This window comes from Rhizobium sp. GCM10022189 (assembly GCF_042656325.1).
Taxonomy (GTDB): domain Bacteria; phylum Pseudomonadota; class Alphaproteobacteria; order Rhizobiales; family Rhizobiaceae; genus Rhizobium.
Genome location: NZ_JBHSOR010000002.1, coordinates 628,537 through 676,532 on the forward strand (window position 1 = coordinate 628,537; position 47,996 = coordinate 676,532).

General features: G+C 62.1%; 40 protein-coding genes and 3 tRNA genes. 23 read left to right on the top strand and 20 right to left on the bottom strand.

What is annotated here, in order from left to right:
* Positions 1 to 236: 236 nt before the first annotated feature.
* The 3 genes from tuf to ACFPWW_RS03375 all read right to left on the bottom strand — a co-directional run bounded on the left by tuf (position 237) and on the right by ACFPWW_RS03375 (position 1,939).
* Entirely contained in the window at positions 237 to 1,412 is a 1,176-nt protein-coding gene (gene tuf / locus ACFPWW_RS03365; RefSeq protein ID WP_112706399.1) for an elongation factor Tu, read from the bottom strand.
* Positions 1,413 to 1,755: 343 nt separating this feature from the next.
* A tRNA-Gly gene (locus ACFPWW_RS03370) sits at positions 1,756 to 1,829 on the bottom strand.
* A gap of 25 nt (positions 1,830 to 1,854) precedes the next feature.
* Positions 1,855 to 1,939 (bottom strand) — tRNA-Tyr (locus tag ACFPWW_RS03375).
* A gap of 204 nt (positions 1,940 to 2,143) precedes the next feature.
* Between ACFPWW_RS03375 and rlmB the strand changes: the two genes are divergently transcribed.
* The 3 genes from rlmB (at position 2,144) to ACFPWW_RS03390 (ending at position 3,559) form a co-directional block, all read left to right on the top strand.
* A complete protein-coding gene (gene rlmB, locus ACFPWW_RS03380) occupies positions 2,144 to 3,034 on the top strand; it encodes a 23S rRNA (guanosine(2251)-2'-O)-methyltransferase RlmB (protein WP_112754587.1) in 891 nt (296 codons plus the stop codon).
* A gap of 164 nt (positions 3,035 to 3,198) precedes the next feature.
* Positions 3,199 to 3,357, top strand: a complete 159-nt coding sequence (locus ACFPWW_RS03385; RefSeq protein ID WP_377310353.1) for a hypothetical protein — start codon at positions 3,199 to 3,201, stop codon at positions 3,355 to 3,357.
* Positions 3,358 to 3,421: 64 nt separating this feature from the next.
* Complete coding sequence (locus ACFPWW_RS03390) at positions 3,422 to 3,559, top strand: hypothetical protein (protein ID WP_377310355.1); 138 nt, start codon at positions 3,422 to 3,424, stop codon at positions 3,557 to 3,559.
* Positions 3,560 to 3,685: 126 nt separating this feature from the next.
* Here ACFPWW_RS03390 and ACFPWW_RS03395 read toward each other — a convergent pair whose 3' ends face one another.
* Positions 3,686 to 4,018: a hypothetical protein gene (locus ACFPWW_RS03395; protein ID WP_377310356.1), complete on the bottom strand. Its 333-nt coding sequence runs from the start codon at positions 4,016 to 4,018 to the stop codon at positions 3,686 to 3,688.
* A 106-nt stretch (positions 4,019 to 4,124) separates the two neighbouring features.
* A tRNA-Thr gene (locus tag ACFPWW_RS03400) sits at positions 4,125 to 4,200 on the bottom strand.
* A gap of 264 nt (positions 4,201 to 4,464) precedes the next feature.
* On the opposite strand from ACFPWW_RS03400, the gene ACFPWW_RS03405 reads away from it, so the two are divergent.
* Both ACFPWW_RS03405 and ACFPWW_RS03410 read left to right on the top strand, forming a co-directional pair.
* A complete protein-coding gene (locus ACFPWW_RS03405; RefSeq protein WP_112702972.1) occupies positions 4,465 to 5,238 on the top strand; it encodes an NAD kinase in 774 nt (257 codons plus the stop codon).
* A 1-nt stretch (position 5,239) separates the two neighbouring features.
* Positions 5,240 to 5,773, top strand: coding sequence for a hypothetical protein (locus ACFPWW_RS03410; protein ID WP_377310358.1), 534 nt, complete (start codon positions 5,240 to 5,242; stop codon positions 5,771 to 5,773).
* A 107-nt stretch (positions 5,774 to 5,880) separates the two neighbouring features.
* Here ACFPWW_RS03410 and prfB read toward each other — a convergent pair.
* From prfB to ACFPWW_RS03425, 3 genes are all read right to left on the bottom strand, one after another.
* A protein-coding gene (gene prfB, locus ACFPWW_RS03415; protein ID WP_162702886.1) for a peptide chain release factor 2 occupies positions 5,881 to 7,012 on the bottom strand; the annotation gives its coding sequence in 2 pieces (ribosomal slippage) (positions 5,881 to 6,942 and positions 6,944 to 7,012; 1,131 coding nt in all).
* Between the two features lie 101 nt (positions 7,013 to 7,113).
* Positions 7,114 to 9,573 (bottom strand): penicillin-binding protein 1A, encoded by a 2,460-nt coding sequence (locus ACFPWW_RS03420; RefSeq protein WP_113498288.1) that lies wholly within the window; start codon positions 9,571 to 9,573, stop codon positions 7,114 to 7,116.
* 271 nt (positions 9,574 to 9,844) lie between these two features.
* The gene (locus ACFPWW_RS03425; protein ID WP_112754579.1) at positions 9,845 to 11,095 is read right to left on the bottom strand and encodes an N-acetylmuramoyl-L-alanine amidase; all 1,251 of its coding nucleotides are present in this window, start codon (positions 11,093 to 11,095) and stop codon (positions 9,845 to 9,847) included.
* Positions 11,096 to 11,727: 632 nt separating this feature from the next.
* On the opposite strand from ACFPWW_RS03425, the gene ACFPWW_RS03430 reads away from it, so the two are divergent.
* Entirely contained in the window at positions 11,728 to 14,619 is a 2,892-nt protein-coding gene (locus tag ACFPWW_RS03430) for an Rne/Rng family ribonuclease (RefSeq protein ID WP_112754577.1), read from the top strand.
* A 358-nt stretch (positions 14,620 to 14,977) separates the two neighbouring features.
* On the opposite strand, the gene ACFPWW_RS03435 is transcribed toward ACFPWW_RS03430, so the two are convergent.
* Complete coding sequence (locus ACFPWW_RS03435; protein WP_112566375.1) at positions 14,978 to 16,636, bottom strand: acyl-CoA dehydrogenase family protein; 1,659 nt, start codon at positions 16,634 to 16,636, stop codon at positions 14,978 to 14,980.
* 283 nt (positions 16,637 to 16,919) lie between these two features.
* Between ACFPWW_RS03435 and ACFPWW_RS03440 the strand changes: the two genes are divergently transcribed.
* The 4 genes from ACFPWW_RS03440 to dprA are packed head-to-tail and all read left to right on the top strand — an operon-like array spanning position 16,920 to position 20,982.
* Positions 16,920 to 17,876, top strand: a complete 957-nt coding sequence (locus ACFPWW_RS03440; protein WP_112566373.1) for an aspartate carbamoyltransferase catalytic subunit — start codon at positions 16,920 to 16,922, stop codon at positions 17,874 to 17,876.
* Positions 17,873 to 19,165: a dihydroorotase gene (locus ACFPWW_RS03445; protein ID WP_377310362.1), complete on the top strand. Its 1,293-nt coding sequence runs from the start codon at positions 17,873 to 17,875 to the stop codon at positions 19,163 to 19,165. The genes ACFPWW_RS03440 and ACFPWW_RS03445 overlap by 4 nt, the downstream gene beginning before the upstream one ends.
* Positions 19,166 to 19,216: 51 nt before the next feature.
* Positions 19,217 to 19,837: a glycerol-3-phosphate 1-O-acyltransferase PlsY gene (plsY, locus tag ACFPWW_RS03450; RefSeq protein WP_377310363.1), complete on the top strand. Its 621-nt coding sequence runs from the start codon at positions 19,217 to 19,219 to the stop codon at positions 19,835 to 19,837.
* Positions 19,837 to 20,982, top strand: coding sequence for a DNA-processing protein DprA (gene dprA, locus ACFPWW_RS03455; protein ID WP_377310365.1), 1,146 nt, complete (start codon positions 19,837 to 19,839; stop codon positions 20,980 to 20,982). The genes plsY and dprA overlap by 1 nt, the downstream gene beginning before the upstream one ends.
* Here dprA and ACFPWW_RS03460 read toward each other — a convergent pair.
* Entirely contained in the window at positions 20,962 to 21,168 is a 207-nt protein-coding gene (locus ACFPWW_RS03460; RefSeq protein ID WP_112566361.1) for a hypothetical protein, read from the bottom strand. The two genes, dprA and ACFPWW_RS03460, sit on opposite strands and share 21 nt — an antisense overlap.
* A 257-nt stretch (positions 21,169 to 21,425) precedes the next feature.
* On the opposite strand from ACFPWW_RS03460, the gene topA reads away from it, so the two are divergent.
* From topA to rpmG, 5 genes are all read left to right on the top strand, one after another.
* Entirely contained in the window at positions 21,426 to 24,083 is a 2,658-nt protein-coding gene (gene topA, locus ACFPWW_RS03465) for a type I DNA topoisomerase (protein ID WP_112566358.1), read from the top strand.
* A 2-nt stretch (positions 24,084 to 24,085) separates the two neighbouring features.
* Complete coding sequence (gene rnr / locus ACFPWW_RS03470) at positions 24,086 to 26,455, top strand: ribonuclease R (RefSeq protein WP_377310368.1); 2,370 nt, start codon at positions 24,086 to 24,088, stop codon at positions 26,453 to 26,455.
* A 117-nt stretch (positions 26,456 to 26,572) separates the two neighbouring features.
* Positions 26,573 to 27,025: a DUF983 domain-containing protein gene (locus ACFPWW_RS03475; protein ID WP_112566353.1), complete on the top strand. Its 453-nt coding sequence runs from the start codon at positions 26,573 to 26,575 to the stop codon at positions 27,023 to 27,025.
* A gap of 251 nt (positions 27,026 to 27,276) precedes the next feature.
* Positions 27,277 to 28,461, top strand: a complete 1,185-nt coding sequence (locus tag ACFPWW_RS03480; RefSeq protein WP_112566350.1) for an MFS transporter — start codon at positions 27,277 to 27,279, stop codon at positions 28,459 to 28,461.
* Between the two features lie 93 nt (positions 28,462 to 28,554).
* Positions 28,555 to 28,722, top strand: coding sequence for a 50S ribosomal protein L33 (rpmG, locus tag ACFPWW_RS03485; protein ID WP_003587245.1), 168 nt, complete (start codon positions 28,555 to 28,557; stop codon positions 28,720 to 28,722).
* Between the two features lie 764 nt (positions 28,723 to 29,486).
* Here rpmG and ACFPWW_RS03490 read toward each other — a convergent pair.
* Together ACFPWW_RS03490 and ACFPWW_RS03495 are read right to left on the bottom strand one after the other, a co-directional pair.
* Positions 29,487 to 30,860 (bottom strand): PleD family two-component system response regulator, encoded by a 1,374-nt coding sequence (locus ACFPWW_RS03490; RefSeq protein WP_377310371.1) that lies wholly within the window; start codon positions 30,858 to 30,860, stop codon positions 29,487 to 29,489.
* A 17-nt stretch (positions 30,861 to 30,877) separates the two neighbouring features.
* On the bottom strand, positions 30,878 to 31,249 hold the full coding sequence (locus tag ACFPWW_RS03495; RefSeq protein WP_028754034.1) for a response regulator: 372 nt from the start codon (positions 31,247 to 31,249) through the stop codon (positions 30,878 to 30,880).
* 133 nt (positions 31,250 to 31,382) lie between these two features.
* On the opposite strand from ACFPWW_RS03495, the gene ACFPWW_RS03500 reads away from it, so the two are divergent.
* Both ACFPWW_RS03500 and ACFPWW_RS03505 read left to right on the top strand, forming a co-directional pair.
* A complete protein-coding gene (locus tag ACFPWW_RS03500; RefSeq protein ID WP_112566345.1) occupies positions 31,383 to 31,697 on the top strand; it encodes a DUF3572 domain-containing protein in 315 nt (104 codons plus the stop codon).
* Entirely contained in the window at positions 31,652 to 32,377 is a 726-nt protein-coding gene (locus ACFPWW_RS03505; RefSeq protein WP_377310374.1) for a hypothetical protein, read from the top strand. The genes ACFPWW_RS03500 and ACFPWW_RS03505 overlap by 46 nt, the downstream gene beginning before the upstream one ends.
* Here ACFPWW_RS03505 and ACFPWW_RS03510 read toward each other — a convergent pair.
* Positions 32,352 to 32,939: a GNAT family N-acetyltransferase gene (locus ACFPWW_RS03510; RefSeq protein WP_112702981.1), complete on the bottom strand. Its 588-nt coding sequence runs from the start codon at positions 32,937 to 32,939 to the stop codon at positions 32,352 to 32,354. The two genes, ACFPWW_RS03505 and ACFPWW_RS03510, sit on opposite strands and share 26 nt — an antisense overlap.
* Before the next feature lie 76 nt (positions 32,940 to 33,015).
* On the opposite strand from ACFPWW_RS03510, the gene ACFPWW_RS03515 reads away from it, so the two are divergent.
* Positions 33,016 to 34,305, top strand: coding sequence for a DNA polymerase IV (locus tag ACFPWW_RS03515; protein ID WP_112702960.1), 1,290 nt, complete (start codon positions 33,016 to 33,018; stop codon positions 34,303 to 34,305).
* Here the strand turns inward: ACFPWW_RS03515 and ACFPWW_RS03520 are convergent.
* Positions 34,302 to 36,026, bottom strand: a complete 1,725-nt coding sequence (locus ACFPWW_RS03520) for a GNAT family N-acetyltransferase (protein ID WP_377310378.1) — start codon at positions 36,024 to 36,026, stop codon at positions 34,302 to 34,304. The two genes, ACFPWW_RS03515 and ACFPWW_RS03520, sit on opposite strands and share 4 nt — an antisense overlap.
* Positions 36,027 to 36,178: 152 nt before the next feature.
* Here ACFPWW_RS03520 and ACFPWW_RS03525 point away from each other — a divergent pair, with 152 nt between their 5' ends.
* Complete coding sequence (locus tag ACFPWW_RS03525) at positions 36,179 to 37,429, top strand: L,D-transpeptidase family protein (RefSeq protein ID WP_377310380.1); 1,251 nt, start codon at positions 36,179 to 36,181, stop codon at positions 37,427 to 37,429.
* Between the two features lie 3 nt (positions 37,430 to 37,432).
* On the opposite strand, the gene ACFPWW_RS03530 is transcribed toward ACFPWW_RS03525, so the two are convergent.
* Positions 37,433 to 37,864: a winged helix-turn-helix transcriptional regulator gene (locus ACFPWW_RS03530; protein WP_377310382.1), complete on the bottom strand. Its 432-nt coding sequence runs from the start codon at positions 37,862 to 37,864 to the stop codon at positions 37,433 to 37,435.
* Positions 37,865 to 38,006: 142 nt separating this feature from the next.
* On the opposite strand from ACFPWW_RS03530, the gene ACFPWW_RS03535 reads away from it, so the two are divergent.
* Positions 38,007 to 38,801: an MFS transporter gene (locus ACFPWW_RS03535; RefSeq protein WP_377310384.1), complete on the top strand. Its 795-nt coding sequence runs from the start codon at positions 38,007 to 38,009 to the stop codon at positions 38,799 to 38,801.
* A 15-nt stretch (positions 38,802 to 38,816) separates the two neighbouring features.
* Positions 38,817 to 39,404 (top strand): MFS transporter, encoded by a 588-nt coding sequence (locus ACFPWW_RS03540; protein ID WP_377310385.1) that lies wholly within the window; start codon positions 38,817 to 38,819, stop codon positions 39,402 to 39,404.
* A 38-nt stretch (positions 39,405 to 39,442) separates the two neighbouring features.
* Here the strand turns inward: ACFPWW_RS03540 and dnaE are convergent, their stop codons facing one another.
* On the bottom strand, positions 39,443 to 42,928 hold the full coding sequence (gene dnaE, locus ACFPWW_RS03545; RefSeq protein ID WP_377310387.1) for a DNA polymerase III subunit alpha: 3,486 nt from the start codon (positions 42,926 to 42,928) through the stop codon (positions 39,443 to 39,445).
* A gap of 116 nt (positions 42,929 to 43,044) precedes the next feature.
* Positions 43,045 to 43,170, bottom strand: coding sequence for a hypothetical protein (locus ACFPWW_RS03550; RefSeq protein WP_377310389.1), 126 nt, complete (start codon positions 43,168 to 43,170; stop codon positions 43,045 to 43,047).
* A 70-nt stretch (positions 43,171 to 43,240) separates the two neighbouring features.
* On the opposite strand from ACFPWW_RS03550, the gene ACFPWW_RS03555 reads away from it, so the two are divergent.
* Positions 43,241 to 43,702, top strand: a complete 462-nt coding sequence (locus ACFPWW_RS03555; protein WP_377310391.1) for a DUF5680 domain-containing protein — start codon at positions 43,241 to 43,243, stop codon at positions 43,700 to 43,702.
* Between the two features lie 3 nt (positions 43,703 to 43,705).
* Here the strand turns inward: ACFPWW_RS03555 and ACFPWW_RS03560 are convergent, their stop codons facing one another.
* Genes ACFPWW_RS03560 through proS form a run of 3 tightly spaced genes read right to left on the bottom strand, consistent with a single transcriptional unit; the run spans position 43,706 to position 47,083 of the window.
* The gene (locus ACFPWW_RS03560; protein WP_112566324.1) at positions 43,706 to 44,389 is read right to left on the bottom strand and encodes an ABC transporter ATP-binding protein; all 684 of its coding nucleotides are present in this window, start codon (positions 44,387 to 44,389) and stop codon (positions 43,706 to 43,708) included.
* A gap of 50 nt (positions 44,390 to 44,439) precedes the next feature.
* Positions 44,440 to 45,744, bottom strand: coding sequence for a lipoprotein-releasing ABC transporter permease subunit (locus ACFPWW_RS03565; RefSeq protein ID WP_112566321.1), 1,305 nt, complete (start codon positions 45,742 to 45,744; stop codon positions 44,440 to 44,442).
* Between the two features lie 16 nt (positions 45,745 to 45,760).
* On the bottom strand, positions 45,761 to 47,083 hold the full coding sequence (gene proS, locus ACFPWW_RS03570) for a proline--tRNA ligase (RefSeq protein ID WP_377310394.1): 1,323 nt from the start codon (positions 47,081 to 47,083) through the stop codon (positions 45,761 to 45,763).
* Between proS and ACFPWW_RS03575 the strand changes: the two genes are divergently transcribed.
* On the top strand, positions 47,082 to 47,360 hold the full coding sequence (locus tag ACFPWW_RS03575) for a hypothetical protein (RefSeq protein WP_377310396.1): 279 nt from the start codon (positions 47,082 to 47,084) through the stop codon (positions 47,358 to 47,360). The two genes, proS and ACFPWW_RS03575, sit on opposite strands and share 2 nt — an antisense overlap.
* Positions 47,361 to 47,996 lie beyond the last annotated feature (636 nt).

Consider the following 47,996-nt stretch of genomic DNA (forward strand, 5'->3'; position numbering starts at 1 on the left):
CGGACCACCGGTTTCAAAGATCGAGAGAGACGCCTGTTACGGCATCCCCATCCATTCTTCAGGGCCTTTTAGCCCACCTTATTGTTTATTTAGTCGCCGCTTCGTCATCCAAAGCGGTACGCAAATCGCGCTCGCGCGCCATTTGCAACATTTCTGTGTAATAAGCAAGCGGCTTGCGCCGCTTGCATCATAATAATGTCATCGAATCGGCTGCCCCTTCGGAGCAGCCGAAGGAATTATTCGACGATGGCAGCGACGATGCCTGCACCGACGGTGCGGCCGCCTTCGCGGATCGCGAAGCGAAGCTTTTCTTCCATTGCGATCGGAACGATCAGCTCGACGTCAACCGTGACGTTGTCGCCCGGCATGACCATTTCCGTGCCTTCCGGAAGCGTCACGATGCCCGTCACGTCCGTCGTGCGGAAGTAGAACTGCGGACGGTAGTTCGTGAAGAACGGCGTATGACGGCCGCCTTCTTCCTTCGTCAGGATGTAGGCTTCCGCCTTGAACTTCTTGTGCGGCTTCACAGAGCCCGGCTTGCACAGGATCTGGCCACGCTCGACGCCGTCACGGTTCACACCGCGAACCAGTGCGCCGATGTTGTCGCCGGCCTGACCCTGGTCGAGCAGCTTGCGGAACATTTCAACGCCGGTAACCGTCGTCTTCGACGTCGGGCGGATGCCGACGATCTCGACTTCTTCACCGACCTTGATGATGCCACGCTCGACGCGGCCCGTCACAACCGTACCACGGCCGGAGATCGAGAACACGTCTTCGATCGGCATCAGGAACGGCTGGTCGATCGGACGCTCGGGCGTCGGGATGTAGGCGTCAACCTGAGCCATCAGCTCGCGGATCGCGTCTTCACCGATCTTCTTGTCAGAATCTTCAAGGGCAGCAAGCGCCGAACCCTTGACGACCGGGATGTCGTCGCCCGGGAAGTCGTAGGACGACAGAAGTTCGCGAACTTCAAGCTCGACGAGCTCCAGAAGTTCTGCGTCGTCAACCTGGTCAACCTTGTTGAGGAAGACAACGATCGCCGGAACGCCAACCTGGCGGGCGAGCAGGATGTGCTCGCGCGTCTGCGGCATCGGGCCGTCGGCGGCAGAGCAGACCAGGATCGCGCCGTCCATCTGCGCGGCACCCGTGATCATGTTCTTCACATAGTCGGCGTGGCCGGGGCAGTCGACGTGCGCATAGTGACGGTTCGCCGTCTCATACTCGACGTGGGCCGTCGAAATCGTGATGCCGCGCGCCTTTTCTTCCGGTGCCGCGTCGATCTGGTCATACGCCTTGAACTCACCGAAGTACTTCGTGATCGCTGCCGTCAGAGACGTCTTGCCGTGGTCAACGTGGCCGATCGTGCCGATGTTGACGTGCGGCTTGTTGCGCTCAAACTTACTCTTTGCCATTTGAATGCTTCCTGTGGACGTAAATGGGTGACCCCGGCGAACCGGTTTAGTGCCGCCGTTTAAGGCTTTCGGCGAAATTGCGCAAGACTTAATTGCAGACGCCATTCTTGGCGTGTCGGCGCATATGGGAGATAATTCGCAACCTGCAAGGCGATTCGCCTGCGCCCTCCCCAAAACATTTGAAATCCCTGACAAAATCGACGGCCGGGTCGGGCCTGCATCTCAGGCGACTTCTGATTTCGGAAAAGGCTGGCGAAAGCATCGCCCGATAGCGGCGGCACAAAACTCCCCGGCCCCGAACGCAAGGCGTCACGACCAGTCTTTGATTGCGGCGATGGAAAGATGGAGCGGGTAGCGGGAATCGAACCCGCGTATTCAGCTTGGAAGGCTGCTGCTCTACCATTGAGCTATACCCGCGGGGCTGGTCCGATCCAATGACGAATGGTGGAGAGAGTTGGATTTGAACCAACGTAGGCTGAGCCAACGGATTTACAGTCCGTCCCCTTTAACCACTCGGGCATCTCTCCAGTTTTTCGTCCGGATCGTGAAGACCAAGTTCGTCAGACTTTGAAGCGTTGCCGCCCCGTCGTCTGCGCCGCGTATATGACCGGACGATTTCAGTCTGTCAACACGATGACAATGGAAAAGACAGGAAAAATTTCATCGCCTGTTGAAAGCCGGCACATGAAAGAAGGCCTATGCGGCAACAGACGCCATCGTTATAAAGCCGCATGAGCAAAGATAACAAATCCGGCGGGAAGCCCGCCACCGACAAGTCCGCAAAGGACACGCATTACGCAACGCTGAGGCGGGCGCATCGCGACGCCAAGCGCGAACGCGGCGAGATCCCGACGCCCGCACCACAAAAGCGCAAACGTGGCGCGGACGACTGGAAACCGCCGGCGCTCGCGCCCGACCAGGTCTTCCTTTACGGCCTTCACACGGTTCGCGCCGCGCTTGAAAATCCCGAGCGCAGGAACATCAGGCTGTCGGTGACGCAGAACGCACTGGCACGGCTGGAAATCGACGCGGAAGCGATCGGCATTCCCGTCGACATGGTTTCTCCCCACGATATCGACAGGGTGCTCGGCCCCGAAGCGATCCATCAGGGCGTGATGCTGGAAACCCGGCCCCTGCCCGTCCGGCGGCTGGAAGCACTGAAGGACAGTCCGCTGCTTCTCGTGCTCGATCAGGTGACGGATCCGCACAATGTCGGCGCCATCATGCGCTCGGCCGTCGCCTTCAACGCGGGCGCCGTCATCACCACCCAGAGACACAGCCCGACCGAATCGGGCGTGCTTGCCAAATCGGCCTCCGGCGCGCTCGAACTCATTCCTTATATACAGATCACCAATCTTTCGGACGCGCTCGGCGAATTGCACAAGCTCGGCTTCTTCACGATCGGCCTCGATTCGGAAGGACCTGCTGCACTCGAAGGCACGTTCTCGGGCGGCAGGATCGCGCTGGTGCTCGGCTCCGAAGGCAAGGGCCTGCGGCAGAAGACGCGAGAGACGGTGAGCGCGCTTGCCCGGCTCGACATGCCCGGCGCCATCAAGTCGCTGAACGTATCGAATGCCGCGGCAATTGCCCTTTATGCGGCAAGGCTGCACCTGAAGGCATAGGTTCACACCCGGCGGATCACCCTTGATCTGCCTCGCAAGGAGGGAAGGATCGCGGTTGAACACCTGCCCTCATAGTCCATATTGGGCCTTGGAAAGGGCGTGCCGGTCGTTAAGATCGGCACCGCATTTTACCCTCGGGGCACCGGTAAAAGGAAATCCGCATCATGGCATTTCGACCGCTGATCTTCGGCGTACTCTTCATCGCGGTCCTCGTCATGGTCATCTTGAGCATCATCTGGGTGGACAGGTCACACCCGATCCGCCAGCCCGATCCGCTGGCGCCCTCGACAACGCCATCGAATCCACCGCCGTCCGCGCAATAGCGGACCCGGAACCGGTAAAGCCGTCGGACGTTTAATCCCCGCAGACAAACAGGGAAGAATGTCCATGCGCCTGATGATTGCCGTCGTTGCCGTGATGATTGCCTCGGTGCTCAGCATCGCGATGATGTCACCGTCGGGTGCGGGGCAGACCGGCAACGGCGAGAAGATCGAATCGAGCGTGAACGAGCCCGCGCAGAAGTGAGCGCCGGACGCGTCACCGGACACAAAGCGGACATGCCCGAAACAGCAGCCAAGCGAAAATCCCGCCGCAAGCTCGAAGCCTTGCGACGGGATTTTGCCGGGATATGGAGCGTGGCTTGCTCGGTCGTCAGCTCCGGTAGAGCCAATAGGGTCCGCCGTGGTGGCGGCGCCAATAGTGGCGCTCGCGCCACGGGTTCCAGCGGCGTTCATAACCCCAGACCGGGCGCCAGTGACGGCGCTCTCGCCAATGGCGGCGCTCGCGCCAGTCACGGCGATCACCCCAATCGCGATCACCCCGATCGCGGTCGCCCCAATCCCGATCGCCACCGCGAACCTGGATGACATCGCCCTGTTGCGAGACTGCCGGACGCTCGAGAGGGATGGCCGCAGCCGGGGCTACGGCGGAGAACAAAGTACCGGCCGAAAGGGCGGCTGCTAGGAGAAGGCTGGAGATCCTCATGGCTCACTTCCTCGTTTCTGATGAAGCGACAATGACCCGGAGCCCCTGAATTGCCGCTGAATCGACCCTTCAGTCTCTGTTCATCTAATGGAGTGGCCTGGAAAACTGGTGCCCCCGGCAGGGTTCGAACCCGCGACCCCCTGATTACAAATCAGGTGCTCTACCAACTGAGCTACAAGGGCAATGGCTGCGAAGTAGCAGATTCTGATCTTTTGTAAAGAAATTTTGCCCCTTCCGGGAGCCCGGTGAGCCTATCCACAGCAGGCTGCCGGCCAATGTTCCGGCCCGGAAAAGCCTGCCGGACTTAATATGGACGTGTTCGCCATCACAATCATGGGTGATTTGCAGTGGGCTCACGATCGGCCGAACTTCGGCCCGCAGCGCAAAACGTCTTGTCGCACAAGCCCTTTATCCTTTAGCTAGAGCAGCATAACAAAGGGCATTGCATGGGCCGTTCATTCCAGACGCTTTCATTTATCGCCTCGCCGACCACGGAAGCACTTGCCGCGCGCGACGAATTGATTCGCCTTTACGGCGATGTGCCCGCAAACGAGGCCGATGTCATCGTCGCGCTCGGCGGCGACGGCTTCATGCTTCAGACGCTGCACAGCACCATGAACAGCGGCAAGCTCGTCTACGGCATGAATTGCGGCTCGGTCGGCTTCCTGATGAACGATTACAGGACCACGGACCTGCATGACCGCATCTGTGCCGCCGTCGAGAATGCCTTTCACCCGCTGAAGATGACGACAACCAACGCCGACGGCAGCAGTTCCTCGGCGCTCGCCATCAACGAGGTCTATCTTTTCCGGCAATCCTATCAGGCGGCGAAGCTCAGGGTGGAAATCGACGGGCGCGTGCGGCTGGAGGAACTGATCTGCGACGGTCTGATGGTGGCGACGCCTGCGGGTTCGACCGCCTACAATCTTTCGGCCCACGGCCCGATTCTGCCGCTTGACGCGCCCCTGCTCGCCATGACGCCGGTCAGCGCCTTCCGGCCGCGGCGCTGGCGCGGGGCGCTGCTTCCGAACCGGGTGACGGTCGATATCCATATATTGGAACCGGAAAAACGGCCGGTAAACGCAGTTGCCGACAATACGGAGATCAAATCCGTGCTGCATGTGCGCATCGCCCAGTCGGAGGACATGACCGCACGCATCCTTTCCGATCCCGACCGCTCATGGTCGGACCGGATTCTGGCAGAACAATTCGAGGACTGAGATGGCGGCGATGCGGCAGGCAATTATCACGGTGCTCCTGGCTTCGGGTTGGGCGATCGCCGCCGAGGCGCAGACCGTTCACGACGATATCCTGCCGGCTGCGGTCATTTTTGCGACCAGCACAGGCTATTGGGAAGACGACGGCAATTTGCTGCCGGTCGAGCGCGCCCCGACGACCACGCAAAGCGTCAGCAACCAGGACATGGGCCGAGCCGACGCCGAGACCCGGCAACGCCACGGCTATTACAAGCTCTTCGCCGTGCGCCAGCCCGACAAGACTTCCAAGGTCTTTCTGCAGCAGATCGCCCAGAATGACGCCGGGCCTGCCGTCGTCTCGACGGTGGAACTGCAGGAAATCAGCGATCTCAAGCCCTATGTCACCGACATCCGGCCCGAAAATTCGAGCGGCTTCATCAAGGAACCGGGCCTTTTCGCCACGGTCTATCTGAAGACCGATCCAGCCGCCGAGCCCGACGGCTGGACAGTGCTGATCGATGAGTTCGGGGACATTACGGTGGAGAAGGCGACAAACTGAGCGCCACTGATCCCTGACCGTGCCGGTTGCGGATCGCCCCCTCGCCGTCCTCCTGAAACGAAAAAAGCCCCGTTTCCGGGGCTTCATCTCGACGCTATCCCTGCCGCTCAATCGACGTCGTCGACGACGGCATCGGCTGCGCCGCTGATGCGGTGCGCGAGGGCCGCCTCCATGAACGGGTTCAAGTCGCCATCGAGCACGTCATCAGGAGCGGTGCTCGCAACACCGGTCCGCAGGTCCTTCACGAGCTGGTAGGGCTGCAGGACGTAGGAGCGGATCTGGTGGCCCCAGCCGATATCCGTCTTGGACGCGGCTTCGGCATTGGCAGCTTCCTCGCGCTTTTTCAGCTCGGCTTCGTACATGCGGGCACGCAGCATTTCCCACGCCTTGGCGCGGTTCTTGTGCTGCGAGCGTTCCTGCTGGCAGGCCACGACGATGCCGGTCGGAATGTGGGTGATGCGCACGGCCGAGTCCGTCGTGTTGACGTGCTGACCGCCGGCGCCCGACGAACGGTAGGTGTCGATGCGGCAATCGCTTTCGTTGATCTCGATGTTGATCGAATCGTCAACGACCGGATAGACCCAGATCGACGAGAAGGACGTATGGCGGCGCGCGTTGCTGTCATAGGGCGAGATGCGCACGAGGCGATGCACGCCCGATTCCGTCTTCAGCCAGCCATAGGCATTGTGGCCCTTGACCAGCAAGGTCGCGGACTTGATGCCGGCTTCTTCGCCGTCATGCACTTCCATGAGCTCGACCTTGAAGCGCTGGCGCTCGGCCCAGCGGGTGTACATGCGCAGAAGCATGTTCGCCCAGTCCTGGCTTTCCGTGCCGCCGGCGCCGGAATGAATTTCCAGATAGGTGTCGTTGCCGTCGGCCTCGCCCGAGAGCATGGCCTCGACCTGCCGGCGCGCAGCCTCGGCCTGCAGGCCCTTCAGCGCATCTTCGGCTTCCTTGACGATGCTCTCGTCGCCCTCTTCCTCGCCGAGTTCGACAAGCTCGATATTGTCGGAAAGCTGCTGCTCCAGCGCCCTGACGCCATTGATTCCGTCATCGAGCTGCTGGCGCTCGCGCATCAGTTTCTGCGCTTCCTGCGCATCGTTCCAGAGGCTGGGATCCTCTGCCTTGTTGTTCAACCAGTCCAGTCGTCTTATCGCCTGGTCCCAGTCAAAGATGCCTCCTCAGCAGGGTGATAGCCTGCTTGGTTTCATCGACTACGTTCTGGATTTCCGCTCGCATTTTCCTGCTTCTTTGCTTCGGTATTCTGTAAGGCTGGTGACATAGAGAGGCCCGCCGCGGATGTAAAGAGCCGCGGCGGGCGCAAAGGACATCGGTTCCGGTCAGAACAGGCCGGGCGTGTTGGTCTGCACCGCCTGGTTTGCCTGCGGCGATGTGCGCAGGATTTCTTCCGGCGCCATCGTGCCGTCCATGCCGATGACGGAGAAGCTGTCGGCCGGGCCGGTGCCCGGCTTGAAGGCCTCGATGATGGTGCCCGGCTCGCCGTCGACAGCGGCCATGCCGGTCTTGCGGTTGATCGCGATCATGTTCATGCCGGCCGGGACGACGAATTTGGATTCCGGCATGTCCTTGACGGCAGCCTGCATGAATTCGTTGAAGATCGGCGCCGAGAGAACGCCGCCCGTGCCGCCGCGGCCGAGCGGGGCCGGCGTGTCGAAGCCCAGGTAGAGACCGGCCACCAGATCCGGCGTGAAGCCGACGAACCAGGCGTCCTTCTCGTCGTTGGTCGTGCCGGTCTTGCCGGCAACGTCGCGGCCGCCGAGATCGATCTTGCCGGCAGCCGTGCCGCGCTGGATGACACCCTGCATCATCGAGGTGATCTGGTAGGAGGTCATCGGATCGAGAACCTGTTCGCGGTTGTCGACGATGTTGGGTTCTTCCTGGTTCTGCCAGTCGCCGGCATTGCAGCCTTCGCAGAGACGCTCCTCATGCTTGAAGATCGTCTTGCCGTAACGGTCCTGGATGCGGTCGATCAGCGTCGGCTTGATCTGCTTGCCGCCATTGGCGATGACCGAATAGGCCGAAACCATGCGCAGCACCGTCGTTTCGCCCGAGCCGAGCGACATGGCAAGCAGCGGCGGCATCTTGTCGTAAATGCCGAAGCGCTCGGCATATTCGGCGACGATATTCATGCCGAGGTCGTTGGCGAGGCGCACCGTCATCAGGTTGCGCGAATTCTCGATGCCCGAGCGCAGCGTCGAGGGGCCGCCGACTTCGCCGCCGTAGTTTTCCGGCTTCCAGACCTGACCGCCCGAAACGATCTCGATCGGCGCATCCATGATGACCGAGGCCGGCGTATAGCCGTTGTCCATGGCGGCAGCGTAGACGAAGGGCTTGAAGGAGGAGCCCGGCTGGCGCATGGCCTGCGTGGCGCGGTTGAATTCCGACTGAGCATAGGAGAAGCCGCCGACCATGGCGAGAACGCGGCCGGTCTTCGGGTCCATGGCGACGAGGCCGCCCTGCACCTTCGGCGGCTGGCGCAGGCGGTAGGAGGTGGAACCATCACCGCCGAGGCGCTCGACGTAGACGACATCGCCCGCCGAGACGACGCCGACCGGCGACTTCGTCGTCTTGCGGTCGCCAGCGGCGGAGCGGAACGCCCATTGCATGTCCTTGGCGGCAATCGAGCCGCGCTCGCGCTCGGTTGAAACCTTGCCGCCTCCGTCCTTCGACGGCTGGAGGCCGATATCGACGCCGTCGTTGGAAACGGCGAGCACGACCGCCAGGCGCCATTCCGGCACGTCGGAGAGAGCGGGTATTTCGGCAAGCGCCGGACCCCAGTCGCCGGACGTGCTGATCTGCTTGATCGGCCCGTGGAAACCACGGCGTTCGTCGTAATTGGTCAGGCCATCCTGCAGCGCCTTGCGCGCATAGAGCTGCAGCTGCGGATCGAGCGAGGTGCGCACCGAAAGACCGCCTTCGTAAAGCGACTTCTCGCCATACTGATCGATGAGCTGGCGACGGACAGCCTCGGCGAAATAATCGGAGGCAAACAGAGAGGGGCCGCTGTTGCGGGCGGTGACGCCGAGCGGCTGCTTCTTGGCATCCTCACCGTCGCTCTGGCTCACGTAGCCGTTCTCGACCATGCGGTCGATCACCCAGTTGCGGCGTTCAAGCGCGGCATCCGGATGGCGGAAGGGATGGTAGTTGGCCGGGCCTTTCGGCAGCGATGCGAGATAGGCGGATTCGGCGATCGTCAGTTCCGTGACCGACTTGTTGAAATAGGTGAGCGCGGCGCTGCCGATGCCGTAGGAATTCAGGCCGAAGAAGATCTCGTTGAGATAGAGTTCGAGGATCTTGTCCTTGCTGTAGGCCTGCTCGATACGGAAGGAGAGGATCGCTTCCTTGATCTTGCGGTCGATCGTCTGGTCCGAGGTCAGGAGAAAGTTCTTGGCGACCTGCTGGGTGATCGTCGATGCGCCGACCGGGCGGCGGCCGGAACCGAAATTCTGGAGGTTGACGAGGATGGCGCGGCCAAGGCCGGTCAGGTCGACGCCCGGATGGTTGTAGAAATTCTTGTCTTCGGCCGAAAGGAAGGCGGCCTTCACGCGGTCGGGGATGGCCTGGATCGGCAGGAAGAGGCGCTTTTCCTTGGCATATTCGGCCATGAGCGCACCATTGCCGGCGTGAACGCGGGTCGTGACCGGCGGCGCATAGCTGTTGAGCACGGCGTAATCAGGAAGATCCTTCGCGACATTGGCAATGTAGACGGCAACAACCGCCGCAGCGCCCAGGAACAGGACACATGCTATCCCGAAGAAATATCCAAGAAGTCTAACCATATTTTCAGCTACCGGTATTTCTAATCATTAGATCGGCGCAGCCGCACAATCGCACAGATCATGTCTCATTGCACGTTGCGCGGCTTACTCCATGCGCGTTGGCGCCACAAGCCGATTTCGTCTCGCTCACCCGAAACATATAGACCGGAGTAACGGCGCGAATGTGAGCAAAATAGGGCTCGTCCCGCCACTTTCCCCTTCCCCATTGCCGGGAGGCCCGGTTTCGCGCCCGGTGTCACTTCCGGGCAACGCCCGGGGCTGGACGCCAAATCTAGCCACCATTGGCCATCAGGCTCGCACGGTAACGCTTCACCGCATCGGTCAGGAGATCGGCCATCTTCAAACGCCAGGCATCGTCGAGCAGCAGCTTTTCATCCTCGACATTGGAGAGGAAACCGAGTTCAAGCAGGATCGAGGGGACATCCGGCGCCTGCAAAACGCGGAAGCCGGCGTGACGGTGGGGATTGTTGATCGTGCCGACCTGATCCTTGAACGAGGCGAGCACGCTTTCGGCAAGCGAGATCGAGAAGGCCTGCGTCTCGCGCCGCGTCAGGTCGAGAAGGATATCGGCGACCTCGGGCGGCTCGGCGACCGTTTCCTTGCCGGCGATCTGGTCCGAGAGGTTTTCGCGCTCGGCAAGATCGGCTGCGAGCTTGTCCGAGGCCCTGTCGGAAATCGTATAGACGGTCGCGCCGCGAATATCCTTCTGCTTCAGCGTATCGGCATGCAGGGAAATGAAGAGGCCCGCATGGTTCTGCCGGGCGATCAGCACACGCTGCGACAGCGACAGAAACTCGTCGTCGTCCCGCGTCAAGAAGGCCTTGATGCCCGGCTCCTTGTTCAGGCGATCGGCGAGCGCCCTGGCGAAGGAAAGCGTCACCTGCTTTTCCTCGGTCTTCGTATCGACGCCGATGGCGCCTGTGTCGATGCCGCCGTGGCCGGCATCGACGGCAATGACGAAATCTCCGGGCGCGGCCTTCTCCGGCTGGGGAATGGCGCTCGTCGTCTCGGCCGCATCGGCCTGATCGTTCCAGGACTGGGTCTTCACCAGTTCGGCGAACTTCTGCTTGTCGATCATCTCGGCATCGAGCACCAGCCGATGACCATTGCCGTTCTCATCCGACTGGACCTTGGCAAGGGCAAGCCGGACCGGGCGCGCCGCCGTCAGCACGATGCGGGCGCTGCCTTCGTCCATGGCGCCGTAGCGGATGTCCTTGAAGAGACCGCGCGCCTCAAGATCCTTGGCCGGGAAGCCGAAGGCGGTTGCCGGCAGATCGACGACGATGCGCTCGGGATTGGCAATGTAATGGACGGAAAAACGGGGCTCGCGGTCGAAATCGATAACGATGCGGGTTCTGGCGTCGTCGCCGACGATACGTGCTCCGTAGGCCAGCAGGGGATTGCTCGCACCGGCGGCGCCGGCCGGAACGGCGCAAAGCGCCGCGAGGGCGAAAAGCCACGCCGCAAGACCCACATTTCGCCCTGCGGACAACTCCGCCGCGATCCGAAACCTCTTAAACAATAGCCCGCCACACCCTATTTATTTCTGCGATGGACCCTACACCGTGCCCGCGGACGCCCGCTAGAGGCGAGCGCACGCGCGCCGAGGCGCGAATCAGGATCGCTTATCCCCGAAAAGTTTATGCGATACGAAATCCATCAATATTATGGCACATTTGGCTTTTCCCTTGCTATTGTGACAGAGAAAACATACAACGAATTTTAGGGTAGAAGTGTTGACGGGATAGAGTCGCCGCGAGGCAGCCAGCCGGTCCCCGGACCTGGCGCCACAACCGGTAATCGTCCGCCGTCGAATGCATTTCCATCCAAGAACTGGATCCTGATCTTCCGGCTTCATGCTGGGATTTCATCGGTGGATCAGCCACCACGCTCTCAGGGAGCAAACTCATCGGACCCGAAACGGGTCTTCGTCATTGTCGATCACGCTTGGTTGTTGATGGTTTCGCAGCAGGTTTTATCTGAAGTGTACAGGCCCCGGAACGAAATGGTTCCGGCTGCGGTCTGGCTGCTGCCTTCCCCCTCTTGCCAATCGCGACTTTCATTATCCGGCGCGGCCACGGCGGACCGCATTCTTTCTGTGTCAACAGCAGTCGGGAATGCGCTCTCGCGGCCTCGCCGAGGAGCTCAGCTTACATGGCAGACAAAATGCTTATCGATGCGTCTCACGAGGAAGAGACGCGCGTCGTTGTCGTTCGCGGGAACCGCATAGAAGAATTTGACTTCGAGTCACAGCACAAGAAGCAAATCCGCGGCAACATCTATCTTGCAAAAGTAACGAGGGTCGAACCCTCGCTGCAGGCCGCCTTCGTTGACTACGGCGGCAACCGGCACGGCTTCCTGGCCTTTGCCGAAATCCATCCCGACTATTACCAGATCCCGCTTGCCGACCGTCAGGCCCTGCTTCGCGCCGAAGCCGAGGAGCACCGCCGCGACGAAGATGTCGAGCATGTCGAGACCGCCCCGCTCGTCGATCTCTCCACGCAGGACCAGCCCGATATCGGCATCGTGCCGGTGGAGCAGCCCGAGGCAGCCGCAGAAGAAGCCGTTGCCGCCGAAACGGTAGCTGCGCCCGCGCAAGAGGAAGCCCCTGCCGCCGAAGAGGCACCGGCCAAGAAGCCCCGCGCCCGCCGCAGCCGCAAGAAGGCAGCCGAGCCGGTCGCCGAAAAGGCAACCGCAGCGGAAGCATCGGTCGCCGACAATGACGACGAGGGCTCGACCGGCGGCGAGATGGCCGCAATGGTCGAAACGGACTCCATTTCCGAGGATGTTGACGTTTCCAAGCGCCGTCAGGACGACGACGATGACGACGACCATGACGACCACGGCGAAGAGGAAGTCATCGAATCCGTCGGCGCCGAAGATGCGATGGAAGAGGTTCCGGACCGCGTGCAGCGCAAGCCGCGCAAGCAGTACCGTATTCAGGAAGTCATCAAGCGCCGCCAGATCCTGCTGGTGCAGGTCGCCAAGGAAGAGCGCGGCAACAAGGGCGCGGCTCTGACCACCTATCTCTCGCTTGCCGGCCGCTATTCGGTTCTGATGCCGAACACGGCGCGCGGCGGCGGCATTTCCCGCAAGATCACCAACCCGCAGGACCGCAAGCGGCTGAAGGAAATCGCACGCATGCTCGAGGTGCCGCAGGGCATGGGCGTGATCCTGCGCACGGCCGGCGCGAACCGCACCAAGGTCGAGGTCAAGCGCGACTTCGAATATCTGATGCGCCTGTGGGAGAACGTCCGCACGCTGACGCTCGCGTCCACCGCCCCCTGCCTCGTCTACGAGGAAGGCTCGCTCATCAAGCGCTCGATCCGCGACCTCTACAACAAGGATATCGGCGAGATCATCGTTGCCGGCGAGGAAGGCTATCGTGAAGCGAAAGACTTCATGAAGATGCTGATGCCGAGCCACGCCAAGGTGGTTCAGCCCTATCGCGACATCCACCCGATCTTCTCGCGCTCCGGCATCGAGGCACAGCTTGATCGCATGCTGCAGCCGCAGGTGACGCTGAAGTCCGGCGGCTACCTGATCATGAACCAGACGGAAGCGCTGGTTTCGATCGACGTCAACTCCGGCCGTTCGACCCGCGAACACTCGATCGAGGACACGGCGCTGCAGACGAACCTGGAAGCGGCGGAAGAAATCGCCCGGCAGCTGCGCCTGCGCGACCTTGCCGGCCTCATCGTCATCGACTTCATCGACATGGAAGAAAAGCGCAACAACCGCGCTGTCGAGAAGAAGCTGAAGGAATGCCTGAAGAACGACCGCGCCCGCATCCAGGTCGGCCGCATCTCGCATTTCGGCCTTCTGGAAATGTCGCGCCAGCGTATCCGCGCCTCGGTTCTGGAATCGACGACGCAGGTCTGCTCGCATTGCGGCGGCACCGGCCACGTGCGTTCGCAGTCCTCCGTCGCGCTGCATGTGCTGCGCGGTGTCGAGGAATATCTGCTGAAGAACACCACGCACAACATCACCGTGCGCACGACGCCCGATATCGCGCTTTACCTGCTCAACCACAAGCGCCAGACGATCGTCGATTATGAAGCCCGTTTCGGCGTGGCGATCATCATCGATGCCGACGGTTCGGTCGGTGCGCAGCACTTCGCAATCGACCGCGGCGAGCCGGTCGAGAACCCGGTCAAGATCGAGAGCCTCTTCAACTTCGCAGCCATCCCCGACGACGATGACGACGATGTCGTGATCGAGCATGACGAGGAAGAAGACGAAGAACTGGACGAAAAGCCGGCCGCAGCCGAGCGCCCTGCCGCCCGCGCAGAGGGCGAAGGCGAAGGTGGCCGCAAGCGCAAGCGCCGTCGCCGCCGCCGTGGCCGCAACGGCAATGCCGAACAGCAGGTCGCCGCCGATGCCGTTTCCGACGCGGCCGACGATCACGATGAAGGCGAAGACGACGGCAGCGAAGGCGACGGCGATGCCGCCGAGGCTCCGGCCGAGGCCCGCGCCGACGGCGAGGATTCCCAGCGCCGCAAGCGCCGCCGTCGTGGCAAGCGCGGCGGCCGCCGCAACCGCGGAGAGGAAGGCGCCGAGGCGAACGCCGCTTCCGAGGGCGGCGATACTGACGAAGGCGAAGGCGACGACAGCGCAGCCGAGGAAAGCGCCGGGAGCGGCAGCGAAACCGAAGCAGTCGAAGTCGCGACGGTCGAAACCGTCGAGGCACAGCCTGCCATGGCGGCCATCGAAGGCAGCGAAAGCGTTGCCGAAGCGGTCAAGCCGGCTCGCGGCCGGGGCCGCCGCAAGGCCGCTGCCGCACCCTCGCCGGTCGAGGAACCGGTGATCGAAGCGCCGGCAGCCGAAGCCGAGCCGGAAGTGGCGGAAGCCTCCGCAGATCTTGCCACCCCTGCCCAGGAAGAAGCGCCTGCGCAGGAAGAGGCGAAGCCGGTCCGCGCCAACCGCGGATCCAACATCTCGTCTTCCGAGCCGACCGTCACTTCGACCCGCGCCGAAAGCGCGGAAACCGAAGGTGAAGGCAAGCCGAAGAAGGCAGGCTGGTGGCAACGCCGCGGCTTCTTCTGAAAGCTGATTTTCGGCGATAGGTGACATGATCCGGCTGCGGCGACGCGGCCGGATTTTTTTGTGCCGTGGACAAGGCAAGTCGCGGCGAGAAGCGCAGGCAGCCCTGCGCGGCTTTGACGCCGGAACGAATGCGACTGCCCTCCTGCCGTCCGCAGGCGCGGCTGGAAAATCAGTGCCGTGGGCGTCTTGCACGACAATGGCTGCTTCCGGCTCCCCGGCCCATGGGAGCGGAACGGGTGTGGCCGATCAGCCTGATATTGCGAGAGGGACGGGCGCGTCAGGCCCGCGGTGACGGCCGCAAGCACGCTGGCACAGATCTCATCGAGATCGTCCAGCGGCGCATCGCAGAACGCCGGTATTAGGCCGCCGGCGGATAGAGCAGATCGACGATGTAGCTTGCGTCGAAGCGGGAATCGAGCATGCCGTAGGTGGAACGCCAGCCGCCGGCAAGACGGGTCTCGATGAAGGCGTCGGCAATGCGCCCTGCCCCCAGCCGGTAGAGCTCGGCGGCACCGGCAACGAGCGCCAGCTGCTCGACGAGCAGGCGGGCAGCGCCCTCGTCCTGTTCGCAGAGCGCGATTGCGGCGCGCAGCACGTCGATCGTCTTCTTGCCGGCCGGGCCGAGATCGCGGGCAAAGCCTGCGAAAACCGTCTCGAACAGATCCTTGCCGCGGTTCAGCACGCGCAAGACATCGAGCGCCATGACATTGCCCGAACCTTCCCAGATCGCATTGACCGGGGCCTCGCGATAGTGGCGGGCGATCGGGCGTTCCTCGATGTAGCCGCTGCCACCGATGCATTCCATCGCCTCGTAGATCAGCGCCGGGGCGATCTTGCAGCACCAGTATTTGGCGACCGGCGTCATGACACGGGCATAGGCGGCATCCTCGGCATTGCCGCGGGCCTTGTCGAAGGCGTCGGCCAGACGGAAGGAGAGAGCCGTGGCGGCTGCCACGTCGAGCGCCATGTCGGCGAGCACACGCGTCATGATCGGCTGATTGACCAGCATCTTGCCGAAGACGCTGCGACCGCGCGTATGGTGCACGGCTTCGGCGAGCGAGGCGCGCATGATGCCGGAAGAGGCCAGGGCGCAGTCGAGCCGCGTCAGCGTCACCATGTCGAGAATGGTGCGAATGCCGGCATCGGGACCGCCGAGCAGGAAGCCGAACGTATCGGTGAACTCCACTTCCGACGACGCATTCGAACGGTTGCCGACCTTGTCCTTCAGGCGCTGGAACTGCAGGCCGTTGGCAGAGCCGTCTTCCAGCAGGCGCGGCACGAGAAAGCAGCCCATGCCCTCCTTGGTCTGCGCCAGCATGATGAAGGCATCGCTCATGGGTGCGGACATGAACCACTTGTGGCCGGAGAGCCGGTAGATGCCCTCGCTCACCTTTTCGGCCGCGGTCGTGTTGGCGCGCACATCCGTGCCGCCCTGTTTTTCCGTCATGCCCATGCCGATCGTCACGGCGGACTTCTGCATGGCCGGCCGATTGGAGGAGTCGTATTTGCGCGACAGGATCTTCGGCGCCCAGTCCTTCTGCACCGCCGGCGACGCCGAGAGAGCGGCGACGGATGCGCTTGTCATCGTCAGCGGGCAAAGATGGCCAGATTCGAGCTGCGCCGTCAGATAGAAGCGGGCGGCGCGAATGTGGTGGGCCTGATCCTTGGCCTCGGTATCGGCCTGCGGATCCCAGACCGAGGAATGCAGGCCCGACGCCATGGAACGGCGCATCAGCGCGTGCCAGGCGGGATGGAATTCGACGACATCGAGACGCTCGCCGCGCGGGCCGTGGGTGCGCAGCTGCGGCGTGCCCTGGTTTGCCATGCGCGCCAGTTCCTGCGCTTCCGGCGAGGTCACGAAGCGGCCCATGTTTTCCAGGTCGTCGCGGATGGCGCGCGGCAGCGCGGCGGTCAGATCGACGATCAGCGGATCGGATCGATAGGCGTTGATTCCCGACCAGAGGCTCGGCTGGTTGAGTTCGGCGAGTTTGTCTTCAGTCCGGTTTGCGGCGGTCATTGTTCGCTTCTATTTCATGAGCCCGGCAAAAGGAAACCGGAAGTTCGTGATTGGCAGAATTCTGCTCTACGGCGCCATGCGTCTTCTCAGACGCGCAAAAGACGCTGTAGCACCTTAAATTGCTGCATAATTCCATCCTTAATCGATTCCGATTTAAGGAATCATGCAGTAGCGGGATTCGACGGAAAATGCATGGGGAACATAGGCATTTGCATATAGCACGCGCTTGCCCCTTTCCCCCGCACTCTTTATAGACCCCGCGAAGACAATAAGAGGCAGGGTCATGGTCTTTTTCCCCCACCGCCACCTCATTGGCATCAAGGGCCTCACCGAGCAGGATATTACCTATCTTCTCGACAAGGCCGACGAAGCCGTCAAGATCAGCCGACAGAGAGAGAAGAAGACGTCGACCCTTCGGGGGCTGACGCAGATCAATCTCTTCTTCGAAGCCTCGACGCGCACGCAATCCTCCTTCGAACTTGCCGGCAAGCGCCTTGGCGCCGACGTGATGAACATGTCGGTCGGCAACTCTTCGGTGAAGAAGGGCGAGACGCTGATCGATACGGCGATGACGCTGAACGCGATGCGGCCCGATGTCCTTATCATCCGCCACTCCAGCGCCGGCGCTGCGGCGCTTCTTGCCCAGAAGGTCTCCTGCTCCGTCGTCAATGCCGGCGACGGCCAGCACGAGCACCCGACACAGGCCCTGCTCGACGCGCTGACGATCCGCCGCGCCAAGGGGCGGCTGTCGCGCATCATCGTGGCGATCTGCGGCGACGTGCTGCATTCGCGCGTGGCGCGCTCCAATATCCTGCTTCTGAACGCGATGGGCGCCAGGGTCCGCGTCGTCGCTCCGGCGACGCTGCTGCCCGCCGGCATCGCCGAGATGGGCGTCGAGGTCTTCCATTCGATGAAGGAAGGCCTGAAGGATGCCGACGTGGTGATGATGCTGCGGCTGCAGCGCGAGCGCATGTCCGGCGCCTTCGTGCCTTCGGTGCGCGAATATTATCATTTCTACGGCCTCGATGCGGAAACGCTGAAAGCGGCGAAGGAGGATGCGCTCGTCATGCATCCGGGACCGATGAACCGTGGCGTGGAAATCGCCTCGGAAGTGGCCGATGGCCCGCAGAGCGTCATTGCCGAACAGGTGGAAATGGGGGTCGCGGTGCGCATGGCCGTCATGGAGGCCCTGCTCGTTTCCCAGAACCAGGGTCCGCGCACAGATGGAGCGGGCGCATGAGCAATCTCGTCCTCAGGAATGTCCGTATCGTCGACCCCTCGCGCAATCTCGATGAGGTCGGCACCATTGTCGTCAAGGACGGCCTCATCGCTGCGGCCGGCAAGGATGCGCAGAACCAGGGCGTGCCGGAAGGCGCTGTCGTGCGAGACTGCACGGGCCTCGTCGCAACGCCCGGCCTCGTCGATGCCCGCGTCCATATCGGCGAACCGGGCGGCGAGCACCGCGAGACCATCGCTTCGGCAAGCCGGGCCGCGGCAGCGGGCGGCGTGACGTCGATCATCATGATGCCGGATACGCATCCCGTCATCGACGACATCGCGCTCGTCGAGTTCGTCAAGAAGACGGCGCGGGATACGGCTGTCGTCAACGTCTATCCGGCAGCGGCCATCACCAAGGGTCTTGCCGGCGAGGAGATGACGGAAATCGGCCTGCTGATGGAAGCCGGCGCCGTCGCCTTCACCGACGGGCATTCCAGCATTTCCGATACGCAGGTGCTGCGCCGGGTGATGACCTACGCACGCGAATTCGGCGCCGTCATTTCCTGCGCCACGCGTGACAGATATCTTGGCGCCAACGGCGTCATGCATGAGGGCCTGCTCGCAAGCTGGCTCGGCCTTTCGGGCATTCCGAAGGAAGCGGAGCTGATCCCGCTGGAACGCGACCTGCGCATCGCCCAGCTGACGCGCGGCAACTACCATGCGGCAATGATCTCGGTTCCGGAATCGGTCGAGGCGATCGAGCTTGCCCGCTCGCGCGGGGCGAAAGTCACCTGCGGCGTGTCGATCAACAATCTGGCGCTCAACGAGAACGATATCGGCGAGTACCGCACCTTCTTCAAGCTCTATCCGCCGCTGCGCTCCGAGGACGACCGGGTCGCGATGGTGGACGCGCTGGCCAGGGGAGCGATCGATATCATCGTTTCCTCGCACGACCCGCAGGATGTCGATACCAAGCGCCTGCCCTTCGGCGAAGCGGAGGATGGTGCCGTCGGGCTGGAAACCATGCTCGCGGCGGCCTTGCGGCTCCATCACAGCGGGCAGGTCAGCCTGATGCGGCTGATCGATGCGATGTCGACGCGCCCGGCGCAGATCTTCGGCCTCGATGCCGGCACGCTGAAGCCCGGCGCAAAGGCGGATATTGCCCTGATCGATCTCGAGGAGCCTTGGCTTGTCGCCAAGGACATGCTTCTCTCCCGCTCGAAGAACACGCCGTTCGAGGATGCGCGCTTCAGCGGCCGGGCGGTCGCGACCTATGTCGGGGGGCGGCTGGTTCACGCATTGCAGGGCTGAGGCCTGCCCTGCCCTTGCAGGCGGGCTCTCGGCAAAGGATTGGGGAACAAAATGATATCAGATCTTGTCACCTGGCAGATTACGCTGCCTCTGGCGCTTGCCGCCGCCGTCGTCGGCTACCTGCTCGGCTCCATCCCGTTCGGTCTCATCCTCACGCGCGCCGCCGGCCTTGGCGACGTTCGCAGCATCGGTTCCGGCAATATCGGCGCGACCAACGTGCTGCGCACGGGCAACAAGAAGCTTGCGGCGGCAACGCTGCTGCTCGATGCGCTGAAGGCTGCCGCGGCGGCCTGGATCATGGCCTATTTCGCCGGTGAGGAAGCGGGCATCATCGCTGGCTTCTTTGCCTTCATCGGCCATCTCTTCCCGGTCTGGATCGGCTTCAAGGGCGGCAAGGGCGTCGCCACCTATATCGGCACGCTTCTCGGCGTTGCGCCGGTCATGGTTCTGCTCTTTGCCGCCGTGTGGCTGGGGACGGCCTTCATCAGCCGCTACTCCTCGCTGTCGGCGCTGATTGCGATGCTTGTCATTCCGGTTGCATTATGGATATTGGGCGACGAAAAGGTTGCGGCGATCATGGCGATCATGACCGTCATCTCCTATTGGAAGCACAAGGCCAATATTTCCCGCCTGATGAACGGCACGGAAAGCAAGATCGGGGCTAAGGGGTAATGGACGCGCTCAGCGCAAGGCCAAAGGGAATTGCGCTCACCGACAAACAGAGGATCGCCTGGCTGCGGCTGATCCGTTCCGACAATGTCGGTCCCGCGACCTTTCGCGATCTCATCAACCATTTCGGCTCGGCGGAAGCCGCACTTGCCATGCTGCCGGACCTTTCGGCCCGCGGCGGCGCGACGCGCTCGATCCGCATCGCCACCGAAGCGGAGGCCCATCGCGAGCTCGAGGCGGCACAGCGCTTCGGCGCCCGTTTCGTTGGCATCGGCGAGCCCGACTATCCGCAGGCGCTGCGCCAGATAGACGGTGCGCCGCCGCTGCTCGCGGTCAAGGGCGATCTTTCCGTGCTCAACAGGCCGGCGGTCGGCATCGTCGGTTCGCGCAACGCTTCCATCAGCGGCGCGAAATTCGCGGCAATGATTGCCCGGGACTGCGGCCGGGCCGGTTATGCCGTCGTCTCCGGCCTGGCCCGCGGCATCGACACGGCCGCCCACCGGGCGAGCCTTGATACCGGCACCATTGCCGCATTGGCCGGCGGGCTGGACCAGCCCTACCCGCCCGAAAATGTCGGACTGCTGGAGCAGATATGGAATGGCAACGGGCTCGCCGTCAGCGAGATGCCTTTCGGCTGGGAGCCGCGCGCGCGTGACTTTCCCCGCCGCAACCGGCTGATTGCGGGCATCTCGCTCGGCGTTGCGATCGTGGAGGCGGCGGTTCGTTCCGGTTCGCTTATCACGGCGCGGATGGCCGGTGAATTCGGGCGGCTGGTCTTTGCGGTGCCAGGGTCGCCGCTCGACCCGCGCTGCCACGGCACGAACGGCCTTCTGAAAGAAGGAGCGACCATCGTCACGTCGCCCGAGGATATCGTGGAAGCGCTGGCGCCGCTTTCCCAGCCCGATCTCTTCTCGCTGCCTTCAGCCGAGGAACCGAAGCGCGAAGCCAGAATAGCGCTTCCGCCCGACGAAACGGATCGCGCGCTCGTCATCGATGCGCTCGGCCCGACGCCGGTGGAGGTCGACGACATCATCCGCCATACCGGTCTTGCGGCTTCCGCCGTCTATCTCGTCCTTCTGGAACTGGATATGGCCGGGCGGCTGCACCGCCATGCCGGCGGGCTCATCTCAATTTCCATGGCCGACTGAGCCGCCGGCGATGCGCAGCTGCAGATCTCCAGCTTCGACACAGGCCATCTCGATGAGGTAACACAGCATTTCCGCATTCTCGCGTTCGGCCACCTGGCGCAACTCGGCGAGCATCTGCCGGATGAAAGCGATGTTTTCAAGCGATGCCGAGCGATCGGCGTCTTTTCCTGCAACCTTGGGCGCCATAATTATCTCTGCGAAATCGGAGAGGGCTGCTTTGCCGCAGAGCCCGAACCACACTTCAAAAACGATAACGCAATTATCCTGAATTGCAATAGGTTCAAAATCTCGCAATGGTTGCGATGCGCAGCAAAGAGCTAAAATTAAAGCAAACCTCTTGACCGGAGCGAATTCCCTGTCCATGTCGGAGGGCCGGTATTCATGTTGCAGTGCGTGTTGCGCCTGCTTCTTCGCCGGATCGGCATCTTTTTTAGAGAATCATCATGAATGTTGTAGTGGTGGAATCGCCTGCCAAGGCAAAGACGATCAACAAGTATCTGGGTCCAGGATACAAAGTGCTCGCCTCTTTCGGCCATGTGCGCGATCTGCCTGCCAAGGACGGTTCCGTTCTTCCGGACCAGGATTTCGAAATGCTCTGGGAGGTGGACGGCGCCTCGTCCAAGCGGATCAAGGATATTGCCGACGCGGTAAAATCCTCCGATGCGCTGTTCCTGGCGACCGACCCCGATCGCGAAGGTGAAGCGATTTCCTGGCATGTTCTCGACCTTCTGAACAAGAAGCGGGTCATCAACGGCAAGCCGGTCAAGCGCGTCGTCTTCAACGCGATCACCAAGAAGGCCGTGCTCGACGCCATGGCCGATCCGCGCGATATCGACGTGCCGCTGGTCGATGCCTATCTGGCGCGCCGCGCGCTCGACTATCTCGTCGGCTTCAACCTGTCGCCGGTGCTGTGGCGCAAGCTGCCGGGCGCGCGTTCGGCCGGCCGCGTGCAGTCGGTCGCGCTGCGCCTCGTCTGCGATCGCGAATCCGAGATCGAGCGCTTCATCTCCGAAGAATACTGGAACCTTTCGGCGATCCTGAAGACGCCGCGCGGCGACGAGTTCGAGGCAAGGCTGGTTGCCGCCAACGGCAAGCGGCTGCAGCCACGCGCGATCGGCAATGGCGAGGAAGCCGGCAAGCTGAAGGCGCTCCTGGAAGGCGCGAGCTATGTCGTCGACAGCGTCGAGGCAAAGCCCGTCAAGCGCAATCCGGCCCCGCCCTTTACGACATCCACGCTGCAGCAGGCCGCCTCCTCCAAGCTCGGCTTCTCGGCCTCGCGCACCATGCAGATTGCGCAGAAGCTTTACGAGGGCGTCGATATCGGCGGCGAGACTGTCGGCCTCATCACCTATATGCGTACGGACGGCGTGCAGATGGCGCCCGAAGCGATCGACGCGGCGCGGCGCGCCATCGGCGAACAGTTCGGCGATCGCTACCTCCCGGAGAAGGCACGCTTCTATTCGACCAAGGCCAAGAACGCCCAGGAAGCGCATGAAGCAATCCGCCCGACCGACTTCAACCGCTCGCCCGACCGTGTGCGCAAGTTCCTGGATGCCGACCAGATCCGTCTCTACGACCTGATCTGGAAGCGCGGTATTGCCAGCCAGATGGCGTCGGCGGAAATCGAGCGCACGACAGCGGAGATCCTGGCCGACAATAACGGCCAGAAAGCCGGTCTGCGCGCTGTCGGTTCCGTCATCCGTTTCGACGGCTTCATCGCCGCCTATACCGACCAGAAGGAGGATGGCGAACAGAGCGACGACGCCGACGACGAGGATGGCCGCCTGCCGGAGATCAATGCGCGCGAAAACCTCGCCAAGCAGAAGATCAACTCCACGCAGCACTTTACCGAACCGCCGCCGCGTTACTCCGAAGCATCGCTCATAAAGAAGATGGAAGAGCTCGGCATCGGCCGTCCCTCCACCTATGCCGCGACGCTGGCCACGCTGCGCGACCGCGACTATGTGACGATCGACAAGCGCAAGCTCATTCCGCAGGCGAAGGGGCGTCTCGTCACGGCCTTCCTCGAGAGCTTCTTCACGAAGTATGTCGAGTACGACTTCACGGCCGATCTCGAAGAGAAGCTCGACCGAATCTCGGCCGGCGAACTGAACTGGAAGCAGGTGCTTCGCGACTTCTGGAAGGATTTCTTCTCGCAGATCGAAGACACCAAGGAGCTGCGCGTCACCAACGTTCTGGATTCGCTCAACGAAGCCCTGGCGCCGCTGGTCTTCCCGAAGCGCGAAGACGGCAGCGATCCGCGCATCTGCCAGGTCTGCGGCACCGGCAACCTGTCGCTGAAGCTCGGCAAGTACGGCGCCTTCGTCGGCTGCTCGAACTATCCGGAATGCAACTACACCCGCCAGCTCTCCTCCGAGAATGGCGGCGAGGCCGAAGGCGTTGCGCTGAACGAGCCGAAGAACCTCGGCACCGACCCGACCACGGGCGAGGAACTGACGCTGCGTTCGGGCCGTTTCGGGCCCTATATCCAGCGCGGCGACGGCAAGGATGCCAAGCGCTCCTCGTTGCCCAAGGGCTGGAAGCCCGAGGATATCGACTACGAGAAGGCGATGGCGCTGATCTCGCTGCCGCGCGATATCGGCAAACATCCGGAAACCGGCAAGATGATCTCTTCCGGGCTCGGCCGCTACGGGCCGTTCCTGCTGCATGACGGCACCTATGCCAATCTGGAAAGCATCGAAGACGTCTTTTCGGTCGGCCTCAACCGCGCCGTGACGCTGATTGCCGAAAAACAGAACAAGGCGCCGGGCGGGCGCAATCGCGGCACGCCGGCAGCCCTGAAGGAACTCGGCGATCATCCCGACGGCGGCGCGATCACCGTTCGCGACGGCCGCTACGGCCCCTATGTCAACTGGGGCAAGGTCAATGCGACGCTGCCGAAGGGCAAGGATCCGCAGGCCATTACCGTCGAGGAGGCGCTGGCGCTGATTGCGGAAAAGGCCGGCAAGGCCCCTGCCGCCAAGACCAAGGCCAGGACGGCCAAGCCGAAGGCTGCGGCCGCCGAAGCCAAGACGACGAAGACCGCCGCGAAGCCGAAGGCAACCAAGGCAAAGGCGCCGGCGAAAACGAAAAAGAGCTGAGAGTGGCGAAAGAACCGCGCGAGACTACGAGAGCCATGGGCAAGCGCCCGGGAAAATTCGGACGCGCGAGCAGGGAACCTGCGCCTGAGCCGCTGAACATCGTGCACGGCATCCTGCCGCCGCGCGAGGTCATCCTGCGGTTCATCGCCGATCATCCGCAGAAAGCCTCCAAGCGCGAGCTTGCCAAGGCCTTCGGGCTGAAGGGCGAAAGCCGTGTCGAGCTCAAGCACCTGCTGCAGGAGCTGGAGCAGGAAGGCATGCTGCAGAAGACCCGCAAGTCGCTGATCCGGCCGGGCGCCTTGCCGCCCGTCACCGTGCTTGACATCACCACGCGCGACAAGGACGGCGAACTGATCGGCCGCCCGGCCGAATGGCCCGATGACCAGGGTGTCGCGCCGGCCGTCGCCATCCGCCAGCAGTCGCCGGCAGGCCGCCAGGGCAAGGGCAAATCGCCCGTTGCCGGCCTCGGCGACCGTATCCTCGCCAAGATATTCCCGGCCGTCGACCGCGGCGGGCCTGCCTACACGGCCCGCATCATCAAGGTGATCGACAAGCGGCGTGGCGCCACCATGGGCGTCTTCAAGGACGCGCCGGGCGGCGCCGGACGCCTGCTGCCGATCGACCGGCGCGGCGAGGAAATGGTGATCGATCCCGATTACAAGGGCGAGGCCAGGGACGGCGATCTCGTCGAGGTGGAAATTGCCCGTCTCGGCCGGTTCGGCCTGCCGCGCGCCAAGGTGCTTTCGGTCATCGGTTCCGTTGCCTCGGAAAAGGCGATCTCGATGATCGCCATCCACGCGCACGGCATTCCGCATGTCTTCCCGCCCGCGGCCGTCGCAGAGGCTGACGACGCCAGGCCTGCCACCATGTCGCACCGGGAGGACTGGCGCGACATGCCGCTGATCACCATCGACCCGGCCGATGCGAAGGACCATGACGACGCCGTCTATGCCGAGGACGATCCGTCGGAGGAGAATGCCGGCGGCGTCATCGTCACCGTCGCCATTGCCGACGTCTCCTGGTATGTGCGGCCGAACTCGCCGCTCGACCGTGAAGCCCTGAAGCGCGGCAACTCGGTCTATTTCCCCGACCGTGTCGTGCCGATGCTGCCCGAGCGCATCTCCAACGATCTCTGCTCTCTGAAGGAAGGCGTCGACCGCCCTGCCCTTGCCGTGCGCATGGTCTTCTCGAAGGAGGGCCGCAAGATCGGCCACACCTTCCACCGCATCATGATGAAGAGCGCCGCCAAGCTTTCCTACCAGCAGGCGCAGGCGGCGATCGACGGCAAGCCGGACGACAAGACCGGGCCGATGCTGGAGCCGATCCTGAAGCCGCTGTGGCATGCTTACGAGACGATGAAGCGCGGTCGCGACCGGCGCCAGCCGCTCGAACTCGACATGCCCGAGCGCAAGATCCTGCTCAAACCCGACGGTACCGTCGACCGGGTCTTCGTGCCGCCGCGTCTCGATGCGCACAAGCTCATCGAAGAAATGATGATCCAGGCAAATGTCGCGGCCGCCGAGACGCTGGAGAAGAAACGCCAGCCGCTGATCTACCGCATCCACGATACGCCGACGCTTGCCAAGCAGGAGGTGCTGCGCGAATTCCTTGCCACCCTCGGCATTTCGCTTGCCAAGGGCGGCAATATGCGCGCCAACAGCTTCAACGGCATTCTCGCCAAGGCGGACGGTACGCCGCACCAGACGATGGTCAACGAAATGGTGCTGCGCTCGCAGAGCCAGGCGATCTACAGCCCTGAGAATATCGGCCATTTCGGCCTGAACCTGATGAAATACGCGCATTTCACCTCGCCGATCCGCCGTTATGCCGATCTGATCGTGCATCGTGCGCTCGTCGGCTCGCTCGGTTTCGGCGAAGGCGGCATCACGCCGGACGAAGAGGCAACGCTCGACGATATCGCGGCCGAGATCTCCACGTTCGAGCGCCGCGCCATGGCCGCCGAGCGCGAGACGGTGGACCGCCTTATCGCCCACCACCTTGCCGGCCGCATCGGACAGGAATTCGAGGGGCGCGTTTCCGGCGTTACCAAATCCGGCCTGTTTATCCTCCTGCCGGACTATGGCGCGGACGGTTTCATCCCTATATCAACGCTCGGCACCGACTATTTCATCTATGACGAGGCGCATCAGGCGCTGACGGGTGAAAAGACCGGTCTCGGCTATCGTCTCGGCGACGATGTGACGGTGCGGCTGGCAGAGGCGATACCGCTTGCGGGCGCCCTGCGTTTCGAGATGCTGAGCGAGGGACGCAAGATGCCGACGGCGGTGCGCTCCTTCCACAAGGCGGGACGGCGCGACGCGAGCCGCGCACGCAAGAAGGTTGGAACAAGGCCGCCGCGCGGGCGGCGCTGAGGCAGTTCCGGCAAAACGAGCAGCGTTTTGCCGTAATTGCATGGAGTGACAGAGAGGAAGCCTTTCCGTATTTCCAGGGAAACATGGAAAGGCCTCATCTGCGGAAAGGAAAGGCCGATGAGCACACCGACAGACGAGGTCGTGCGCTACGGGGATACGCCCGATGCCGAGCGCCCGCTCGGGCGCTCGATCATGCGCGGCATGCTGAACCGCTGTCCCGCCTGCGGCAGCGGCAGGCTGTTTCGTGCTTTCCTCAAACCGGTCGATCACTGTGCGGCCTGCGGCGAAGCGATGTACCATCAACGCGCCGACGACCTGCCGCCCTATCTCGTCATTCTCGTGCTCGGCCACGTCGTCGTCGGCGGGTTCATGCTGACGGACATGGCTTTCGTGCTGCCGGTCTGGGTGCATCTCGCCATCTGGGCGCCGATCACCGTCATCACCGCGCTCGTCTCGATCCAGCCTATCAAGGGCGGGGTCATCGGCCTGCAATGGGCCTTGAAGATGCACGGTTTCGGCGGTCACGACGATGGACCCGACGATTACGAGACACCCGGCCGACAAGCTTGAGCACCTTCACCTTCCAGACATATTTCGCGTGTAGTGGCAGCGGCCAGAGCGCCATGGCCTGTAGCCGACTATCTGCAGAGGAACGACACGCTCATCATTTCTTGTACGGGGAAAGCTCACACTCAAGACATCGCCGGCGGACGCCGGAAATATTATGAAACCCTGCCCGTCACTTGGATTTGGCATGTCTATGTCTTTCTATGTGGCACCAGACGGACGATTCGTCCGCATACTTCTCTAAGGATGGATAAATGTCTCAGCCGAGGAACGGCACACCGGGCGATGTCGAGGAAATCCATTGGCCTTCTCTGGTGGCAGCCGTCTCTTCCATTTCCGCCGTCGGCATAGCGATCGGCCTGGGACTGCCTCTCCTCAGCATCATTCTCGAAAAACGCGGCATTTCCTCCACGCTCATCGGGCTCAACACCGCCATGGCCGGCATCGCGGCGATGGCCGCCGCGCCGATCACCACCAAGCTCGCGCATAAATACGGCGTGGCGCCGACCATGATGTGGGCGGTGCTGATCTCGGCGCTCAGCGCGCTCGGCTTTTATTATGCGCAGGACTTCTGGATGTGGTTCCCGTTGCGCTTCGCCTTCCACGGTGCGACGACCACACTTTTCATCCTCTCCGAATTCTGGATCAACGCCGCCTCGCCTCCGTCCAAGCGCGGATTCGTGCTCGGCATCTACGCCACGGTCCTGTCCATCGGCTTTGCCGCGGGACCGCTGATCTTCTCGTTGCTCGGCAGTGAGGGCATCCTGCCCTTCCTGGTCGGCGCCGGCGCGATCCTGCTTGCCGCCATCCCGATCTTCATCGCCCGCTACGAAAGCCCGGTTCTGGACGAGAAGCCCGAGCTGCATTTCATGCGCTACGTCTTCCTGGTGCCGACCGCAACGGCCGCCGTGTTCATCTTCGGCGCCGTGGAGGCCGGCGGCCTGTCGCTGTTTCCGATCTTTGCCGTTCGCGCCCACTTCACCGAATCGCAGGCCGCTCTGCTGCTCACCATGATGGGTGTCGGCAACGTCATCTTCCAGATTCCGCTTGGCCTGCTCTCCGACCGCATCAGGGACAAGCGCCCGCTCCTGGTCCTGATGGCGCTGACCGGTTTCGTCGGCACGATGATGCTGCCCGTTCTCGTCAACAACTGGCTTCTGATGGCCGGCATCCTGCTTTTCTGGGGCGGCTGCGTCTCCGGCCTCTATACGGTCGGACTGAGCCATCTCGGCTCGCGCCTGACAGGTTCCGACCTCGCGGCGGCCAATGCCGCCTTCGTTTTCTGTTATGCCGTCGGCACCGTCGCAGGCCCGCAGGTGATCGGCGCCGCCATCGACGTTGCCGGAAACAACGGTTTTGCCTGGGCAATTGCCTGTTTCTTCGGGCTTTATGCCCTGCTTGCCGGCATAAGACTGCTTTTCCTCGGAAAGCGGGCTTGACTTTTCGGGTCAGATTCGTAGTTTCGCGCCAGAATTTGCCGTGGAGCCTATCCGGCTTGCCACGGCTTTCATTTTCTTAAAGGCAGGACGACCATGGCCAAGGCTACCACTATCAAGATCAAGCTTCTGTCGACGGCCGACACCGGTTTCTTCTACGTCACGACGAAGAACAGCCGTACGATGACGGACAAGATGACGAAGACCAAGTACGACCCGATTGCCAAGAAGCATGTCGAGTTCAAGGAAACCAAGATCAAGTAATCAACTGATCCTGCGGTTTTTTTAAAAAGCGCGCGCCTTCGGGTTGCGCGCTTTTTGTTTGCAACGGGCCAGCCGGCGGTTCATGTTAGCGCAAACAAGAAAAACGCCGTCCTTCCTCTCTGGGAAGTGACGGCGTTTTTTTTCGAAAGGGGGTCGGCCAGCATGCAAAACGGCACGAGGAACCGTTTAAGATTGCGTACCAGCCGACCGACCCCACGACCCAGGAGATGCGGCGGACCTGAGCATCATGGGGTATCGACAGCTCCTCCTTGGGAGCGTTTTCTGTTCTGAGCCGATAATTTGCGCAAAAATGAAAGAAAATCAACAAATTCTTAATGGTAAAATTTCCGAGTATGATTCTATGGTTAAAAGTCCAGTTTTGGTACGTGTAAAGAAGCGCCCAATTCTCTTTTACCAAAAGGACAATATTTGAAGCCCCCAAGAATCTCTCGACTATATTTGAGTAACATCGCCATCCCCTTCCCTTAGGTAAGGTGCCGGCGTTACGTTTTTTGAAATACGATTTACCCAGCCACTCTCCTTACAGAGAAATTATAGTCCGCTCTTCTTGCGACATTCACGACCTCTAGTTTTTCATGGGCTAGCGATACGTCCCATCGAAAGAAACGGGCTTTAAAGTCCATTTTTGGGCTATAGGGTTGAAAAAACGGCGCCTTCGTTGCAGCCGTCAACATTAAATATTCGTAAGGTTCGGTCACCATCGGTGGATAACCGATGGCGGCGCATTCCGGAACGCATCGCTGTCAGGCGGCCGAGGCCACGACGCGGTTGCGCCCGGTATTCTTCGCCTCATAGAGCGCAAGGTCCGCCTGCTTCATCAGCTGGTCGGGCGTTATGACGGAGGCGATGCGCGAGGATATGCCGAAAGAGGCGGTAATGTTCAGCGTCTCGCCCGACGATTTCAGCAGGAAGGGCGTGCTTTCGATTGCCGCGCGCAGGCGCTCGGCAACGGCTGCGGCGACCTCCGGCGAGGTGTCCGGCATGACGACGACAAATTCCTCGCCGCCGTAACGGCAGGCGAGATCGGCGCCACGGACGGTCGAGCGCACGCGGTTTGCGAATTCCTTCAGGATCTGGTCGCCGCCGTCATGGCCATAGGTGTCGTTGACCTGCTTGAACCGGTCGATATCGGTGATCAGAACCGAGAGCGGCCGGCCGCGGGCCATCGAACGGTTGAAGAGCACGTTGAGATGGCTGTCGAGGTACCGGCGGTTGTTGAGACCGGTCAGCGGATCGGTGACGGCAAGCTCGATCGTCTGCTTGACGCTGGCGCGCAGGCGGTCGTTGTAGCGCTTGCGGCGGATCTGCGTCAGGCTGCGGGCGACGAGCTCGTTCGGATCGACCGGGCGCACGATATAATCGTTGACGCCGAGATCGAGCGCGCGGATGACCATGTCGTCGGCCCCCTGCTCGGTGACGATCAGGATCGGCAGAAAACGGGTCCGCTCCAGCGAGCGGAACTGCGAGCAGAGCCTGAGCGGATCGTATTCGTCGAAATTGGCGTTGACGATGACGAGTTCGAAGGCGTTCTCGGCGGCTTCGAAAAGTCCGGCCTGCGGATCGGAAATGGCGGTGACGTCGGCGACCGGTTTCAGCGTCTTGATGATGCGTTCCTGCGAATTGGCGCGACTGTCGACCAGCAATACCTGGCCGGCCTCGTCGGCGCGCCCGTCGCCGGTGCGCATCAGTTCTTCCATGCCCATCGTGTGGGCGGTTTCGGCGCGCATGCGCAGCTCGTCGCTCAGCGTCTTAAGGCGCAGCAGGCTCTTGACGCGCGAGATGAGCTGCAGGTCGTTGACGGGCTTCGTCAGGAAGTCGTCGGCACCGGCCTTCAGGCCGCGCACGCGGTCTGCCGGCTGGTCGAGCGCCGTCACCATGACGACGGGAATATGGGCGGTCTTCGGATTGGCCTTCAGCCGCTCGCAGACTTCGAAGCCGTCAATGCCGGGCATCATGATGTCGAGCAGGATGAGATCGACCTGGTTGCGGTCGCAGATCGCCAGCGCCTCATGGCCGTCGGCGGCGGTCAGCACGTCGAAATACTCGGCCAGCAGCCGCGCTTCGAGCAGCTTCACATTTGCCGGAATATCATCAACAACCAGTATTCGCGCCGTCATGAATCTTTTCCGATGCCCTAGGCGTCGCCCAGATAGGTCTTGATCGTCTCAATGAATTTCGGAACGGAGATCGGCTTGGAGACATAGGCCTCGCAACCGCCCTGCCGGATCCGTTCCTCGTCGCCCTTCATGGCAAAGGCGGTGACGGCGATGACCGGGATGACATGCAGGTCGTCGTCTTCCTTCAGCCACTTGGTGACTTCGAGGCCGGAAACTTCCGGAAGCTGAATATCCATAAGAATAAGATCGGGACGGTGTTTGCGCGCAAGATCAAGCGCTTCCATGCCGTTGCGGGTCTGGATCGTGGTATAGCCCGAGGCCTCGATGAGGTCGCGAAAGAGCTTCATGTTGAGCTCGTTATCTTCTACAATCATCACCTGTTTGGGCATGACCAGCTGTCCCTACGTCCGCTCTTGAAGCCAAATGTCCCATGATAAAGACATTAGCTGACAAATGGCTCCATGAAACCGATAGTGCAAGCTACCGGTATTTGGTTGAAGAAAAGGTAACTCGACCATCGCAATGCAAAGCAACTTCAAGACTTCGAAACAACTTGCGGCAGCAGCCGATCCGCAGGAAACGGCCATCGCCGTTCTCGGATGGCTGGCCAACGATGCGGATCTCTTCGGCCGCTTCCTGGCGCTGACCGGCGTCGAACCGCGGCAGGTGCGCAATGCCGTCAACGATCCTGCCTTTCTCGCCGGCATGCTGGATTTCCTCATGAACCACGAGCCGACGGCGATCGCCTTCTGCGAGGCGACGGGTACGACGCCGGAAGCGCTGACGGCGGCATGGCGCCACTTCTCCCCGCCCGGCCTCGATTCCGGGGAATATTGATCGTGAGCGACGGCAGCGAGCTCGACATTTCTCATATCCGCCTTGGCGACAGGCCGCTCATCGTCTGCGATGTCGACGACGTGGTGCTGCAATTCATCGATCCCTTTCAGCTGTACCTCAAAAGTCTCGGGCACGAATTTCTGCCGCGTTCCTTTCGCCTTCACGGCAACATCGTCTCGCTGGCGGACGGGCTTGCGCTGGAGGACCAGCATGTCAGCCGGCTGATCCTGGAATTCTTCGCGGCCCAGGAAAGCTGGCAGACGCCGATCGATCCGGTCGTTTCGACGATCGAACGCCTGTCCGGCGATGCCGATATCCTGTTCCTCACCGCAATGCCGCCGCAGTTTTCCGCCCATCGCCGCCGCCTTCTCGACAGGATCGGCCTGGGCTTCCCGTTGCTTGCCAGCGAACAGCCGAAAGGGCCGATCGTCCACGCCCTGCATGGCGGCCGCGACCTTCCGGTCGTCTTCATCGACGATATGGCGCGCAACCTGCATTCCGTGAAGGAGCATGTGGCCGATTGCCTGCTCATCCATCTCGTGCCGGACTCCCCCGTTCACCGCTTCGCGCCAACCGCCGGCGCCGATATTGCGCGGGCAAGGGACTGGCTCCACGCCGCCGAGCTGATCGACCAGTATCTTGCGGCACATGCCATCAGCCGCGCAAATCCAGCCGCATGAGCGGCCGGCCGTCCTTGCGCCTTGCGATCGTCTCAAAACCGGCCGTATCGAAAATCGCCGTCGAACCGATGCAAAGCGTGACCGATTTCGATTGCTTCACATGGTCGATCGGACAGGCTTCCAGGAGCCGAGCGCCCTGGCTGCGGGCGTAGTCGACGGCGCCGCCGAGCAGCTTGTGGCTCAGGCCTTTTCCGCGCAATTTCGGCAGCAGGAAGAAACAGCTGACGGCCCAGATCCCGGGATCATGCGCATCGCCCTCCTCCAGCGGCCGCGAGACGGTTCGCGGCGAATTGAATTGCGGCACGTCATGGCGCGGCCCCACCTGCACCCAGGCGACAGGCTCGCCTTCGACATAAGAGAGAAGGCCCGGCGGCGGGCCGGCCGCAATGCGGCCCTGCATATGGGCCTTGCGCTCCGAGGGCTCCATCTTCGTGCGCACGGCATGGGGAAGGCGCAGCGCCACGCACCAGCAATTGTAGAAGGCGCCCTGCGGGCCGAACAGCTTTTCGAAGTCGCCCCAGCGTTCGGCCGTGACGGGTTCGAAACGAAGATCAATATCCACGGCCAAGCGCTCCTCCCTCTCTTGAGACTCGAAAGCTTAGGGCGTAATGTTGCGATGTTCAACCTTTGTTCACGCCATGGCGCCTGCATCTGACAAGACACCCGGCTTCTGTCGCGACTGCCTTGCCGAGCAGAAAGGCGAGGCACGTCGCTGCCATGCCTGCGGCAGCCCACGCCTCGTACGCCATCAAGAGCTCTACGACCTGACGCTCGCGCATATCGATTGCGACGCCTTCTATGCCGCCGTGGAAAAACGCGACAATCCGGAGCTTGCCGACAAGCCCGTCATCATCGGCGGCGGCAAGCGCGGCGTCGTCTCCACGGCCTGTTATATCGCCCGCATTCACGGCGTGCGCTCGGCCATGCCGATGTTCAAGGCGCTGGAAGCCTGTCCGCAGGCGGTGGTCATCCGTCCCGACATGGAGAAATACGTCGCCGTCGGCCGGCAGGTCCGCGCGCTGATGCAGGAGCTGACGCCGCTGGTGCAGCCGCTCTCCATCGACGAAGCGTTCCTCGAACTCGGCGGCACCGAGCGGCTGCATCACGATCCGCCGGCCCGCACGCTGGCGAAATTCGCCCGCCGCGTCGAAAAGGAGATCGGCATTACCGTTTCGGTCGGCCTTTCCTATTGCAAGTTTCTCGCCAAGGTCGCCTCCGACCTGCAGAAGCCACGCGGTTTTTCCGTCATCGGACGCGAGGAAGCCGTGGCGTTTCTGGCGCCGCGTCCGGTGACGACGATCTGGGGCGTCGGCAAGGCTTTTGCCGCGACGCTCGAAGCAGACGGCATCCGCACGGTCGGCCAGCTGCAGCAGATGGAGGAGAACGACCTGATGCGCCGCTACGGCAGCATCGGCCAGCGGCTCTCCCGCCTGTCGCGCGGCATCGACGACCGCGAGGTGCATGCCAACGATCCCGCCAAGAGTGTTTCGGCCGAAACCACCTTCTTCGACGATATCTCGCGTTACGACGATCTCGTGCCGATCCTGCGCAACCTCTCGGAAAAGGTCTCGTGGCGGCTGAAGAAGAGCGGCATTGCCGGCCAGACCGTGGTGCTGAAGATGAAGACGGCCGATTTCAAGTCGCGCACCCGCAACCGGCGCCTCGAAGATCCGACACAACTGGCCGACAAGATCTTCCGCACGGGGCTCGATCTTCTGGAGAAGGAAACGGACGGCACGAAATTCCGCCTGATCGGCATCGGCGTCACCGATCTCGGCGATGCCGGCCGCGCCGACCCGCCCGATCTCATCGACCGGCAATCCGGCCGGCGCGCGGCGGCGGAAGCGGCCATGGACAAGCTGCGCGACAAGTTCGGCAAAGGCACGGTCGAAACCGGCTATACGTTCGGCGGCAAGGGCAACCGCTAGGCCGGAGCCATTTCCTTGAGCGCCGCCTCCCTGTTCTTCACGGCCTGCGCATAACCGGGCTCGATCGCGACGGCGTGATCGTAGCTTTCCACCGCCTCGTTCTGGCGCCCCAGCCGGCGAAGCACATTGCCGCGATTGTTGAAGGCGATGGCGTGGCCGGCGTCCAGGGCGATGGCCCGGTCATAGCTTCGCAGCGCCTCTTCGAAATTCGACAGAAGCGCAAGAATATTGCCTCGATTGCAATAGGCCGAAGCGGAGGTCGGCTTTGCTTCGATCGCCCTGTCGACACAGGCTGCCGCACCGTGCAGGTCGCCCTTCTGCAACAGCAGCAGTGCCAGATGCTGCAGGGCATCGAAATGATCCGGCTTGAGCAAGATCACGTCGCGATAGCCGGCTTCGGCGGCATTGAGATCGCCGGCGCGATGGCGTTCGGCAGCGGCGCTGAAATGGGCTTCCGGATCGCCGGTCGGCTTCGGCCGCCTCGCCGCCTCTATTTTCGCCAGCAATGCGCCGGCCTGCGCATGCGCATCGTCGGCGGCCAGGATCTGCCGGCAGCAGAGTTCGGCTGCGGCCAGGTTTTCGTTCCTGAAGAAATGCACCGCCTGATGCATGGCGATGCCCAGCGACCGCGGATCGAGGCGATCGCCGATATTGCGGCCTGTCAGCGTGGAGATCTGCAGCTTCTCGACGACATGGTTTTCCGATCCGAAGAGGTTCTTGTAGCCGTAATTGCCGGTGCCCATGTCGTAGATGCGGTAGCCGTTCTCGATCGCCCAGCGCAGATTGTAGCAATGGAGCATGAAGCCCGGGCTGATCGAACGGCGGAAAGTCAGATCGCGGCTTCCGAGGAAACACATTATCGACTTCCGGTAGGGATCCAGAAAGCTGATGAAGGTGGCGACCGGCTTGTCCCTGTGCCAGAGGATCGGCATGAAGACAGTGCCGTTCTCGATGCAGGCCGGCAGCATGTGGCGGCTGTTGTCGAGGATGAACTTGCCGTAGCGCGGCTGGCGCTCGCCCCACTGCACGTTCCACATCTCGTAGAAGATTTCGAGGTCGCGCTCCATCGTCTCCGGCGTGACATGCGTCATGCGCAGCTCGTTTTCCGGCGCGACGAGATCGCGCAGTGCCTTTCGCGCGTTGCGCCGCGTCTTGCCGCCCATGCGCTCGTTCAGGAAGGTTTCAAAATCCTCGCCGAGCGGCACATAGACATAGATGTCGTGATCGATGTTTTCACCGTCGGCCGTGATATGCGGCCGGCGCGGGACCTTTCTTCTTGAGAATTCCGAGGCGGGAAAGGCGGCCTGAAAGGCCTTCAGCCTCTCCGCGGACATGTAGACATCGTCGAGATCGAAATGTTTCCAGTTGAAGGTCTGCAGGCAGCCGGCAAAGGCGCCGAGCGCGGCTTCGGCATCCTCGGGCCGTGTCAGAACGCCGTTATAGCCGGCATAGGGCGTGCCGCCGAGCCTGACGATATTGACGAGACCCTGCCATTCCTCGAACTCGACATGCAGCTGGATGGGCAGGAAAGCCACGTAGCGCTCGTCCCCCTCCTGCCGCTTGGCGGCGAGAACGAACCAGGACGCGCGCCGCTCCAGCCATCTGGCGATCCAATGCCAGGAGAGGAAGTAGTTTGCCTCCGGATCGGCGGCGTACACCTCGTTCCAATTGTCCTTCAGGGCATGCAGATCATCGAACGCGGAAACAATATCGACATGCATTTCCAAGTCTCCCCCAAGACTCCTCCTAATTTAGATTTGCATAAAATTGAATATCCCACAATCTCGTGATCGTGACGCGCCGGCGTATTCAAGCCTTCGTTAAACTTCGCGTGCTTAACTCCGGTCGTTTTGTGCATGTGGTGTATTGCGTCATGTCTGTGCGTGTAAGCGTCCTCATCGGGTTGCTGTCGGCAACCGCTCTTGTCCATCCGGCTCTTGCCGCCGATGCGCGCACGCTGCAGATTTTCGTGTCCAAGGACAAACAATCGCTCGCCGTCTATGACGGTACGCAGGTCGTGGCGACGTCCAAAATCTCGAGCGGCAAGGACGGGCATACGACGCCGAGCGGCATCTTTTCCGTCATCGAAAAGCAACGATACCACGAATCCAACATCTATTCGAATGCGCCGATGCCCTTCATGCAGCGGCTGACCTGGTCCGGCATCGCGCTGCACGAATCCAACTCCGTGCCGCGCTACCCGGCCTCGCACGGCTGTGTGCGCATGCCCGGCGCCTTTGCCAAATCGCTCTACAACATGACCGAGATGGGCGTGCCGGTCATCATTACAGACAGCGAGCTGACGCCCGAGCCGATCGACCACCCGGCCCTCTTCCGCCCCGACCGGCCGGAGCCGGCGCCGCTGCTCTCGGACGTGGAGTTGCGGCCCGCCATCGGCGACGCCAGGACCCCGGTGCAGGTGGCGATGAACGAGACGACGGCTGCGCTGCCGATGCCGCAGATCCAGCTGCAGGCGCCCGCCGCAGAGGCCGCGCCGATCAGCATGCTGATTACGCGCCGCACGCTGCGCGAAAACGTCATCGATATCCAGACAATGCTGAACCGTCTCGGCTTTGCCGCCGGCGAGCCCGACGGGCTGGCCGGCCCTGCCACCGTTCAGGCCATCAATGCCTTCAAGGCGCTGCGGCCAACGGAATTTGCCCGCGACAAGAGCCTGATCAGCGACACTCTCCTCAGGGAAGTTTACGCTGCGGCAGGCAAAGGCGAACCGCCGAACGGCGTCATCATGGTGCGGCGGGATTTCAAGCCGCTTTTCGAGGCACCCGTTACCATTGCCGATCCGGGCCTTGCTCTCGGCACGCATTTCTTCTCGCTGCATGCTGTCGACGCGGCGGCCGGCACGGCGGACTGGCTGGGCGTGACGCTGGAAAACAATCTGTCGCGTGAAACGGCCAAACGGCTCGGCATCACCAGCCAGGAAAGCTCCATCATCAGCGGCCGTCCGATCGCCCGAGCGCTCAGCCGCATCTCGATGTCGGACGAAACCCGCCACCGGATCGATGCGCTGCTTGCGCCCGGCACGACCTTGACGATATCGGATACGGGGCTCGGTTCCGAGACCGGCGAAGGCACGGAATTCATCACGATTACCCGCGAGAGCTGAGGTCTACCAGAGCTTCTCGCTGGCGCGTTCGTCGTAAATTCGGCGGGCGGCGATGATCTTTGCCTGGTTCGTCTCTGTCCAGACCACGAGCGCCTTGATCGTGTCGTGCAGCGTGCAGCCGAGCTCCGTCAGAGCGTAATCGACCCTTGGCGGCACCACCGGATAGACATTCCGTTCGATCAGGCCGTCACGCTCCAGCTGGCGCAATGTCGTCGTCAGCATGCGCTGGCTGATGCCGTCGATGCTCTTGCGCAATTCGGTAAAACGCAAGGTGCGCTTTTCGAGCAGGGCGATGACGAGCAGCGACCATTTGTCGGCGATGCGATCCAGGATCTGGCGCACCTCGCAGTCCTCCCGCGCATCCCACTGGCGGATGTCGTAGTCACGATCGGTGCTGCAGCAGTCACTCGGTGAGTTTGAAGTGCCTTCTTCCATGGGATCGAACCATGCCTTATGTCAGCCTCGGTTACAATAGGGAACCGAGGATCAGTATGTAACCATTCTCGCTCTTCCCTGCTTCACGAACAAGGAATCGATGATGTCCACAAGTCCTCCTCTGGCAGCCGATAGCGGGAAAATGAGCGGCCGTGCCGCCGGCATGCTTGCCGTCCTGTGCGGCGCGATCTTCCTCGAAGGCATCGACGCCGCCATGCTCAATATCGCCCTGCCCTCGATCCGCGCCGAACTTGCGCTTTCGACCACGACGCTCAGCGCCGTGGTGTCGGCCTATGTGCTTGCCTATGCCGGGCTGATGCTGCTCGGCGGGCGCGTCGCCGATATGTACGGCAAGCGCAAGGTCTTCCTGACGGCGCTGACCGTCTTCCTGCTGTTTTCCGGTCTCGGCGGCTTTGCGACCGAGGGCTGGATGCTGCTGACGGCCCGCTTCGTCACCGGTGCTGCGGCCGCCTTCATGACGCCCGCCGGCCTCGCGCTCATCAACGGCAGCTTTCCCGAGGGGGCGCAGCGCAACAGGGCGGTGCTGATCTACGCCGGCACGGCCTCGGCCGGCTTTTCGCTCGGCCTCGTGATCGGCGGGCTTCTTTCCGCTGTCGGCTGGCGCTGGGTGTTCTTCGCGCCGGTCATCTTCTCGGCCGTCCTGCTCGTTGCCGGCACGAAGCTGATCGTGGAAACCCGGCAAGAGGCAGCCGCGCGCCAGAGGTTCGACATGGCCGGCGCGCTGACCCTGACCGGCGCCATGTTATCTGCCGCCTATGCCCTGACCCGGCTGGAGCACGCAGGCGACGACCTGAACCGGACGATCGGGGCGGCGGGGGCAAGCGCGCTGCTCTGGCTTGCCTTCATCCTCATCGAGCGCAATTCGCGGGCGCCGCTGGTGCGGCTCGGCATCTTCCGGTCTGGCGCACTGGTGTAATCCAACCTCGCAGCGATGCTCTTTACGGGCGCTTTCTTCGGCTTCCAGTTCATCGTTTCGCTCTATCTGCAGGAACTGCTCGGCTGGTCTTCCTTCCAGACCAGCCTTGCCCTGATCGTCATCGGCATGGACGCCATTCTGGCGCCGCTGCTGACACCCATGCTCGTGGAGCGTTTCGGCAACAGGCGCGTGGTGCTTGGCGGCTTTGCCTTTGCTGTCGCCGGCTACGCGCTCTTCCTCGGCATGGGTCTCGACTGGACCTATGCGGCGATGCTGCCGTCGACGATCCTGCTCGGCCTTGCCTTCTCGCTCGGCTACGGCCCACTGACGATCATCGCGACCGATGGCATTGCCGAAGGCGAGCAGGGACTGGCGAGCGGGCTGGTGAATACCTCGTTCCAGTTCGGCGCGGCCCTCGGCCTCTCCGCCGTCAGTGCCGTCGGCACGTTTGTCCTCGGCGACGGCGAAAGCCCGTCCGAACGGCTGGAGGCATTGCGCGCCGCGCTTCTCGTGCCGGTCGGGGCGACGCTGGTCGGCATGGTCATCATGGGCATGGGCCGGGGGCGCTGCACGGATACATCCTGCCGCCTGCAGGCCGGCTGAAAGGAGGGCAACCGGCACCCTGCCGGTTGCCGTTTCCGTCAGACGAGTTCAACATCGACGACGCCGGGTGCCGCCCGCAAGGCAGCGGCGATCTCCGGCGTGATGCGGTACTTGTCCTGCAACACCACCTCGACCTCGCGCTTGCCCTCCTCCTTGATGACGATGAAGGAGACGAGACCGTCGCCCTTGGCGTTCAGATGCGCGGCGACGGCGCGCAACGGGCCGGAATCGCGCACGTAGACGCGCAGCGCCTTCTGCATCTGCAGCGATTTTTCCTCCAGCGACTGGATTGTCTGCAGACGCAGGCTGACACCTTCCGGCCGCTCTTCGCCGGTTGCGGTGATGACGAAGGATTTGCCGGGCTCCAGCACGTCGCGATACTGGTTCAGCATTTCCGAGAAGAGCACGGCTTCATACTGACCGGAGGAATCCGAAAAGACGATGATGCCCATCTTGTTGCCGGTGCGCGTCTTGCGCTCCTGCTTGGAAATCACCGTGCCCGCCAGTCGCCCGTTGGCGGCCCCCTGCTTCACGGCGGCTGAGAACTCCTGGAAGGTCTGGACGCGCATCTTCTGGAGGATGTTGTTGTAGCTGTCGAGCGGATGGGCCGTCAGATAGAAACCCAGCACCTGGAATTCCTTGAGCAACCGCTCGGAGGCGAGCCAGGGCGAAAACGGCGGCAGGGCGATCTTTTCCGGCCCCGAGGACAGCGCGCCGCCGAAAATATCCGACTGGCCGCTCAGCTTGTTTTCCTGGGCGCGCTGCGCATAACCGAGCACGCGGTCGAGGCCGGCAGAAAGCTGGGCGCGATCCAGCTTGAAGCAATCGAAAGCGCCGGCATAGATCAGGCTTTCCAAGACGCGGCGGTTCACCTGGCGCGGATCGATGCGCAGGCAGAAATCCTCGATGCTGGCAAAGGGCTTGTCGCCGCGCATTTCGACGATGTGATCAACCGCGGATTCGCCGACGCCCTTGATTGCCGCCAGCGCGTAATAGATGCGGTTGTCGCCGGTCTCGAAATGGCGGAACGAGGTCTGGACAGAGGGCGCGATGACCTCGATGCCGAGACGCTTGGCATCCTGGCGGAAGTCGTTGACCTTTTCCGTGTTCGACATATCGAGCGTCATCGACGCGGCCAGGAACTCGACCGGATAGTGCGCCTTCATATAGGCCGTCTGGTAGGAGACGATGGCGTAGGCGGCGGCGTGCGACTTGTTGAAGCCGTAGTTTGCGAACTTCGCCAGCAGTTCGAAAATGTTGTCGGCCTGCGGCTTGGAGACGCCGTTCTTGACCGCGCCGTCAACGAAACGTTCGCGCTGCTGGTCCATTTCGGCCTTGATCTTCTTACCCATGGCGCGGCGCAGAAGATCGGCTTCGCCGAGCGAATAGCCCGACAGGACCTGGGCGATCTGCATCACCTGTTCCTGGTAGACGATAACACCCTGCGTTTCCTTGAGAAGATGGTCGATCATCGGATGGATCGATTCCAGCTCTTCGTCGCCATGCTTGCGGGCATTGTAGGTCGGGATGTTCTCCATCGGACCGGGGCGATAGAGGGCGACCAGCGCGATAATGTCTTCGATGCAGTCCGGTTTCATGCCGATCAGCGCCTTGCGCATGCCGGCACTTTCAACCTGGAACACGCCGACGGTTTCGCCGCGCGACAACATCTCGTAGGTCTTCTTGTCATCGAGCGGGATCTTGGCGAGATCCACCTCGATGCCGCGCTTCTTGCAGAAATCGACGGCGACCTTCAGCACGGTCAGGGTCTTCAGGCCGAGGAAGTCGAACTTGACGAGGCCGGCCTGCTCCACCCACTTCATGTTGAACTGCGTGACCGGCATGTCGGAGCGCGGATCGCGGTACATCGGCACGAGCTTCGACAGCGGGCGGTCGCCGATCACGATGCCGGCGGCGTGCGTCGAGGCGTGGCGATAGAGGCCTTCGATCTTCTGGGCAATGTCGAGCAGGCGGGCGACGACGGGCTCCTTGGCCGCTTCTTCCTGCAGCTTCGGCTCTTCCTCGATCGCCTTCGACAGCGGCGTCGGGTTTGCCGGGTTGTTCGGCACCAGCTTGCAGATCTTGTCGACCTGGCCATAGGGCATTTCCAGCACGCGGCCGACATCGCGCAATGCGGCGCGCGCCTGCAGCGAACCGAAGGTGATGATCTGCGCCACCTGCTCGCGCCCATATTTGCGCTGCACGTAGCGGATCACCTCTTCGCGGCGGTCCTGGCAGAAGTCGATGTCGAAGTCGGGCATCGAGACGCGTTCCGGATTGAGGAAGCGTTCGAAGAGCAGCGAGAAGCGCAGCGGATCGACGTCGGTAATCGTCAGCGCATAGGCGACCAGCGAGCCGGCGCCCGAGCCGCGGCCGGGACCGACCGGGATGTCGTGCTGCTTGGCCCATTTGATGAAGTCCGAAACGATCAGGAAGTAGCCGGGGAACTTCATGCGCTCGATAACGCTGAGTTCGAACTCCAGCCGTTCGCGATAGTCCTTCTCCTCGTAGCCGGCCGACATGCCAAGCGTCGCCAGGCGCATGTCCAGCCCCTCCTGCGCCTGCCGGCGAAGCTCGAGCGCCTCGGCGCGTTCTGCCTCTTCCGGATCGGCGGTGGCGCCGGTGAAGCGCGGCAGGATCGGTTTGCGCGTCTTCAGCACGAAGGAGCAGCGCCTTGCGATCTCGACCGTATTGTCCAGCGCCTCCGGCAGATCGGCGAAGAGCTTTTCCATCTCGGCACGGCTCTTCAGGTAGTGATCCGGCGAGAGACGGAAGCGGCTGTCATCGGAAACGATGGCGTTGTGGGCGACCGCCATCAGCGCGTCATGCGCGTCGTAATCGTCGCGCGTCGGGAAGAAGGCCTCGTTGGTCGCGACCAGCGGCAGGTCGTGCTTGTAAGCAAGGCTGATGACCTTCTGTTCATGGCGCTTGTCGTAAGTCCCGTGCCGCTGCAGCTCGACATAGAGCCGATCGCCGAAGATGCGCTTCAACGTCAGCAGCCGCGTCTCCGCCGGGCCGGCATGGCCGTCCTTGAGCGGCATGTCGACCGGGCCTGTCGCGGCGCCGGTGAGCGCGATCAGCCCGTCCGTGCCGATCTCCTCCAGCCAGGAGGAGCGGATATGGACGGTCGAGTTGCCCTCGCCGCTGAGATAGGCGCGGCTGACAAGGTCGACCAGCCGCTCGTAGCCAGCATCGGTCGCCGACAGAAGCACGATGGAAGGCAGCTTGACGAGCGCCTGCTGACCACCCCGCCGTTCGGTTTCGAGACCGTCTTCCATGTCGATCGACACCTGGCAGCCGATGATCGGCTGCAGGCCCTCGTCCATCGCTTTCTGGGAAAATTCCAGGGCGACGAAGAGATTGTTGGTATCGGTGATGGCGATCGCCGGCTGGCTGTCGCCGGAGGCCTTGTAGAGGATCTTCTTGAGAGGCAATGCGCCTTCGAGCAGCGAATAGGCGGAATGAACCCTCAGATGAACGAAGCCCGGCTTTCCGCCGATCGCACCCTGTTCCGCATCCGCCATGATATGCCCTTCCAACCGCCTCAATGAAGAGCGCGCATTGTCGGCATTGAAGGCGATTCTGTCCAGAAAAAGTCCCGCTTCAGGACCGCATGGCAGCCATGCGATCCCCCGAATTCTTACATTGCCATGACGATCAGCGAGAAGCTGGCGATGAACATTGCGATGGAGGTGAATGCTGCGATATCACGGATCATGTCAGTCATTTGGCTCTCCTTTGCTCTTATGTTTTTAATTTGTTCCATGTATGTTCTGTTGTCAACAGGATTCCCTCCCGCTTCCGCGGGACATGGTTAACGTCGGAGCAGAGAGACGATGGACGTTCTGGAACTCAATGGCTTCATAGTCGAAGCCAAATCGCAGACCTATGTCGCCGGCGCCAAGGCGCAGCCTTCCTATCGGATCGGTGCCCATGACCTCGGCTACAAGCGCGGCATCTGGCGCTATCTCGACAGCTATTTCGGCGGCACGGATTTTGCCGGTCAGGAAGTCGTGTGGCTGGAGGAAAAGCCGGTCTGGGCCATGAACTATTTCGGGCGGATCATCGAGCCCGACATCATCGATGCGACGGTCGCCGGCAGCATCATCCGCGCCGCCCTGTCACAGCTCTACAGGCAGGGCCGCTTCCTCGGCGGCATGGTCTTCGATCACGCGCTCGGCCACTATGTCGATACGAGCGAAGGCGATTGCACGCATTTTCGCGGGCACGAATCCATCGAAGTGAGTGGCCGGAAGGCTTACGAGCTCGATTATCGCGGCGGCCTGATCGTCGCCTGAAATTCAGAAATCCACGACCTTGCCGTCGGAGATCGTCACGCGCCGGTCCATGCGCCGGGCAAGCTCGTGATTGTGGGTGGCGATCAGCGCGGCGAGGCCTGACTGGCGCACCAGCGCTTCGAGCGCGTCGAAGACATAGTTGGCGGTTTCGGGGTCGAGATTGCCGGTCGGCTCGTCGGCCAGAAGCAGGCTCGGCGCATTGGCGACGGCACGGGCGATCGCCACACGCTGCTGCTCGCCGCCGGAAAGCTCCGCCGGCCGGTGCGTGCCGCGATGGCCGATGCGCATATAGTCCAGAAGCATCTTTGCCCGCTCGCTCGCCTCTTTCCACGAGAGGCCGGCGATGAGCTGCGGCATCATGATGTTTTCCTGCGCGGAGAATTCCGGCAGCAGGTGGTGGAACTGATAGACGAAACCGATCTCGCTGCGGCGGATCGCCGTGCGCTTCTCGTCGGAGAGGCCGTCACAGGGGCGGCCGTTGACCGTCACCTCGCCGCCATCGGGGTGTTCCAGCAGGCCCGCGACATGCAAAAGCGTCGACTTGCCGGTGCCGGACGGCGCCACCAGCGCCACCATCTCGCCGCTCGTCAGCGAAAAATCCGCGCCCTTGAGGATGGTCAGCAGCGTTTCGCCCTGTCCGTAATGGCGCTCGACGCCCGAGAGCTTGAGAACGACGTTGCGTTTCATGAATGCGGCATTCCTTGGATTGGGCCTTGAACGTGGCCTGTGGCACGGCCTTATTCGTAACGAAGGGCCTGGACGGGGTCGAGGCGGGAGGCGCGCCAGGCCGGAAAGATCGTTGCGATGAAGGAGAGCGTCAGCGCCATGACGACGACGGAGACCGTTTCGCTGATATCCATTTCCGCCGGCAGCTGGCTCAGGAAATAGAGCTGCGGATCGAAGAGCACCGTGCCCGATACCCAGGAGAAGAACTGGCGGATGGATTCGATGTTGATGCAGACGACGACGCCGAGCAGCACGCCGGCGATCGTGCCGACAATGCCGATCGCAGCCCCGGTCATGAAGAAGATGCGCATGATGGCGCCGGAACTGGCGCCCATCGTGCGCAGGATGGCGATGTCGCTGCCCTTGTCCTTCACCAGCATGATGAGGCCGGAAATGATGTTGAGCGCGGCGACGAGCACGATCAGCGTCAGGATCATGAACATCACGTTGCGCTCCACCTGCAGGGCGGAGAAAAAGGTCTGGTTGCGCTGGCGCCAGTCGGTGATGGCGATCTGCCGGCCGGCCGCCTCCTCCACCTTGGGCCTCAGGTTGTCGATGTCGTCGGGGTTGTTGACGAAGAGCTCGATCGACTGCACCAGCCCGTCCGCATTGAAATAGAGCTGCGATTCCTCGAGCGGCATGTAGATGATCGAGGCGTCGTATTCCGACATGCCGATCTCGAAAAGGCCTGATATCTTGTAGGACTTGATGCGCGGGTTGACGCCCATCGGCGTCACGTCACCTTCCGGTGACGTCAGCGTGATCAGGTCGCCGACGCGCAGGCCGAGCTGGTCTGCCATGCGACTGCCGACCAGGACGCCGTCGCCCGCGGCAAAGCCCACCATGTCGCCCGACTTGATATTGTCGGAGACGGTCTTGAGCTTGCTGAGGTCTTCAGCCCGCGTGCCGCGCACCAGCGCGCCCGTGCTGCCGCCCGTCTGCGAGGACGCGAGAACCTGGCCTTCCACCAGAGGCAGCGCCATCTTGATGCCGGGCACGGCCTCGAATTTCTTCACCAGGTCGGCATAATCTGTAAAGGGACCGTCGACCGGCTGGATGATCATATGGCCGTTGATGCCGAGGATGCGGGAGACGAGTTCGGTGCGGAACCCGTTCATCACCGCCATGACGATGATCAGCGTCGCAACGCCGAGCATGATGCCGACGAAGGAGAAGCCGGCAATGACCGAGATAAAGGCCTCCTTGCGGCGGGCGCGCAGATAGCGCCACGCCACCAGGCGTTCGAAGGTGGAAAATGGCTTGCCAGCCGGACCCAAGCCGGATTTGGAACTCCGGTCCACTGCTGCCTCTGCCATTTCGCCTCCGTCTTTCTTAAGCCACGAACCTGTTGATCGCCGCCTCGATGGTCATCGTTTCGCGGGCGCCGGTCTTGCGGTCCTTCACTTCCACTTCGCCGTTCGCGACCGCGCGCGGGCCGGCAATGATCTGGTACGGCACGCCGATCAGGTCGGCGGTCGCAAACTTGGTGCCGGCACGGTCGTCCGTGTCGTCGTAGAGCACGTCCTTGCCGGCCTTGGTCAGCGCCGCATAGATCAGCTCGCAGGTACCGTCGCAGGCCTCGTCGCCGGCCTTCATGTTGATGACCACGACGTCGAAAGGTGCGACCGATTCCGGCCAGATGATTCCGTTCTCGTCATGCGAAGCTTCGATGATGGCGGGAACAAGGCGCGTCGGGCCGATACCGTAGGAACCCATGTGAACGAAGTGTTCCTTGCCGTCGGGACCCTGCACCTTGGCACCCATCGGCTCGGAATATTTCGTACCGAAGTAGAAAATATGGCCGACTTCGATGCCGCGCGCAGAAAGACGCTCGCCTTCCGGAATGGCGTTGAAGGCCGCCTCGTCGTGCATTTCCGAGGTCGCGGCGTAAAGCGACGTCCACTTGTCGAAGACCCCCTTCAGGCCCTCGACACTGTCGAAATCGGTGTTTTCGGCGGGAATGTCGAAATCGACGAAATCCTTGTGGCAGAAGACTTCGGATTCGCCGGTATCGGCGAGGATGATGAATTCATGGCTGAGATTGCCGCCGATCGGGCCGGTATCGGCGCGCATCGGAATGGCGCGCAGGCCGAGACGATCGAAGGTGCGCAGATAGGCGGTGAACATCTTGTTGTAGGAATGTTCGGCGCCCTCGCGCGTCAGGTCGAAGGAATAGGCGTCCTTCATCATGAATTCGCGCGAGCGCATGGTGCCGAAGCGCGGACGGATCTCGTCACGGAACTTCAGCTGGATGTGATAGAGATTGAGCGGCAGGTCCTTGTAGGACTTCACGAAGGAACGGAAGATATCCGTGACCATTTCCTCGTTGGTCGGGCCGTAGAGCATCGGGCGGTCCTGACGGTCCTTGATGCGCAGCATCTCCTTGCCATAGGCGTCGTAACGGCCGCTCTCCTGCCAGAGTTCGGCCGACTGCAGCGTCGGCATCAGAAGCTCGATGGCGCCAGCGCGGTTCTGCTCTTCGCGGATGATGTTGTTGACCTTGTCCAGCACCTTCTTGCCGAGCGGCAGCCAGGAATAGATGCCCTGCGACTGCTGGCGGATCATGCCGGCGCGCAGCATCAGCCGGTGGGAGACGATTTCCGCCTCCTTGGGGTTTTCCTTGAGGATGGGCACGAAGAAGCGGGACAGACGCATGGCGGAATCCGGTACAGTTGAGACGCCGCTTACCCAAGCGGAATCGACGGTCTTTGTTAAAGATGGGAGCGTTCATAGCCGCTTCGCGGCAGGAAGGAAACCCGCGACCGACGCGAGCCGCCTCCCGCAGACGCATGTTAGCGCCCATAAATTCAGCAGGCACGAAAAAGCGCGTATTTATAAGGGCTTGAAGGTAAATCTTGTCAACAGAAAAATTTTGCGTGAGTGTAGCAAAAATGCAAAAAAAGCTGATGACAAAGCACAATCTTTGAGCTAGCTTTAGCTCACAAAACAGGCAAGAAGGTTAAATTCTTGCCGAACTCGCGGTCAAGTCTTGGGAGGATCAGATCTTAGGCGCGCTTGTCGCTGCCCCGGTAACGGTTAAGGATCACGCGATAATTAAAACAAGGCTTCCGGCCTTGTTTTTTTTTGCTTTTTCGGCTCCCGACACTCCCGAAAACCAGACCCGCCTTTCGCTAGGTAAGCCCGCCTTTCCGTTACGCAAGCTCTTTGCATGAGTTGCATGACGTGCGTATGACAGATTTTTCCGCGGTTGTATTTGCTTCTGCTCAAAGATTGAGCAAAAGTCACGCTTAGAGCCTTTCCTGGCTAGATTGCAGCATTCTGCTGGCTCAAACGGAGGCGGATGGTCGACCGGCCGGCGCGCGTCGTAGCCCAGATCTACGGCCAAGCCGGCCGGTCGATCAGGCGGCCCGTTTCAGCCGGCAAAATGCTTCAATCTAACCAGGAAAGGCTCTAATAGAAGCTAGGCCCTATTTGTGGAAGTTGACCTTGCCCCGTTGAAATAATCCATTTTGAAGTAAGCTCTGGCCCATTGAGAGGACCAGGGAATGAAGCGCAACCGTTTCACAGACGAACAGATCATCGGGATTCTGAAGGAGCACGAGGCTGG

Coding starts and splice junctions, on each gene's coding strand:
- tuf (WP_112706399.1), bottom strand. CDS start 1,412: ATGGCAAAGAGTAAGTTTGAGCGCAACAAGCCGCACGTCAACATCGGC.
- rlmB (WP_112754587.1), top strand. CDS start 2,144: ATGAGCAAAGATAACAAATCCGGCGGGAAGCCCGCCACCGACAAGTCC.
- ACFPWW_RS03385 (WP_377310353.1), top strand. CDS start 3,199: ATGGCATTTCGACCGCTGATCTTCGGCGTACTCTTCATCGCGGTCCTC.
- ACFPWW_RS03390 (WP_377310355.1), top strand. CDS start 3,422: ATGCGCCTGATGATTGCCGTCGTTGCCGTGATGATTGCCTCGGTGCTC.
- ACFPWW_RS03395 (WP_377310356.1), bottom strand. CDS start 4,018: ATGAGGATCTCCAGCCTTCTCCTAGCAGCCGCCCTTTCGGCCGGTACT.
- ACFPWW_RS03405 (WP_112702972.1), top strand. CDS start 4,465: ATGGGCCGTTCATTCCAGACGCTTTCATTTATCGCCTCGCCGACCACG.
- ACFPWW_RS03410 (WP_377310358.1), top strand. CDS start 5,240: ATGGCGGCGATGCGGCAGGCAATTATCACGGTGCTCCTGGCTTCGGGT.
- ACFPWW_RS03420 (WP_113498288.1), bottom strand. CDS start 9,573: ATGGTTAGACTTCTTGGATATTTCTTCGGGATAGCATGTGTCCTGTTC.
- ACFPWW_RS03430 (WP_112754577.1), top strand. CDS start 11,728: ATGGCAGACAAAATGCTTATCGATGCGTCTCACGAGGAAGAGACGCGC.
- ACFPWW_RS03435 (WP_112566375.1), bottom strand. CDS start 16,636: ATGACCGCCGCAAACCGGACTGAAGACAAACTCGCCGAACTCAACCAG.
- ACFPWW_RS03440 (WP_112566373.1), top strand. CDS start 16,920: ATGGTCTTTTTCCCCCACCGCCACCTCATTGGCATCAAGGGCCTCACC.
- ACFPWW_RS03445 (WP_377310362.1), top strand. CDS start 17,873: ATGAGCAATCTCGTCCTCAGGAATGTCCGTATCGTCGACCCCTCGCGC.
- plsY (WP_377310363.1), top strand. CDS start 19,217: ATGATATCAGATCTTGTCACCTGGCAGATTACGCTGCCTCTGGCGCTT.
- dprA (WP_377310365.1), top strand. CDS start 19,837: ATGGACGCGCTCAGCGCAAGGCCAAAGGGAATTGCGCTCACCGACAAA.
- ACFPWW_RS03460 (WP_112566361.1), bottom strand. CDS start 21,168: ATGGCGCCCAAGGTTGCAGGAAAAGACGCCGATCGCTCGGCATCGCTT.
- topA (WP_112566358.1), top strand. CDS start 21,426: ATGAATGTTGTAGTGGTGGAATCGCCTGCCAAGGCAAAGACGATCAAC.
- ACFPWW_RS03475 (WP_112566353.1), top strand. CDS start 26,573: ATGAGCACACCGACAGACGAGGTCGTGCGCTACGGGGATACGCCCGAT.
- ACFPWW_RS03480 (WP_112566350.1), top strand. CDS start 27,277: ATGTCTCAGCCGAGGAACGGCACACCGGGCGATGTCGAGGAAATCCAT.
- rpmG (WP_003587245.1), top strand. CDS start 28,555: ATGGCCAAGGCTACCACTATCAAGATCAAGCTTCTGTCGACGGCCGAC.
- ACFPWW_RS03490 (WP_377310371.1), bottom strand. CDS start 30,860: ATGACGGCGCGAATACTGGTTGTTGATGATATTCCGGCAAATGTGAAG.
- ACFPWW_RS03495 (WP_028754034.1), bottom strand. CDS start 31,249: ATGCCCAAACAGGTGATGATTGTAGAAGATAACGAGCTCAACATGAAG.
- ACFPWW_RS03500 (WP_112566345.1), top strand. CDS start 31,383: ATGCAAAGCAACTTCAAGACTTCGAAACAACTTGCGGCAGCAGCCGAT.
- ACFPWW_RS03505 (WP_377310374.1), top strand. CDS start 31,652: ATGGCGCCACTTCTCCCCGCCCGGCCTCGATTCCGGGGAATATTGATC.
- ACFPWW_RS03515 (WP_112702960.1), top strand. CDS start 33,016: ATGGCGCCTGCATCTGACAAGACACCCGGCTTCTGTCGCGACTGCCTT.
- ACFPWW_RS03520 (WP_377310378.1), bottom strand. CDS start 36,026: ATGCATGTCGATATTGTTTCCGCGTTCGATGATCTGCATGCCCTGAAG.
- ACFPWW_RS03525 (WP_377310380.1), top strand. CDS start 36,179: ATGTCTGTGCGTGTAAGCGTCCTCATCGGGTTGCTGTCGGCAACCGCT.
- ACFPWW_RS03530 (WP_377310382.1), bottom strand. CDS start 37,864: ATGGAAGAAGGCACTTCAAACTCACCGAGTGACTGCTGCAGCACCGAT.
- ACFPWW_RS03535 (WP_377310384.1), top strand. CDS start 38,007: ATGAGCGGCCGTGCCGCCGGCATGCTTGCCGTCCTGTGCGGCGCGATC.
- ACFPWW_RS03540 (WP_377310385.1), top strand. CDS start 38,817: ATGCTCTTTACGGGCGCTTTCTTCGGCTTCCAGTTCATCGTTTCGCTC.
- dnaE (WP_377310387.1), bottom strand. CDS start 42,928: ATGGCGGATGCGGAACAGGGTGCGATCGGCGGAAAGCCGGGCTTCGTT.
- ACFPWW_RS03550 (WP_377310389.1), bottom strand. CDS start 43,170: ATGGAACAAATTAAAAACATAAGAGCAAAGGAGAGCCAAATGACTGAC.
- ACFPWW_RS03555 (WP_377310391.1), top strand. CDS start 43,241: ATGGACGTTCTGGAACTCAATGGCTTCATAGTCGAAGCCAAATCGCAG.
- ACFPWW_RS03560 (WP_112566324.1), bottom strand. CDS start 44,389: ATGAAACGCAACGTCGTTCTCAAGCTCTCGGGCGTCGAGCGCCATTAC.
- ACFPWW_RS03565 (WP_112566321.1), bottom strand. CDS start 45,744: ATGGCAGAGGCAGCAGTGGACCGGAGTTCCAAATCCGGCTTGGGTCCG.
- ACFPWW_RS03575 (WP_377310396.1), top strand. CDS start 47,082: ATGGCGGAATCCGGTACAGTTGAGACGCCGCTTACCCAAGCGGAATCG.
- proS (WP_377310394.1), bottom strand. CDS start 47,083: ATGCGTCTGTCCCGCTTCTTCGTGCCCATCCTCAAGGAAAACCCCAAG.